Raw genomic sequence first — 56178 nt, forward strand, 5'->3', positions numbered from 1 at the left:
AGGTAGCGCGCCATGCGCTCCCGAATCGCGTCCTCCGTGGCGAGGTCGCCGAGGTCGGCCATGAGCTTCTGCACGACCACTTCGGCCCCGGCCTCTTCCAGATCCGTGCGGATGATATCCTTGGCATAGCGGACGGCCTCTTCGGCCGATTTGCCCATCAGCGCCGCGGCCCAGAAGGCGATCCGCTTGTTGCGTGATGCCTGTGCCATGAACTCCAACCCGGCATCATGCACATACTTGGCTTCGAAGGCGGCTTCGCGTTCGTCGAACGTGGTCATGTTGCTGGTCTCCCTACCGAAAAGTCTCCTCACTCTCAATGTATGTGAGGCCCGGCGTCATTCCTAGGGGAGAACCGCCCCTGCGACCTGCCGCCCTAGTCCGCGACCCCGAAAAGCTCGGCAAGCCGGGCCGAGGCGGCCTGCTTGTCGGCCTCGGGCCGATCACCAAGCGCAATCATTCTGTTGGCCTCCCGCAATGCGGAGTCGATGTCACCGGACACCAGCGTCGCCGTCAGCGCGTCGAGCCAGGCAACCTGTTCCTCGGCGGGCAGCGTGGTCTCGACCGCCGCAACCAGCAGACTCGTGACCTCTTCTTCCCAGGACGGCTCCGACGCGGGCTGTTCGTGCGGCGACTGGGGCGGCTTCGGGGGGGCAGGCTGCTGCGGGGGTTGGGCGGCGTCCGCCGGTTGCTGCGCCAATGCTGCCGCTTTCGCGACCTCACGCAACGACGCGTTTGGCGGCACCTGCGGCGGCGGCGGAGTGTCCACCAGAACGTCCTGAAGGGCAGGGGCGCCATCGGTGCGTTGGCGATGAATCTCCGCCTGCGCCTCCGAGAGCGGCCGGCCGCCGGGATCAGACGACAGTTCGAGCACCACCGTCGTCTCGTCCCACCCCGTGAAGAGTGTCTCGGGGTCGATCCCGAGCGCCTCCAGTATGGTGGCCTGGCGCACCGGTGTCATGATGCCGGCATGGGGGGTGCCGGGCGGCGGCAAGCTGTCGGTCTCCAGCGGGTGTGGCATGCCTGCGTCGATCCCGGTCCACTCGGCCTCCGGCGCGGTGCCATCGGCACTGAAGGAGACCGCCCGGCGGGTCAGGCGACCGTCCTGGTAGACATGAAAGGCGAAGTGGGCCCCGGGGTGCCGGCTGCCGGAGTACCGGAAATAGAACAGCTCGTCGCCCGGCATCTCCGCGCTCAATCCCGCGCAGAATGCGGAGCTTTCGGCATCGCCGTCGCGGAACTCGATCAGGGACAGCCCCCCGGCGCCGAGTGGCGCGGTGATCCGGACCGGGCTTTCGGAGGTTGCGTAGCCCAGTTCGGTGACGAGAACACGCGTGAGCGGGCCGGGACTGAGCGTGCCGCGAGGCTGGATGCGCAGGTTGGAAACCGCCTCGGCCTCCGCCCGTGCCTGTGGCGCACGGCGGAACACCCGGCTGAGGAAACCGCGCCCGGCCGGGGCCGGGCTTTCGCTTGCCAGCCGCGCACGGGCCGCCGACGCACGGACCCTGCCGATCGCCTCGGCAATCTCCGCGGGCGGCCTCGCCGACACGGCAAAGTCGATAAGGGCAAAATCCTCGGTCATTCCTGCTCCACTCCACTTCCCTGCCGGGCAGTGTGCCGTCGGGGTCTTCCGCCAAGCGTCTGATGTTGCTTGCGCGGTGTCAACCGAAGCCGATGCCGCGCCGTGCTGCCAATTGCGCTGCGCTTGCGGCATTCACGGGCTTGCCTTATAGGGCAGCACGGATAATGCCCGCGGGACCCCCCCGAGACGGGCCGATGAAAGGATCCCATGGCACGTCGCAAGAAGATCTACGAAGGCAAGGCCAAGATTCTCTACGAAGGCCCCGAACCCGGGACCATCGTGCAGTATTTCAAGGACGATGCCACCGCGTTCAACGCCGAGAAACGGGACGTGGTCGAGGGCAAGGGCGTTCTGAACAACCGCCTGTGCGAGTACTTCATGTCCGGGCTGAACAACATCGGGGTACCGACGCACTTCATAAAGCGCATCAACATGCGCGAGCAACTGGTTCGTGCCGTTGAGATAATTCCGCTTGAGGTTGTCGTGAGGAACGTCGCCGCCGGCTCGATCTCCAAACGTCTTGGTATAGAGGAAGGTACGGCGCTGCCGCGTCCGATCGTGGAATTCTACTACAAGGATGACGCGCTCGGCGATCCGCTGGTCACCGAGGAGCATATCATCGCCTTCGGCTGGGCCGCGCAGCAGGATATGGACGACATGGTTGCGCTGGCGCTGCGGGTGAACGATTTCATGTCCGGGCTGATGATGGGGGTTGGCATCAAGCTGGTGGACTTCAAGATCGAGATCGGTCGGGTCTGGGAAGGCGACTACATGCGGCTCGTCGTGGCCGACGAGATCAGCCCCGATTCCTGTCGTCTGTGGGATATCGAGACCGGACAGAAGCTCGACAAGGACGTGTTCCGGCGGGATCTCGGCAGTCTGGCCGATGCCTACACCGAAGTGGCCCGGCGCCTTGGCGTCCTGCCGCAGAACGCCCCGCCGCTGGGCAAGCCGACGTTGATCAATTGAAAGCCCCTGCGCCTCGTCGTGGGGCGCGGGCGGGACGACCCGGCCCCGAGAGGGCCAGCCAAAAGGACGAGCAGATGAAAGCCACAGTCACCGTGATGCTGAAGAACGGCGTTCTGGATCCGCAGGGCGAGGCGGTGAAATCCGCGCTCGGTGCCCTGGGATTCGCAGGGGTGGACGCCGTGCGCCAGGGCAAGGTGATCGAACTGGACCTTGCGGAAGCGGACGCAACGACCGCCGAGGCCACAGTGACCGACATGTGCGAGAAGCTGCTCGCCAACACCGTGATCGAGAGCTACCGCGTCGAGATCGGTTGACCCGATGCCGGCCTCCCGACCTTTCCTCTGGCGCACCGGGCCCGATGGAAAGCGGGAGGTGTCGTGGCGGCTCCGGGTGCTGGTCTGGGTCCTGCCGGGGCTGCTTGCGGTCGCGGGTCTGCTGATGCTGGCATGGGAAGGCTATCGTCACCTCGCCAGCACACCCACCGAGGGCGAGGTCGTGCGTGTCTATGCCTGGCAGGGTGAGACGGTTTTCGACCGGGGAACAACGAATTACGGGCCGGTCTTCCGGTACATGTGGAGCGATGGCGAGATGACCGAGGCGACAAGCGGCTCCTCCAGCCCGGATTTCGATTTCGAGATCGGCTCCCGGCATGAGATCCGGTATTTCCCCGCGCGCAAGGCCAATGTCGTCCTGCCCGGCGCCCACAACTGGCTGCCCGGCCTCGTTATCCTCGCCCTTGCGGCCGTGACCGCGGTCCCGGCGTTTCTGCTCCACGTGAAGGTCCAGCGTTGGCTGGCGGGCGGCGCCGCGTGAAGGGTGCCGTTCTCAGCGCGTTTCGCGCTCCGCTGGAGATCCGCGACCTGCCGGAACCGGAGGTGCCGGAAGGCGGTGTCGTGCTTGAAGTGCTGGCGTGCGGGATCTGCCGTTCCGACTGGCATGTCTGGTCCGGAGGCGACCCGGTCGATCTGCCCCATGTCCCCGGTCACGAGTATTGCGGCGAGGTGGTCGCGGTTGGCGAAGGCGTCACCCGCTGGGCGCCCGGCGATCGGGTGATCGCGCCCTTCATTCTCGCCTGCGGCACCTGTCCGTCCTGTGCCAGCGGCCGGCAGACGATCTGCCCTGACCAGGCGCTGCCCGGCTTCACCCGCGCCGGCGCCTTTGCCCAACGCATCGCAGTTCCCTTTGCGGACGCCAACCTCGCCGCACTGCCGCCCTGGATGGACCCGGCAATCGCCGCAGCCATGGGCTGCCGGGTCACAACCGCCTGGCACGCGCTGACGGGGCGCGCGGCGCTCGCGCCCGGCGAGTGGCTGGCGATCTTCGGGGGCGGGGGGATCGGTCTCTCCGCGCTCATGCTGGGCAAGGCGCTCGGTGCGAAGGTGGTTGTTGTCGATATCGTGCCGGAGAAGCTGAACTATGCCCTGTCGCTGGGGGCGGAGGCCGTGGCCAACGCCGCTGCCACCGATGCCGCAGCGGCCGTTCGGGATATCACCGGCGGCGGCGCGGACGTGGCTGTCGAGGCGCTCGGAGTCGAGGAGACGACCGTAAGCGCCTTGAAGTCGCTCAAGAAACTAGGGCGCATGGTGCAGGTCGGAATGCCTGCGGGCGACCATGTGACCATGCCGATCCCCATGGATGCCGTTTATGCCGGGCAGCTTGCCCTTTTCGGGACCCGGGGCATGCCCTCGTGGCGCTACCCGAGCCTTCTGAACCTGATCGAGGCGCGTGGGTTGGACCTCTCGCCACTCGTCTCTCGCCGCGTCCGGCTTTCGGACGCGTCTACCGAACTCGCCGCCTTCGACGGACCCGCCGCGCCCGGCGTCGCCGTCATTACCGACCTATCGTCCTGAGGAGCCCGAAAATGCGCGCTGCCGTCGTCACCTTCCCCGGATCCAACTGCGACCGCGATCTGGCTGTCGCCTTCGAAGCCGCCGGTTTCGACGTCCACCGTGTCTGGCACAAGGATACCGCCTTGCCCGACAACCTCGATGTCATCGGCTTGCCGGGCGGCTTTTCCTTCGGTGACTACCTCCGTTGCGGGGCGATTGCCGCCAACGCGCCAATCTGCCGGGAGGTGAAGGCCTTTGCCGAGCGGGGCGGACATGTTCTCGGCATCTGTAACGGTTTCCAGGTTCTGCTGGAGACGGGGCTGCTGCCGGGCGCCCTGATGCGCAATGGCTCGCTGCATTTTGTCTGCAAACCGGTTGGTTTGCGGGTGGAGAGCGCGGCGTCGCCTTACACGGCGCCCTACGGCAAGGGGGCGGAGATCACGATCCCTGTCGCCCATCACGACGGGAACTTCCAGGCCGATGCCGACACATTGTCGATGCTCGATGCGGAGGGGCGCATCGCCTTCCGCTACGCCGAGAACCCGAATGGCTCTGCCGGGGATATCGCCGGCATCCTGTCCGAAAACCACCGTGTGCTGGGCATGATGCCCCACCCCGAACGCGCGATCGATGAAATGCATGGCGGCACCGATGGTGCGGCACTCTTTGCCGGTCTGGCGGAGGCGCTGGTCTCCGCCTGAACTGCCTTGGTGCCGACCGGAGGGTTGTGTGCGTGATGCAACCACGCCCGGCGCGGCCTCTACGCAGCATGCGTGCGGCCATTTCGCAGGGTCCTATGCCGTTTCTGCCGAAGCGTGCGATTCGCTGGAAGTTGGTGCGGTGTATGGCCAATGGCAAATGCGGCGTTGTCAGCGTGATGCCTCGCGTGGCTTTCATCTGTGTCCAGTGCCACCGAAAGGTCTTCGAAGGCGAAGGGCGACAGCAACCCGGCTGGAGGTTGTGTATCGGGCGATAGCCGCGCCCGAACGTGCCACCCGAACCGGGCAGGGCTGTCGCCGCGCCGGTTTCGCGGCGGTCTCCCTGCGGGGTGCTGCCCTGCAATGGGCGCGAGGGGCATCCCCGGAGACAGGGTCGATCTGGCGCGTGGCCGGCCATGAATTGACCGCGAGGCTTTGCCCCCGGACGATGTGGGGCCATCATGTCGCATCCGACGCCACACGCCTTGGGCTAGGTTGTTTGGAAACATATCGACCGGGGGCGCGACACGGCGCCGGTTGACCCCATCCGAGCCCGCGCGTAAACCGCGAACTAGCCCGAGACCACCCGGCGCCCGGCCGGGAAGACAAGGAGCCAAACGTGGAAGACCTCCTCAGAGAATACCTCCCCATTCTCATATTCCTGGCCATTGCCATCGTGTTCGGCCTGATCTTCGTGATCGCCGCCTGGCTGGTTGCTCCGTCGGACCCCGATCCGGAGAAACTCTCCGCTTATGAATGCGGCTTCAACGCATTCGATGACGCGCGGATGAAGTTCGACATCCGGTTCTACCTGGTCTCGATCCTGTTCATCATCTTCGACCTGGAAATCGCCTTCCTCTTCCCATGGGCGGTTGTCTTCGGCGAGATGTCCATGGCCGCATTCTGGTCGATGATGGCCTTCCTGGCCGTTCTGACCGTGGGCTTTGCCTACGAATGGAAGAAGGGAGCACTCGAATGGGAGTGATGACCGGTCCCAATACCGCTGCCGCCGACAAGGAAGCCACCGTCGCCCAGATGAACAAGGATCTGAGCGACAAGGGATTCCTCGTCACCTCGACCGCCGATATCATCAACTGGGGCCGTACCGGTTCGCTGCACTGGATGACATTCGGGCTGGCATGCTGCGCCATCGAGATGATTCACGTTTCCATGCCGCGATACGACCTGGAGCGTTTCGGGACGGCACCGCGCGCCTCTCCGCGCCAGTCGGACCTGATGATCGTCGCGGGCACGCTGACCAACAAGATGGCCCCGGCACTGCGCAAGGTCTACGACCAGATGCCGGAGCCGCGTTGGGTGATCTCCATGGGGTCCTGTGCCAATGGCGGCGGCTATTACCACTACAGCTATTCCGTGGTGCGTGGCGTGGACCGGATCGTTCCCGTGGACGTCTATATCCCGGGCTGCCCGCCGACCGCCGAGGCGCTGCTCTACGGCACGCTGCAGCTGCAACGCAAGATCCGCCGCCTGGGTACGATCACCCGCTGAGCCCCCGGGCGCAACTTCGAGGACGACGCCGACATGAGTGAAGCACTTCAGCTACTTGGTGAACATATCGCGGCCCGCCGGCCCGATTGCGTGGTCGGCTGGACGATCGAACTCGGTCAGCTGACGATCGAGGCCACCCCGGCCACCATCGTCGGCTTCATCGAATTCCTGAAGGCGGATCCGAGCTGCGACTTCAAACAGCTTATCGATATCACAGCCGTGGATCATCCGGAGCGGGATCGCCGTTTCGACGTGGTCTACCATTTCCTGTCGATGCACCAGAACCAGCGAGTCCGGGTCAAGACAGCGTTGCGCGAGGATGAGAGTATCGGCTCCATCACCGGGCTGTTTCCCAATGCGAACTGGTACGAGCGCGAAGTCTTCGACATGTTTGGCGTGCTGTTCTCCGGACATCCCGACCTGCGCCGCATCCTGACCGACTACGGCTTTCGCGGTCACCCGCTCCGCAAGGATTTCCCGACCACCGGCTATGTGGAACTGCGCTACGACGACTTGCAGAAGCGCGTGGTATACGAACCGGTGAAGCTTGTCCTCGACTACCGGCAGTTCGACTTCATGAGCCCGTGGGAGGGTGCGGAGTACATCCTTCCCGGCGACGAGAAGGCCGAGGACGGCGCCGGGGTTGCCAAATGAACAGGCCGGCTCTCGATTATGATGAGCTGTTCAAGCGTTTTCTCGACGACGGCGCGGTGCTGCCTGAAGGCAAGGAGGTTATCTTTTGTCTCGGCACGCAGAAGGCGGGCACAAGCTGGCTGTGGCACTATCTGAAGGACCACTGGGCCTGCCATGTCTTCTACCAGAAGGAATTGCATTTCTTCGATGCGCTGCACATCAACCGCAATGAGCAGGTTCACCGGATCTCCAACCGTCTCAACCGGGCGGTCGAGAAATTGCGGCAGGCCTCGCCCGAGGAATACAATCAGGCGCTGACCAACGTACGGCGCCTTGGGCATCGGCTCGACATGTACCGGGCCGGGCAGGAAGGTCGTGCGGCCTATCTCGCCAACATGATGGTTGGCTCCGGCAAGGCAAGGTACCTGTGCGACCTGACCCCCGGCTACCAATTGCTGAGCGAGGACGGGCTGCGCGACATGGCCTCCGTCGGGCGTTCGCCGCGGTTCCTCTTCATCATGCGCGACCCGGTGGCACGGTTGTGGAGCCAGGTCCGGATGAACGCTTCCGATGCGGGTGCCGAAGGCGCGGCGATGGCGCAGCGGAGCCAGGACGTGATCCGGCGGCTGCTAAAGGAGGGCGGTCCGGAGCTGAAACGGGCCGATTATCGTGGCGCGTTGGAACGGATGGACAACGTTCTTCCGGCCGATCGCACGCTGGTCCTGTTCTACGAGGACCTTTTTCAGCAGGAGACGGCGGATCGGCTTTGTGGCTTCCTTGGGATCAAGAGCCGCCCAGTGGACACCCGGGTGTTCTACGAAGGGTCCAAGGCCAATTTGCCGGAAGACCTCCGGTTGGCCTGCCGGGAGATGCTGAAGGATCAATATGACTACGTGCTGGACCGGTTTGGCGAGCGCGTGCCCGCGAAGTGGAGGGCCGGTGCCCCGGCCGCCGTGACGGGGTGACGGTGATGGACGCGGCGACGGACGCCGGATAACAGGGATATCTCGTTCGGGGGACGCCAGGTGACCGGAGGTCCGGTCCAGCCCCCCAGAGACGGACGGAGAGTGAGATGGACGGAAACAAGTTCGGCGACGCCCAGACCGGCGAGCAGAAGATCCGCAACTTCAACATCAACTTCGGGCCCCAGCACCCGGCCGCGCACGGCGTGCTGCGGATGGTTCTGGAGCTTGACGGGGAGATCGTTGAGCGGGCCGACCCGCACATCGGTCTGTTGCACCGTGGCACCGAGAAGCTGATGGAGAGCCGGACATACCTCCAGAACGCGCCCTATCTCGACCGCCTCGACTATTCCTCGCCGATGAACCAGGAGCATTCCTATTGCCTGGCGATCGAGAAGATGACCGGCGTCGAGGCCCCGCGCCGGGCGCAGCTGATCCGCGTGCTGATGGCGGAGCTGTCGCGCATCGGCAACCACACCATGAATGTCACCACGCAGGCGATGGACGTTGGGGCCCTGACCCCGCCGCTCTGGGGGTTCGAGCCCGGCCGCGAGGAGCTGTTCGTGTTCTTCGAGCGGGCTTCGGGCGCCCGGATGCACTGCAACTATTTCCGTCCGGGTGGCGTGCACCAGGACCTGACACCGAAGCTGATCGACGATATCGAGGCGTGGTGCGAACGGTTTCCAAAGGTGCTCGACGACCTCGACGGGCTGCTGACGGAGAACCGGATCTTCAAGCAGCGCAATGTCGACATTGCGGTGGTGACGGAGCAGGACGTCTATGACTGGGGCCTGACCGGCCCGATGGCGCGCTCCGCCGGGCTGGCCTGGGACCTGCGCCGCTCGCAACCCTATGACCTTTATGACGAATTCGAATTCCAGGTCCCAGTTGGCAGCAACGGCGACTGCTACGACCGCTATCTCATCCGTATGGAGGAGATGCGCCAGTCCGTGAAGATCGTGCAGCAGGCGATCGCCAAGCTGCGTGCGCCGGAAGGGCAGGGCGATGTCCTCGCCCGGGGCAAGCTTACGCCGCCGAAACGCGCCGAAATGAAAAGCTCCATGGAAGCGCTGATCCACCACTTCAAGCTCTATTCGGAGGGCTTCAAGGTGCCGGCGGGCGAATACTACATGGCAACCGAGGCGCCCAAAGGCGAATTCGGGGTCTACATCGTCGCCGATGGCACCAACAAGCCGTGGCGCGTGAAGCTGCGGGCCCCGGGTTTCACCCATCTTTCGGCCACCGATCACATCGGTCGCGGTCACCAGCTTGCCGACATGGCCGCCCTGATCGGCACGCTGGATATCGTGTTTGGCGAGGTGGACCGGTAGGATCATGCCAGCATGTTCGGGCAAGTCGGCAACTGGAGAACGTGGTGCGCATCGGCGACCTTCTGGATCGCCGTTTCGACCGTTGCCGCGGCGATCTTCGTCGCGATCCAGGCCTGGTATGCCCGGGCGCAGGTCGTGGCCGAATCCTCGTCGCGGGTGCTCGAACAACGGCTGGACATCTGCTTCGACACCGTGGATGCCGCGGGTCAGCTCGATGCAGAGTTGCGGCAGCTTGCCCGTGAGGGCATGCATGCGGACACCTGGCCGCCCCGGGTCATGGCCGGCAGTTCGGAGGAGCTCATCCGCTTCCAGACCCGCGTGCCCCCGCTCCTGTCAGAGTTGGAGAACGGGCTCATGAAGGCCGAGATCCTGGGAACGCTGGACACCCACCGGGCCTATCTGGAGCAGCAGATCTCCGGCCTGGGCGAACAGCTCCTGTCATTGAACCCGAGGCTTGCCGATGCGGCCGAGCCCCATCCGGAGGTGGAGCGCGTCTTCACCTCGCTGAGTGAATTCATCGGCGCGCAGTACCTCGTTCACGAGGGCTGCCGCACCGTCGCGCAAAGGACAATCTGATGCTCCGCCGTCTTCACCCCGATCAACCAGACAGCTTCGCCTTTACCGCCGACAACATGGCTTGGGCCGAGGCGCAGATCACCAAGTATCCGGAGGGCCGGCAGGCCAGTGCCGTGATCCCGCTGCTGTGGCGTGCGCAGGAACAAGAGGGCTGGCTGTCCCGCCCGGCGATCGAATATGTCGCCGACATGCTCGGAATGGCCCATATCCGGGCACTGGAAGTCGCGACCTTCTATTTCATGTTCCAGCTTCAGCCCGTGGGCTCGGTCGCGCATGTTCAGATTTGCGGCACGACGTCCTGCATGATCTGTGGGGCCGAAGCGCTGATCGAGGTCTGCAAGGACAAGATCGCCGCGAAACCGCATGCGCTGTCCGCCGATGGCAAGTTCAGTTGGGAAGAGGTCGAGTGCCTCGGTGCCTGTACCAATGCGCCCATGATCCAGATCGGCAAGGACTTCTACGAGGACCTGACGCCGGAGACGCTCAGCGCCATCCTCGACGACCTCGCGGCTGGCAAGGTCCCGACGCCCGGGCCGCAGAACGGCCGCATCGGCGCGGAGCCTCTCGGCGGACCGAAGGTTCTGGTCGAGGGCAGCGATACTTCGGCGCAGAATGCCTCGGTGGCACTGGCGACCTCCATCGGCGATACGATCAAGCGGATCGACGGGACCGAGGTTCCGCTGCTGAAGCCCTGGGGCGATCAGGGCGGCCGCGCGGTGGAAGCGCGTTCGGAACCGGCGCCGGAGCCACGTCCGGCGGCGGATGTCCCGGTTAACGACACCGGCGTCACCAAACAGCAAGCACCAGCCAGGAGTGCCGCAAAGCCCGAGCCGAAGCCGGCCAAGCCGGAGACGGAGGCGACGGAGACGGACGAAACAGGTACCCGCCCGGCGCGGCTCGACGACCCGCGCGACGGACAGCCCGACGATCTGAAGAAGATCAAGGGGATCGGGCCGAAACTTGAGGAAGTCTGCCACTCCCTCGGCTTCTACCACTTCGACCAGATCGCCAACTGGACCGAAGAGGAAATCGCCTGGGTCGACACCCATCTTGAAGGCTTCAAGGGGCGGGTGACCCGCGATGACTGGGTTGGCCAGGCCAAGGCGCTGGTCGAGGCTGGGACGTGACGGAGACAGCGGCAGTGAATGGTCCAAGCGATCAGGACAGGGCATTCGCCCGGCAAGGACGTATCGTGGCGCTCGTAATCGCTGCGGGAGGTCTGCTGGCGATCTTTGCCCCGTCGCTGATTGCCGTGACGGGATTGCCGCAACGCTACGAAATGTTGTTCTATTTTGCCGCCCTGGGCGCCTTCGCATGGGCTCTGGTCGTGGCTGTCGGAATGTGGCGCAACCGCCCGTCCGGCAAATAGGGATGTGAGAGGAAAGACGATGCTGCAGGACCAGGACAGGATCTTCACCAACATCTACGGGCTCAAGGACCGGTCGCTGGCCGGTGCGAAGTCGCGCGGATGCTGGGATGGCACCGCCGACATCATCAAGAAGGGCCGCGACTGGATCGTGGAGGAAATGAAGGCCTCGGGCCTGCGCGGGCGCGGTGGTGCCGGCTTCCCGACCGGGTTGAAGTGGTCCTTCATGCCCAAGGAAAGCGACGGGCGCCCGGCCTATCTGGTGGTCAACGCCGACGAATCCGAGCCCGGCACCTGCAAGGACCGCGAGATCCTGCGCCATGACCCGCACACGCTGATCGAAGGGTGCCTCATCGCGTCTTTCGCGATGAATGCCAACGTCTGCTATATCTATATCCGCGGCGAGTTCATTCGCGAACGCGAAGCGCTTCAGGCCGCCATCGACGAATGCTACGACGCTGGCCTTCTGGGCAAGAACGCTGCCGGTTCCGGTTGGGATTTCGACCTGTACCTGCATCACGGCGCCGGGGCCTATATCTGCGGCGAGGAAACCGCGCTGCTGGAAAGCCTCGAAGGCAAGAAGGGCATGCCGCGCATGAAACCGCCGTTCCCGGCGGGGGCGGGTCTCTACGGATGCCCGACAACGGTGAACAACGTCGAGTCCATTGCCGTCGTGCCGACGATCCTGCGCCGCGGCGGAAGCTGGTTCGCGGGCTTCGGGCGGCCGAACAATACCGGCACCAAGCTCTTTGCCATCTCCGGCCACGTCAACACGCCTTGCGTCGTCGAGGAAGCGATGTCGATCCCCTTCGAGGAACTGATCGAGAAGCATTGCGGCGGCATCCGGGGCGGCTGGGACAACCTGAAGGCGGTGATTCCGGGTGGTTCCTCGGTGCCGTTGCTTCCCGGCGATGTCGCGCGCGAGGCGATCATGGATTTTGACTGGCTGCGCGAGCAGCGGTCCGGCCTTGGCACCGCGGCGGTAATCGTGATGGACCAGTCGACCGACATCGTGAAGGCCATCTGGCGGCTGTCGAAATTCTACAAGCACGAAAGCTGCGGTCAGTGTACGCCCTGCCGGGAAGGCACCGGCTGGATGATGCGGGTCATGGACCGGCTGGTGAGGGGCGAGGCAGAGATCGAGGAGATCGACATGCTGCTCGACGTCAGCAAGCAGGTTGAGGGGCACACGATCTGTGCGCTCGGCGACGCCGCGGCCTGGCCGATCCAGGGCCTGATCCGTCACTTCCGCGACGAGATCGAGTACAGGATCAAGAACAAGCCGGGCATCGCCGCCGAATAGGGGCGCGGCCTTTGGCACCCGCCGAGGGTCAGTGCGCCGGATCGGGCCGGACGGTTAACGCTGTGGGCCCAACTCGGAGACAGCCGGATAGTGATGTGGCCCGCCGGCACACCCGGTGCGACACCAGCGTGATGTCGAGGGGCACCCGGCAAAGAGGGCAGGCGAGGGGAGAGCCACAATGAACACGAGTGTTGCGACGAGCTTGGCGCTTGTCGTCGCGGCGGGCACCGCGAGTGCGCAGGACAAGCAACCTGCGCCGGGCTATTTCATCGACACGATTGTTGCGACGACCACCGCGCAGAATATTGCGCTGGCCTGCCCAACCCTCAGCTTCGAGCTGCTGCGGGCGTCCCGTGTGTCGGGCAAGGTGCTGGAGCAGCTGGCAAAGGATGGCTTCGATGAAGCCAACCTCGAAGCCACGATGGAAGATCCAGCGGAGCGGATCCGCGCAGCCCAGACGGCCTTCCTTGACAAGCATGACCTTCCGAAACAGGGTGCGGAATTCGAAGCTGTTTGCGCGGCCGGCCTTGCGGAGATCGCGGAAGGCACCGAAATCGGGCTCTACCTGCTGGAGATCACGGGGGATGGTGCGATTGACCCGACCGCCGAAAAGACCGAGTAGCGGAGGCGTCAAACTCGTGTGAGCACGCGGAAATCCGCTGCGCTGCTATTGCGGTGATGGCAAAATCCTGCTGTTTCGCCGAGGTGTCGCCGTGGTGCCGTTGATTGGTCCCCTGCAAGTCCCCACCTTACCTGAACCGGTCGTTCAAAGGCTGGGGCAAAAAAAGGATACGGGGCATGTTTCGGATACTGACGATTGCTTTCGCCACGATGGCCGTGTTTGCGATGTTGTCGACCGCCAGTCAGACACTCGCCAAGAACTCGCCGTTGAAGAAGAGCGTTGAGAGCAGCGCCACCCTCTGAAAACGGGAGCAGGGCCTCGCCCCGGATGCCGCGCGCGCATACCGGAAGCGGTGGATCATTGCGCGGTCTCTCCGCAAAAGAAAAAAGCGCCCGATCCGTCGTGGTTCGGGCGCTTCGGCTTGCCGGGAGGATCAGTGCCGCTAGCGCTTGCAGATTCTCTCGTACTGGTCCTTGGTCCTGCGGTTGGCGTTCCCGGAGCTCAGATCCGGATCGTGCCGCCAGCTCGTGATCTTCGCGGCGTCATTGTTGGTCAGTTTGGCGACGCATGAATCCGGATATCCGGCCCGTGCCATATCCTTCCGCGCGCTATCCACGATATTTGACGCTTCGACGGTCGCAGCCATCGATACAAGTGTCAGTGACAATACGATCAGTCGCATGGGTCCATCCATCTTAGCCGGGTCCGCAGACAGTATATCACAGGTCGCCGAAGCCGGTGGTTTCCATTTCTACACTTCGACTTAGGCCTTCCTGCCGGGGGATCAAGCCTCGTCGGCGCATCCGTCTGTCGTCCCCGGATGTGTCGATGGATCTTCGCTCTCGCCCGGCCAACCCGCGCTGGTGATTGCCGGGCCAAAGTCGCGGCTCACGCCGGCATCACATTCCGGTGCGGCTGGGTCGCCACCGGAGGGGAACGCCTGCCCCGGGAACCTTCTCCGCGCCCCTGAATACCCCGCTTCATTCCTGTCCAGACATTTTTTTGACTGCGGCCTCGTCGCAGATTGGACTTCCGAAAAGAACTCGCTAGACAGTGACCCTAGACAGGATCCCGGAGAGCGCTCTCCCTCCGGTGGCCTTGAGGGGCGTGATCCCGAAAGAGGAGCTGGAGGCAGCGCATGAGTGACCTACGCACCATCATCATCGACGGACAGGAGGTCGAGTGCGACCCCGCGATGACCCTGATCCAGGCATGTGAAGTTGCCGGGATCGAGGTTCCGCGTTTCTGCTATCACGAGCGGCTGTCGATTGCCGGGAACTGCCGTATGTGCCTGGTGGAAGTTGTGGGCGGTCCGCCCAAGCCCGCCGCATCCTGCGCGATGCAGGTGAAAGACCTTCGCCCGGGGCGCAACGGCGAAGCGCCGGAGGTCAAGACCAACTCGCCGATGGTCAAGAAGGCCCGCGAGGGGGTGATGGAGTTCCTGCTCATCAACCACCCGCTCGACTGCCCGATCTGCGACCAGGGCGGGGAATGCGACCTGCAGGATCAGGCGATGGCCTACGGGGTGGATTTCTCCCGGTTCCGCGAGCCCAAGCGCGCCACCGAGGATCTCGATCTCGGGCCGCTGGTCGAGACCCACATGACCCGTTGCATCTCCTGTACCCGCTGCGTGCGGTTTACCACCGAGGTTGCCGGGATTGCCCAGATGGGTCAGACGGGGCGCGGCGAGGATGCAGAGATCACCTCCTACCTCAACCAGACGCTGGATTCGAACCTGCAAGGCAATATCATCGACCTCTGCCCGGTCGGGGCGCTGGTCTCCAAACCCTACAGTTTCACCGCCCGTCCGTGGGAGCTGACGAAGACCGAGACCATCGACGTGATGGATGCCATGTGCTCCAACACCCGCGTCGATACCAAGGGCCGCGAAGTGATGCGGATCATGCCGCGCAACAATGACGGCGTGAACGAGGAATGGCTCTCCGACAAGTCGCGGTTCGTTTGGGACGGGCTGCGGCGCCAGCGGCTTGACCGGCCCTTCGTTCGGGTCGATGGCAAGCTGAAACCGGCAAGCTGGGACGACGCGCTTGCCGCCGCCGCCGACGCCATGAAAGGCCGGAAGATTGCCGGTCTGGTGGGAGACCTCGTGCCGGTAGAGGCTGCCTTCGCGCTCAAGCAACTGGTCGAAGGGCAGGGGGGCAATGTCGAGTGCCGCACGGACGGCGCCCGCCTTCCGGCTGGAAACCGCGCGGCCTATGTCGGCACCGCCGCGATCGAGGACATCGACACCGCTGAGCGGATCCTGCTGATCGGCACCGATCCCAGGAGCGAGGCGCCCGTCCTCAATGCCCGTATACGCAAGGCTTGGCTGGCGGGCGGCGAGGTGGCTCTGGTCGGGCAGCCTGTTGACCTGACGTACGATTATCACCTTGTCGGAAGCGACCGCGATGCGCTCCAGCGGGTTGTGGACATGGGCGGCTCTGACGAGATTCGCGGCAAGTCCTCCGTCGTTATCGTCGGGCAGGGCGCGATCTCGGAGGCGGATGGCGAGGCGGTTCTGGCCGCCGCGCAGAAGATTTGTGCCGAGACCGACAGCAAGCTCCTGGTGCTGCACACGGCCGCCTCCCGGGTTGGCGCGATGGATGTCGGGGCTGTCACCGAGGGGGGCCGCGATGCTGCCATCGACGGGGCGGAGGTCATCTACAACCTCGGCGCCGACGAGGTCGAGATCGATCCCGGCGCATTCGTCATCTACCAGGGCAGCCACGGGGATCGTGGCGCGCACCGGGCGGACGTCATTCTGCCGGCGGCTGCATGGGTCGAGGAACAGGGCGTTTTCGTGAACACTGAAGGCCGTCCACAATTGGCACTACGGGCCAGTTTCCCGCCGGGTGAGGCAAAGGAGAACTGGGCAATTCTGCGGGCGCTGTCGGCCCGGCTGGATGCCCCGCAGCCCTGGGACACCCTCGTGCAGCTGCGTCAGGAGCTGGTTGCCGAGGTGCCGCATCTGTCACAGCTCGACAACGTTCCGGAAAACACCGGCGAGGCGCTGGAGCCGCGCGAGCTTGGCAAGGCCGAGTTCCGGCTTGCCGTGCGGGATTTCTATCTCACCAACCCGATTGCCCGGGCCTCCGAACTGATGGCGACGCTGTCGGCGCAGGCCAAGGCTCGCGCCGACGCACCGCTGGCGGCGGAGTGACCAGCGTGCGGGTGCGAACCGGGGGGGCGGCCGCGTTGCTGGCCGTGCTGGCGGCCTGCGAGGGTGGCCAGCAGGAGGTGTCGCGTTCCGACGCGCCCTTCGAGCCGGGGTATCGCGGCATAGAGACCCGCCTGCTGGATGATGACCTCGTCGGATTCGTCGTGGAAATGACGGGCGCGCGGGACAATGACGACGTCAGCGACTACGCCCGTTGTGCCGCGGCGCAATACACCCTGATCCGTGGCTACGGTTTCGCGCGACATGTGCGCACAAGAGTCGCTGTAGAGGGTGGCGTTTGGCGCGCGGATGCGGTTTACACGGTGTCGCCAGCGCTCCCTGACGGGCTGATGACGATCGACGCCGCGGCGACGGTCGAGGATTGCAACACCAGGGGCATACCTACGGTCTGAGGAAGATGAGGCACCATGGCTGAATTTCTGCAAACGAATCTCGGGATCGTCGTGCTGGTGACGGCTCAGATCCTGCTGTTCGTGATCATCCTTTTTGTATCGCTCGCCTTCCTGATGTACGCCGACCGCAAGGTGTGGGCGGCTGTCCAGATGCGCAAGGGCCCCAACGTGGTCGGCGCATTCGGTCTGCTGCAATCCTTCGCGGACTTCATCAAGTACATCGGCAAGGAAATCGTGATCCCCTCCGGCGCGGATCGTACAGTCTACCTCCTGGCGCCGATGATCTCTTTCGTGCTGGCCATGATCGCCTGGGTCGTGGTGCCCTTTGGCGACGGCTGGGAGATTGCCAATCTCAACATCGCCATCATGTATGTCTTCGCCATGTCCTCGCTGGAGGTGTACGGCGTGATCATGGGCGGTTGGGCCTCGAACTCGAAATATCCCTTCCTCGGGTCGCTGCGCTCCGCGGCCCAGATGATCTCCTACGAGGTTTCGATCGGCCTCATCATCATCGGCGTGATCATCTCCACCGGGTCGATGAACTTCACCGAAATCGTGCGCGCCCAGGACGGCCATTTCGGCTTCTTCAACTGGTACTGGCTGCCGCACCTGCCGATGGTGTTCCTGTTCTTCATCTCGGCGCTGGCCGAAACCAACCGTCCGCCCTTCGATCTTCCGGAAGCGGAATCGGAACTCGTGGCGGGATATCAGGTGGAGTATTCCTCCACGCCGTTCCTGCTCTACATGATGGGCGAGCTTGTCGCGATCGTGCTGATGTGCGCCCTGGTCACCATCCTGTTCTTCGGCGGCTGGCTGTCGCCGATCCCGGGGCTGCCCGATGGCGTCCTCTGGATGATCGCCAAGATGTGCTTCTTCTTCTTCATCTTCGCGATGGTGAAGGCGATCGTGCCGCGCTACCGCTACGACCAGCTGATGCGGATCGGCTGGAAGGTCTTCCTGCCGCTGTCGCTCGGCTGGGTGGTCGTCGTGGCGTTCCTGGCGAAATTCGAGGTTCTCGGCGGCTTCTGGGCCCGCTGGGCGATTGGAGGCTGACATGACCGCAATCGACTGGAACCGCGCTGTAAAGTACTTCCTGCTGGCCGATATCTTCAAGGGGTTCCAGCTTGGCCTGAAGTACTTCGTGGCGCCAAAGGCCACCGTGAACTACCCGCATGAAAAAGGGGAGATTTCCCCGCGGTTCCGCGGTGAACACGCGCTGCGGCGCTATCCCAATGGCGAGGAGCGCTGCATCGCGTGCAAGCTCTGCGAAGCGATCTGCCCGGCGCAGGCCATCGTGATCGACGCCGAACCCCGGGCCGACGGTTCCCGTCGGACGACCCGCTACGACATCGACATGACCAAGTGCATCTATTGCGGGTTCTGCGAGGAAGCCTGCCCCGTGGACGCGATCGTCGAGGGGCCGAATTTCGAGTTCTCCACCGAAACCCGCGAAGAGCTCTTCTACAACAAGGAAAAGCTGCTGGAGAACGGCGAGCGCTGGGAAGCCGAGATCGCCCGCAACCTCGAACTGGATGCGCCGTACCGATGAACGACTTCGCAAAGATTTTTCAAAACATGATCGAGCAAAGCCAGGAAATGGCGAAGGCGATGAACCCGGCGCTGGAGCAGTTCCAGATGCCGGATTTTGCCACGATGGTGCCGACCATGCCGAAGGAATTCATGGAGATGTCCTTCGGAAAGACGTTCAACCCGGGTGGGCTCGATGCCAAGACACGGCTCTTTGTCACGCTCGGGGCGCTGGTGGCGCAAGGGGCGCAGCTCGACGAGCAGATCAAGGTAACGGTCCGCCATGCGCTCGAAGCGGGCGCCACACCGCAGGAGATCGCCGAAGTGATCGGGCAGATGTCCGTCTTCGGCGGCGTTCCGGCAATGACGAAGGCAATGCAGCTCGCGCAGGGTGTCATTGCCGAGACAGAGGAAGGCTGATCCAGTGAGTGTATTCGACTTCACCTTTTTCCTCTTCGCCATCCCGCTGATCCTTGGCGGGATCGGGACCGTGACGGCCCGGAACCCGGTGCACGCGGTGCTCTGGATGATCCTGTCGTTCCTGTCGGGGGCCGGGCTGATGGTGCTGCTTGGCGCGGAATTCGTCGCCATGCTGCTGATCATCGTCTACGTCGGTGCCGTCATGGTGCTGTTCCTCTTCGTGGTCATGATGCTGGATGTCGATTTCGCGGAGTTGCGCGCCGGCATGGCACAGTTCCTGCCGCTGGCATTGCTGATCGGGCTGGTGCTCCTGATGCAGCTGGCGATGGCGTTCGGCACCTGGGAACTCGGCGGCGGCGTGTCGTTGCTCGATGCGCCGGCGGGAACGCCCGAGGGGGCAGGGGCACACAACACGGCCGCGCTCGGCCTGCTGCTCTATGACAAGTACTTCCTTCTTTTCCAGGTCGCGGGCCTGATCCTGCTGGTCGCCATGATCGGCGCCATCGTGCTGACCATGCGTCACCGAAAGGACATCAAGCGCCAGGATATCCTGAGCCAGATGTACCGCGATCCGGCCAAGGCCGTGGAACTGAAGGACATCAAACCGGGGCAGGGGCTCTGAGCCCTGCCTGACGATCTGGCCCGAGCGGGCCGGACACAAGACCAAGGCGCCTGACAGGGGCGTACCGCATCGCCCGAAGGGGCGCAAAGAGGACTGAGGGACCGCAAATGGTCGAACTGGAACATTTCCTGGGAGTCGCGGCGGCGCTGTTCGTGGTCGGCATCTTCGGCATCTTCCTGAACCGGAAGAATGTCATCATCATCCTGATGTCGATCGAACTGGTTCTGCTGTCGGTCAATATCAACCTCGTGGCCTTCTCGTCCTACCTCGGCGATCTGACGGGCCAGGTCTTCACGCTCTTCGTGATGACCGTCGCCGCTGCGGAAGCCGCCATCGGTCTCGCCATCCTGGTCTGCTTCTTCCGCAACCGTGGCACGATCGCGGTTGAAGACGTCAGCAACATGAAGGGCTAAGAGATCATGGCAACCATCGTCCTCTTCGCCCCGCTCATCGGCGCGATCATCTGTGGCTTCTTCTGGCGGGTCATCGGCGAGCGTGCCGGGCAGATCACCGCAACCGGCCTGCTGTTCCTGGCAATGGTCCTCAGCTGGATCATCTTCTTCACCCACGACGGGGTGACGGAGCAGATCTTCATCATGCGCTGGATCGACAGCGGCACGCTGGTGGCCGACTGGGCGATCCGGCTCGACCGGCTCACGGCCATCATGCTGATCGTTGTGACGACGGTTTCGGCCTTCGTGCACCTTTATAGCTTCGGCTACATGGCGCATGACCATGCCTTCCCGGAGAACGAGCCCTATCGGGCGCGCTTCTTCGCCTACCTGTCCTTCTTCACCTTTACCATGCTGGCGCTGGTGACCTCCGACAACCTGGTGCAGATGTTCTTCGGATGGGAGGGCGTTGGCCTCGCCTCCTACCTGCTCATCGGCTTCTACTACAAGAAAGAGAGCGCTGGCGAGGCCGCGATGAAGGCGTTCATCGTCAACCGGGTTGGTGACTTCGGTTTCGCCCTCGGGATTGCCGGGCTCTTCTTTATGGTCGACTCGGTCGCCTTCAGCGACATCTTCGCCGCCGCGCCGAAGCTGGCCGAAAGCACGGTGAGCTTCCTCTGGACCGACTGGAACGCGGCGAACCTGCTGGCCTTCCTGCTCTTCGTCGGCGCCATGGGCAAATCGGCGCAGTTCCTGCTGCACACCTGGCTTCCCGACGCAATGGAAGGCCCGACGCCTGTTTCCGCGCTGATCCACGCCGCGACCATGGTGACCGCGGGCGTGTTCCTCGTCTGCCGGATGTCGCCGCTGATCGAATACGCACCGGGGGCTGCCAATATCATCGTCTACATCGGCGCCACGACGGCCTTCTTCGCCGCAACCGTGGGCCTCGTGCAGAACGATATCAAGCGCGTGATTGCCTATTCGACCTGTTCGCAGCTCGGCTACATGTTCGTCGCCGCCGGTGTCGGCATGTACTCCGCAGCCATGTTCCACCTGCTGACGCACGCCTTCTTCAAGGCCATGCTCTTCCTCGGCGCAGGGTCCGTCATTCACGGCATGCACCACGAGCAGGACATGCGGAACTACGGCGGCCTCAAGGAGAAATTCCCGGTCACCTTCTGGATCATGATGATCGGCACGCTGGCCATCACCGGTGTCGGCATCCCGCTGACGACGATCGGCTTCGCCGGGTTCCTGTCCAAGGACGCGATCATCGAGAGCGCCTGGGCCGGTGGCACGACCGCCTCCTCCTACGGGTTCTGGATGCTGGTGATCGCCGCGCTGATGACCTCTTTCTACTCGTGGCGCCTGATGTTCATGACGTTCTTCGGAGAAGCGCGGGGCGACAAGCATACGCACGAGCACGCCCACGAAAGCCCGCGGGTGATGCTGATCCCGCTGTATGTTCTGGCGGCCGGGGCGATCTTCTCCGGCATGCTCTGGTACGGCTCCTTCTTCGGCCACACCGATCAGGTGGCGAAGTTCTACGGCATTCCGCTCGCCGGCGAGGAGATCCATGCCGAGGCGTCGATGGATGACCACACGGACGAGACCCACGCCGAGCACATGACGGACGGAACCGCCGAGGAGCATCACGGCGACGATGCCGCCACGGCCGATGCCGATGAGCATGCCACCGAAGCGGCCCATGCGGCGGCCTCCGATGACCATGGTGCTGCGGAAGGGCATAGCGATGAGCATCATGCGGCCTTTGGCGGAAAGCCCGGGGACGGCGCGATCTTCTTCGGCCCGGACAACCACATCCTGGAGGATGCGCATGCCGCACCGAAATGGGTGAAGGTCTCGCCGTTCATCGCAATGCTGCTCGGGCTCGGCCTGGCCTACCAGATGTACATGCGCCGTCCCGACTGGCCGGCGAAGCTCGCCGAGAACCAGTCCCACCTGTACAAGTTCCTGCTGAACAAGTGGTACTTCGACGAGATCTATGACGCCGTCCTCGTCAATCCCGCGCGCGCGCTCGGCCGCTTTCTGTGGAAGAAGGGCGACGGTGCGGTGATCGATGGCGGCATCAACGGGCTGGCCATGGGGATCATCCCCTATTTCACCCGGCTCGCCGGACGGGCGCAGAGCGGATACCTCTTCCACTACGCCCTCGCCATGGTGCTGGGCATCGTGATCCTTGTCTCCTGGATGACGATTGCGGGGAACTGAGAACATGGAAAACCTGATCTCGATCATCATCTTCCTGCCGCTCATCGCGGCACTGATCCTCGCCGTCTTCCTGCGGGGAGAGGACGAGGCGGCGCAGCGCAACGCGAAGTGGCTGGCGCTGATCGCCACCTCCGCGACGCTGTTCATCTCCCTGTTCCTGCTCGCCGGGTTCGACGCCTCCAACACGGAGTTCCAGTTCGTCGAGGACCGTGAGTGGCTGATGGGGCTCAAGTACAAGATGGGCGTGGACGGCATCTCGATCCTCTTCGTGATGCTCACCACCTTCCTGATGCCGATCACCATCGCCGCCTGTTGGGACGTGAAGGTGCGGGTGAAGGAGTACATGATTGCCTTCCTCGTGCTCGAGACGCTGATGCTCGGCGTCTTCACGGCGCTGGACCTCGTGCTCTTCTACCTGTTCTTCGAGGCGGGCCTGATCCCGATGTTCCTGATCATCGGCATCTGGGGCGGCAAGGACCGCATCTACGCGGCCTTCAAGTTCTTCCTCTACACCTTCCTCGGCTCGCTGCTGATGCTGGTGGCGATGATCGCCATGTACGTGGATGCCGGCACCACCGACATTCCGACGCTGATGACCCACAAGTTTGGGACAGAGACCTTCTCGCTGCTCGGCATCCAGATCGTCGGCGGCATGCAGACGCTGCTGTTCCTCGCCTTCTTCGCCTCCTTCGCGGTGAAGATGCCGATGTGGCCAGTCCATACCTGGCTGCCTGACGCTCACGTGCAGGCCCCGACCGCCGGTTCCGTCGTGCTGGCAGCGATCCTGCTGAAGATGGGGGGCTATGGCTTCCTGCGTTTCAGCTTGCCAATGTTCCCGGTGGGCTCCGATGTGATGGCGCCGCTGGTGCTCTGGATGTCGGCGATCGCCATCGTCTATGCCTCGCTGGTCGCCATGGCGCAGGAGGACATGAAGAAGCTCATTGCCTATTCTTCGGTGGCGCACATGGGCTACGTGACCATGGGCATTTTCGCGGCCAACCAGCAGGGGCTGGATGGTGCGATCTTCCAGATGATCAGCCATGGCTTCGTCTCCGGTGCGCTCTTCCTGATCGTTGGCGTGGTCTATGACCGGATGCACACGCGCGACATCGACGCCTATGGCGGGTTGATGGTCCGGATGCCGGTCTACGCCTTGATCTTCATGCTGTTCACGATGGCCAACGTGGGTCTGCCGGGCACCTCCGGCTTCGTCGGCGAGTTCCTGACGCTGATGGCAATCTTCCAGGTCAACACCTGGGTTGCGTTGGTCGCGACGGCGGGCGTGATCTTCTCCGCCTGCTACGGGCTCTGGCTCTATCGCCGGGTGATGCTGGGCCAGCTTATCAAGGAAAGCCTCAAGACCATCACCGACATGACGGGCCGCGAGAAGGCCATTTTCGCGCCGCTCATCTTCATGACGCTGCTGCTGGGTGTCTATCCGTCGCTGGTCACCGATATCATCGGCCCCTCGGTGGAAACGCTGCTCGGCCAATACGAAACCGCGCTGGCCGATTTCGAGCCTGCGACCCAAGTCGCCCAGACGGGAGGGCACTGATCGATGTCCGCTGATCTTGCAATCCTGCTGCCGGAGATATTCCTGGCCGTTTACGCCATGGTCGCACTTCTGGCCGCCGTCTGGACCGGCAAGGATGCGGTCGCACCGCTCCTGAGCTGGGTGACCGCTGCTGTCTTCCTTGCCGTCGCGATCTGGATCGCGCTGGCCGACGGCACAACCCATGTTGCCTTCAATGGCATGTTCGTGGACGACAGTTTCGCCCGCTTCGCGAAGGTGACGATCCTGTTGTCCGGCGCGCTCGTGCTGGTCCTCTCCGAAGGGTTCTTCACACGGCGCAACGCGCTGCACTTCGAATACCCGATCCTGATCTCTCTGGCGGTGGTCGGCATGATGGTCATGGTCTCCGCTGGCGACCTGATCGCGCTGTACATGGGCCTGGAACTGCAGTCCCTGTCGCTCTACGTCGTCGCCGCCATCCGCCGCGACCACGTGAAATCGACCGAGGCGGGCCTGAAGTATTTCACCCTCGGGGCGCTGTCGTCGGGGCTGCTGCTCTATGGAGCATCTCTCACCTACGGCTATGCCGGCTCCACCGAGTTCAAGGCGATCTTCGCCGCCGCCACCGACGGACATGTGGGAATCGGCCTGCTGCTCGGCCTGACCTTCCTGATTGCCGGCCTCGCGTTCAAGGTCTCCGCTGTGCCGTTCCACATGTGGACTCCGGACGTCTACGAAGGCTCGCCTACGCCGGTCACGGCCTTCTTCGCCACTGCGCCCAAGATGGCTGCCATGGCCATGTTCGCGCGCATCATGCACGACGCCTTCGGGGATGCCGTCGCCGATTGGCAGCAGATCGTGGCGTTCCTCGCCGTGCTGTCGATGTACCTCGGGTCGATCGCCGCGATCGGCCAGCGCGACATCAAACGCCTGATGGCCTATTCCTCCATTGCCCACATGGGCTTCGCGCTGGTTGGCCTTGCCGCCGGAACGGAGCAGGGCGTGCAGGCGATGCTGATCTACATGGCCATCTACGTCACCATGAACATCGGCACATTCGCCTTCATTCTGTCGATGGAGCGCAATGGCCAGCACGTGACCCGGATCGACGGGCTGAACATGCTGTCCAGCAAGGAGCCGCTGAAGGCGCTTGCGATGCTTGTGCTACTGTTTTCGCTGGCCGGAGTGCCGCCGCTGGTGGGCTTCTTCGGCAAGTTCGCCGTGCTGACCGCGGCGCTCGATGCGGGACTGGGGTGGCTTGCGGTGGCCGGTGCCGTCGCATCCGTGATCGGTGCCTACTACTACCTGCGGCTGGTTTACTTCATGTACTTCGGCTCGCCGGAGGCCGAGACCGTGGACGGTTCCATGAGCCCCGTGCAATGGACGGTGCTGATGGGCTCCGCCGCTCTCATGGTGCTGGGCGTGATCAACCTGTTCGGCGTGGACGGCATGGCCGCCACGGCCGCGGCCTCGCTCGTTGTCAACTGATCGCAGGCGGCTCGCCCGGACGGGCGCCCGCAACCCGATACTGGCCCGGGGGAGCAACCGCTCGCCCGGGCTTTCTCTTGCGCGCTGCGACCGTCAGCGACCTGTCCGGTCCTTGCGCAGGGCCAAACCCGAACCCGCTCCCGCAACATCCCTCGGAGGCTGAACATGGCCACTGATCCCTGGCCCTCGGGCTACGACCGTGTCGTCCTGGAGAGTGTTGACAGCACCATGGCGGAGGCCGGGCGCCGTGTTCCGGACATCGCTGGCCCGACGTGGATCCTCGCGAAGGAACAGACCGCCGCCCGCGGCCGGCGGGGGCGTGCATGGGTCAACCCTGCCGGGAACCTCGCGGCCACGCTGGTGATGCGCCCGGAACACGGCGCCAAGCTGGCCGCGCTGCGCAGCTTTGTCGCCTCGCTCGCGCTCTTCGACGCCTTCGTCGCGGTTACCGGTCGGGCTGAGAGCTTCTCGCTCAAGTGGCCCAACGACGTGTTGCTGAACGGCGGCAAGGTCGCCGGTATCCTGCTCGAATCGGCCGGGCAGGGGGGCGATGTGAGCTTCCTGTCCATCGGTATTGGAGTGAACCTCGCATCGGCACCGGCACAGGGCGACGTGGAGGCCGGCGCCGTCCGCCCAGTGTCGCTGTTGTCCGAGACAGGCGCCGCCGTGGATCCGGAGAGTTTCCTCGACATTCTCGCCCCCGCCTTTGCCCGGCACGAGGCGCAGTTGACGACCTATGGTTTCGCCCCGGTCCGCGAGGCCTGGCTGGCCCGCGCCGCCCGGCTCGGCGAGGTCGTCACCGCCCGCATGGCCACCGAGGAGGTGCAAGGAACGTTCGAGACCGTGGACGCCACCGGCAATATCGTTCTGCGAACGGCGCGCGGGCAACGCACCATCCCGGCCGCCGATATTTTCTTCTGAGCCGGCACATACCGGCGCCGCCCTTTCCACATTGCCGTTTGGCCAATATCCTCGCCGAGATACCCTGGACCCGGCCTAGCGCGGCCACCGATAAACAGACGAAGGCAGCCCATGCTCCTCTGCATCGATACCGGCAACACCAACACCGTCTTCTCTGTCTGGGATGGCGGAAAGTTCCTGACCACGCTGCGCACCGCGACCGAGCACCAGCGCACCGCGGACCAGTATTTCGTCTGGTTTTCGACCCTCATGGAACACCACGGTCTGGCAGTCGAGATCGACGAGGTGATCATTTCCTCAACCGTGCCCCGCGTGGTCTTCAACCTGCGTGTGCTGGCCGATCGCTATTTCGGCTGCCGTCCGCTGGTGGTGGGCAAGCCTGACTGCCTGTTGCCCCATCCGCCGCGCGTCGACCGGTCGGCGCAGGTCGGGCCGGACCGGCTGGTCAACACCGCCGGTGCCTTTGACCGGCACGGTGGCGACCTCGTGGTCGTGGATTTCGGCACCGCGACGACCTTCGACGTGGTTTCCAACGATGGTGCCTATATCGGTGGCGTGATCGCGCCGGGGGTGAACCTGAGCCTTGAGGCGCTGCACCTTGCCGCCGCCGCGCTGCCCCATGTGGACATCACCAAACCACAGCAGGTTGTGGGCACCAACACGGTGGCTTGCATGCAATCGGGGGTTTTCTGGGGCTATGTCGGTCTGGTGCGCGGGATCTGCGACCGGATTCTCGGCGAAAGAGACCGGCCGATGAAGATAATCGGTACGGGCGGGCTTGCGCCGCTGTTCTCGCAAGGCGATGTACTGTTCGACATCATCGAAGACGATCTGACGATGCACGGCCTGACGGTCATTCATCGCTACAACAAGGAAAACGGGTAAATGAGTGGTGGCGAGCGATTGATCTACCTGCCCCTGGGCGGGGCCGGCGAAGTGGGAATGAACGCTTATGTATACGGCTATGGCAAGCCGGGAAAGGAACGGCTGATCCTTGTCGATCTGGGCGTGACCTTCCCGGACATGGACAGCACGCCGGGCGTCGACCTGATCATGCCCGACATGTCCTGGCTTATCGACCGCGCCGACCAGCTTGAGGCAATCCTGATCACCCACGGGCACGAAGACCATATCGGCGGCCTTGGGCATTTCTGGAACCAGCTCCGGGTGCCGGTCTACTGCCGCAAGTTCACCGGCCACCTTGCACACCGCAAGATGGAGGAGCGCGGTGCCGACCCCGAGCAGATCTGCATTGTCGACGCCTTCCCGGAAACCATCGAGGCGGGCCCTTTCGGGCTCTCCTTCCTGCCGGTCTCGCATTCCATCCCCGAAAGCTCGGCCCTGATCATCGACACGCCGGTGGGTCGGATCGTGCACACGGGTGATTTCAAACTGGATGGCGCCCCCGTCGTCGGCGAAGCCTTCGACCCGGAGCTTTGGCATGACATCGCCGGGGACGGGGTCAAAGTGCTGACCTGCGACAGCACCAACATCGTCGTGCCGCATCCCGGGCGTTCGGAATCGACCCTTGGGCCGAACATCCGCAAGCTGGTGGCCGAGTCGAGCGGCATGGTCGTCGCGACGACCTTCGCGTCCAACGTCGCACGGGTGAAGACGCTGGCCGAGGCGGGCCGCGATGCCGGCCGCTCCGTCTGCCTGATGGGGCGCGCAATGTTGCGGATGGTCTCGGTGGCGGTGGAGACCGGGGTGCTGACCGACTTCCCGCCAGTGATTTCCCACGAGGAGGCCGAGGACATCCCGCGCGAGAACCTGATGCTGATCGTCACCGGCAGCCAGGGTGAGCGCCGCGCCGCGAGTGCGCAACTGTCCCGGGGCAAGTACCTCGGCATGAAGCTGGCCGAGGGCGACACCTTCTTGTTCTCGTCCAAGACGATCCCCGGCAACGAACGGTCGGTGTTGGGCATCGTGAACGCCTATTCGGAAATGGGTGTGAACGTGATCGACGATACGTCCAGCAGCTATCATGTCTCCGGCCATGCCAACCGCCCCGACCTTGAGGCCGTGCACGATTTGATGCGTCCGCAGATGCTGGTGCCGATGCACGGTGAACACCGGATGCTGCGGCGTCATATGGAAGTGGCGGAAGAGAAGGGAATTTCCTCCATCGTGGCGACAAATGGCACGATGCTGGATCTTACCGGCGACACCCCGCGCGTGGCCGAGCATGTGGAGACCGGGCGTGTGTATCTCGATGGGACCCAACTCATCGGTGCGCTCGACGGCGTGGTGCGCGGGCGGATCCGCATGGCGCTCAACGGTCACGTGTTGCTGACGGTGATCCTCGACGAAGAGGACGAACCGCTTGGGGACCCCTGGGCGGAGAGCATGGGCCTTGCGGAGACCGGCCGCTCCAAGGCGTCGCTGGTGGAACTGATCGAATCGGAGGCTGGCCAGTTCATGGCCCGGGCGGATGACAAGGTGCTGCTTGATGACGACAAGCTCGACGCAGGTCTGCGCCGCGTGGCGCGGCAGGTCTGCGTAGAGGAAATCGGCAAGAAGCCGGAAGTGACCGTGGTCATCTCCCGCCTGGCCTGAACCGGGTCAGCCGCCGTTGCAGCTATCGATCGCGTCGCGGTGCGCTTGCCCGGCGCGGTTGAGCTGCGCGGTGGCGGCATTCTGCCCGATGCCGGCTTTCTGGGCCATCTCGTCAGTAGCGATATTCCACGCCTCGATCAGGTTGGCGCCCGAGGCTTGCGCCTCCGCCGCGATGCCCGTCGCGCCGGCATAGAAGGCCAGCTCGTTTGGCGGCAGTGCTGTCGACACCATCTCTGTCGCGCAGGCACAGGCCTCCGCAGATGCAAGTGTCAGGCAGTTCTCGGTAATCGGATCCGCCTGTGCCGCCGTGGCGAGCAGCACGAGTGGTACAAGGGCAATCTGGTAGCGCATGAAATTCTCCCTGTTCCTTGCCCCGAGCGGAGCAAGGCAGGGCAAGCATATGGTGCGGATCCTGTGGCGACCTGGCCCTAGTGGGCCTTGGTCTCGGCGAAGCTGCGCAGGATGAAATCGGGCACGTGATCGCCCATGCCCACGACCTGACTGCCATTGGAAGACTCGCCCCGGCGGGATCTGGAGCGGGAGCGCCGCCCGCCACCTTTTTCTGCGCTCTTCTCGGGCGCGGTGTCGGCGGGCGTTTCTGCCGCGTCCTCGGTCTTCGCGCGTGGAGCCTCTTCGCGGTCCTTGCGATCGCCCCGGCGGGAGCGCCGCTCGGTCTTTGGCAGTTCGGGCGGATCCAGTCGCGGGATCTCCTGCTTCACGAGGTTCTCGATCGCGTCCAGCAACTTGCCGTCGGCCGGGACCGCAATCATGAGCGCCGTGCCCTTGCGACCCGCACGGCCTGTGCGGCCGATCCGGTGGACATAGTCCTCGGAATGGCTCGGCACGTCGAAGTTGAACACGTGGGAGACATTCGGAATGTCCAGTCCGCGTGCGGCAACGTCAGACGCCACGAGGAAGCGAATCGATCCGTCGCGGAAGCCGTCCAGCGTGCGTGTCCGATGCGACTGGTCGAGGTCGCCGTGAATCGGTTCAGCGTTCAGCCCGTGCTTTTTCAGCGACTTGGCAACGATGTCCACGTCCACCTTGCGGTTGCAGAAGATGATCGCGTTGGTGCAGTCCTCGCCCTCGCGCTTGATCATCTCGCGCAGCATGGTGCGTTTCTCGCTCGCGGTCCGGTCACGGCGCGACGGGGTGAACTGCACCAGCCCCTGCGTGATCGTCTCGGAAGTTGTCGCCTGGCGGGCAACCTCGACTTTCACCGGTGCATGGAGGAAGGTGTTGGTGATCCGCTCGATTTCCGGCGCCATGGTGGCGGAGAAGAAGAGCGTCTGTCGGGTGAAGGGCGTGAGCTGGAAGATCCGCTCGATATCCGGGATGAAGCCCATGTCGAGCATCCGGTCGGCCTCGTCCACAACCATGACCTGAACACCGGTCAACAGCAGCTTGCCGCGCTCGAAATGATCGAGAAGGCGGCCCGGCGTAGCGATCAGCACGTCAACGCCCTTGTCGATCAGCTTGTCCTGTTCGCCGAAGGACACACCGCCGATCAGCAACGCCTTGGTCAGGCGGGTGTGCTTGGCATAGATGTCGAAGTTTTCGGCGACCTGCGCGGCGAGCTCCCGCGTGGGGGCCAGCACCAGCGAGCGCGGCATGCGTGCCCGCGCCCGGCCACGGCCCAGCATCGTGATCATTGGCAGCGTAAAGCTGGCCGTCTTGCCGGTGCCGGTCTGTGCGATGCCGAGAACATCCTTGCCTTCCAGCGCCGGAGGAATGGCCCCGGCCTGGATTGGTGTGGGGGTCTCGTACCCGGTTTCCTCGATGGCTTTCAGGACCTTGGGGTCCAGACTCAAATCAGTGAACTTCGTCATGTACGTCCATTTTTGGCAGCATGGCAGCTGCGGGTATGGGACGTAACAACCTGACGCCCCGACGGCAATGAACCCACGCGGCTCGCGGGCTTAGGCCCATCTACCGCAGCAGGGGGCGAGGGTCAACTTGACCGGCAGGATCGGCAGTTTAGGGGCGGATTTCAGCAACATATGGCCTGAAAACGCGCTGAAAGCGGGGCAGCCTGCGGTGTGAGACCCCCCGGTGGCAGCGGAACGGAAAGCCCGCCCGGTACGGGACCGGGCGGGCAGGATCGGTGAATGGGGGCCTATTCCGCGGCCTTCACGACCTGGGGGTTGTTGGGATGGCCCAACCAGTTCCCATATTCGGCGTCCACCGGCTGGCCGGTGCGTTCGTCCATCTCTCCGGCGTCAAGCGTCCGCATGGTGATGCAATCCTCCACCGGGCAGACGTTCACGCACAGATTGCAGGCCACGCATTCACTGTCATCGACCTCGAAGACACGCCCTTCCTTCATCAGGATCGCCTGGTGGGAGGTGTCCTCGCAGGCGGCAAAACACCGGCCACACTTGATGCAGGCATCCTGATCGATCTGGGCCTTGGTGATGTAGTTGAGGTTCAGGTATTGCCAGTCGGTGACATTGGGAACCGCGCGCCCGGTGACGTCCGCCACAGAGGTGTAGCCCTTTTCGTCCATCCAGGCCGACAGTCCGGTGATCATTTCCTCGACGATGCGGAACCCGTAGGTCATGACGGCGGTGCAGACCTGCACGTTGCCCGCGCCGAGCGCGAGGAATTCCGCAGCATCGCGCCAGGTCGTCACGCCACCGATACCGGAGATCGGCAGACCCGCCGTTTCGGCATTGCGGGCGATCTCGGCCACCATGTTGAGCGCGATCGGCTTCACCGCCGGGCCGCAATAACCGCCATGGGTGCCCTTGCCGTCGATCATCGGCTCGGGCGCCATCGCGTCGAGATCCACCGAGGTGATGGAGTTGATCGTGTTGATCAGCGAAACCGCGTCGGCGCCACCGCGCTTCGCGGCCGCCGCCGGGTAGAGGATGTCGGTGATATTGGGCGTCAGCTTCACGATCACCGGCATCCGGGTGTTCTGCTTGCACCATCGGGTCACCATCTCGATGTATTCCGGGACCTGGCCAACGGCTGATCCCATGCCGCGCTCCGCCATGCCATGCGGGCAGCCGAAGTTCAGCTCGACACCGTCCGCGCCGGTCTCCTCGACCACCGGGAGGATCGCTTTCCAGGCGTCTTCCTCGCAGGGCACCATCAGCGATACCACCATCGCGCGGTCCGGGTAGTCACGCTTTACCGCCTTGATTTCACGCAGGTTCTGCTGGAGCGGGCGGTCGGTGATCAGCTCGATGTTGTTGAGGCCGAGCAGGCGACGGTCGCCGCCCCAGATTGCGCCGTAGCGCGGGCCGTTGACGTTGACGACCGGGGGGCCATCCTCGCCGAGGGTTTTCCAGACAACGCCTCCCCAGCCGGCCTCGAAGGCGCGGCGGACGTTATATTCCTTGTCTGTCGGCGGCGCGGAGGCCAGCCAGAACGGGTTGGGGGACTTGATGCCGACGAAGTCGCTCGCGAGATTTGCCATGTGTCGTCTCCCTTACTGTGCTGCCGTGACCGCGTCCGCGGTCCCGTCGGTGGCGGGGGATTGGGTGCCCATGAGCACCGCGTGGATGTCCTCGGCCGCGTCGCGTCCATTGGCGACGGCGGTCACCGTCAGGTCGTCGCCGCCGCTGGCGCAGTCGCCGCCAGCCCAGACGCCGGGGATGGAACTGCGTCCGTTGGCATCCGTGGTGATCTTGCCGCCGACGATCTCCAGCACGCCCGGCACACCGTCCAGCGACTGGCCGATGGCCTTGAGAACCTGGTCGGCCTTCAGCGTGAAGGTCTCGTCAGAGACTTCCAGCCCGAGCGGCCCGTCGATGGTGTAGGCAAAGGTCACGCTCTCCACGGCGTCGGTGCCCTGGAAGGACACGGGCTGCGCGTTCAGGATGATCTTCACCCCCTTGGAGGAGGCCAGCTCCTGTTCAAAACTGGAGGCGGACAGCCGGTCGCGGCCGCGCCGGTAGACCATGGTCACATGTTCGGCGCCGAGCAACTTCGATTGCACGGCGGCGTCCACCGCGGTCATTCCGCCGCCGATGACCACCACATCGCGCCCGACGGGCAGGGTAGAGAGGTCGTCAGCCTGGCGCAGGTCGGCAATGAACTGAACGGCGTCCATGACATGCGCCTTTTCCTCGCCTTCGGTGCGCAGGGCGTTCACTCCGGCGAGGCCCATTCCGAGGAAAACCGCGTCGAATTCCTCCTGGAGTTCTTCGAGTTGCAGTTGCTCGCCCAGTTTCTGGCCGTGGCGCAGGTCGATCCCGCCGATCTGCATCAGCCAGTTGACCTCCTGCTCGGCGAAATTGTTCACCGCCTTGTAGCTGGCAATGCCGTATTCGTTCAGCCCCCCGGGTTTGGGGCGGGCGTCGAAGATCACCACGTCGTGGCCTTTCATCGCCAGCCGGTGTGCGCAGGCGAGCCCGGCAGGACCGGCGCCCACGACGGCCACTCGGCGGCCGGTCGTGGCCGCGCGGGTGAAGGGATGCAGATCCTGCGCCATCATGTGGTCGGTTGCGAAACGTTGGAGATGGCCGATCTGCACCGGCTCGCCTTCGGACGTCTGGCGCACGCAGACTTCCTCGCAGAGCGTCTCCGTCGGGCAGACCCGGGCGCACATGCCGCCGAGGATGTTCTGCTCGAAGATCGTGCGCGCCGCGTTGTCGGGATTGCCGGTCTGGATCTGCCGGATGAACATCGGGATATCGATGTCGGTGGGGCAGGCCGTGATGCAGGGCGCGTCGTGACAGAAATAGCACCGGTCGGCTGCCACGGACGCCTCGTGTGCCTCGAATGGCGGGTGGAGGTCGTCGAAGTTGTTCTTGTATGCCGCCTGATCCAGCCGACCAGCGGCGACACCTGGGGTTCTCTGGGTATTCTGCATGGCACCTTCCCTGGAGACGATTTTCACCGAAAGGCTGACACAGGTGTCTTTTTTCTGTCAAACGCTTCTTTGACCAATCGGTAAAAAAATCGCGACCGGAACTGGAGAGGTTGCGTCCAAGTATTTGTAAAAACTTCTGAAAATGTGAAGGCGTGCGGAACGTTCGGGCGCGGGTCAACCGAACGGAGAGATATCGCAAGCGATCAATCCATGCGTTTTATCTGCCGGCGATTGCCTGTTTCTGCAGCAGACGGCAAATGGCGTGGTTTCCGAAAGTGGGCGCCGCGCTCCGGTGCCGGTGCCGGGATCAGCCGAAAAGCACCGCCGCGGCCTCGATCTCCGCGAGGCTGTCTCCGACGAAAGTTATGGTGTTTTTGCCGTCACCAAGGTGGTCGTAGACGACGCCGGCCTTGGTGTTCTTCAGCGCATCCTTGAACTCGGCCCGGGTTTCGGCCTCGCCGGCGCTCGTGATCTTCACGATGTCGTTCTGGAAGTCCTTGATCCGGTCCCTGCCAAAAGCCTTGCCGGAGAAGATGAACGTGTCCTTGTGCCCTCCGCCGATCAACAGGTCATTGCCGGCATTCCCATCCAACTGGTCGCGACCGCTGCCGCCATCCAGCCGGTCCTTGCCCTTGCCGCCAGTAATCTTGTCCTTGCCGGCCTCACCCTTGAAGATGTCGTTTCCGCCACCGCCCTTGATCCTGTCCTGTCCGGGGCCTGCCTTGACGACGTCCTTGCCCGCAGCGCCGCCCTGACCCGAATCCCGAAACGTGTCGCGCCCCTTGCCGAGGCTGGCCGTATCCGTGCCCCGGCCACCGATGACTATGTCGTTGCCGCTTCCGCCCAGCAGGGTATCGCGGCCGCTGCCGCCATTGAGCAGGTCGCGCCCGGCGAATCCCGACAACGTGTCGTCGCCGCCAAGGCCGAGCAGGATGTCCGCGAAGATGGTCCCGTCCAGCGTTTCTGCCCCCGCGCCGCCCGTGATTTCCGGCGGGCCATCGGGGTCCACGGAGCGGCCGAACCAGACATGATAGATGTAGCCTCCATAGGGGCCGGCGCCGGGGTCGTGTCCAACGCCGATCCCGATCGCGTTCCAGTCGTTCGAAGACCATGTACCCTTGTTCAAGATGACGTCATTGTGGCCGGCGGACCCTTTCCAGGTATCGAGCGCGGCAGAGATGCCGGAGGGGCCCGCGGTACTGATTTCGAATCCCGAGGAGGGGTAGGAGGCGCCGATACGGTTCGGGGCGTCCCACATCACGCTCGGGTTGCGGTGGTCGCTGTAGTATGGGGCGTCGCTCCAGCTGTGCAAGTTCGTTCCCGGCGCCAGGTCGAGACCCGCGCCCCAGATGTTCTCCAACGTATCGGCGACATGCCGGCCGGCAGTCACCGTGAGGTTTTCCGACAGGGGAATCGCGTCGAGCCCGTTCTCCTCCCGGTAGTCCATGATGAGATCGTAGAGCGTCAGTTCCTTCCGGCTCAGCGCATCGCCGGCCTGCGGCGTCGTCAGATTGAACGTCATGGATGAAATCCCTGTTCGTGTCGGCTGTCCCCGCGGCAAGCATACGCGCGGTGCCGGATATTCCAACGCCCCTATATGGGGCGGTCAGGGCGTGAGCAGCTTGGTGAACAGCGTGACGAGATAGCGTTCGGCCTCCGGGAAGGGATCGTCGCCCTCCGGGCCCAGAACAGTGCGGACCTGCACGTCGAAATCGGCATAGTGCTGGGTCAGCGACCAGATCGAGAAGATCAGGTGATAGGGATGCGCCGGGGCGATGCGGCCTGCGGCCATCCAGCCTGCAAGCACCGTGGCGTTCTCGTCCACAAGCGGCTTGAGTTCGTGTCCCAACACGCCGCCCAGATGTGGGCCGCCTTGCAGGATCTCGTTGGCGAAGAGCCGGCTTTCGCGCGGCATCTGCTGGCTCATCCGGAGCTTTTTGCGGACATAGCCAAGCAGCTCGTCGATGGGGTCGCCATCGGGATCGATGGCGCGGAGCGGGTCCAGCCAGACGTCCAGCAAATGGGTCAGAAGAGTCTGGTGGATCGCTTCCTTGCTCGGGAAATAATAGAGCAGGTTGGGCTTGGACAGACCGGCCGCCGTCGCAATCTCGTCAACGGTGGCGCCCCGGAACCCGCGCGCCGAAAAGACGTCGAGCGCGGCCTCGAGGATGGTCTCGTGGTTGCGCTGCTGGATTCGCGTGCGGGGGCGTGCCGGCTCAGGACGGGAGGAAGGCATGAACGCGGGGTTTCAACTGTTATCTATGGCTGGGACGAATGCGCCGGATGTGATCCGGCTCTCCCAGCCATACCCTCGGCCATTGGCCGGGTCAAATGCGAGGGGCGCCGGGTGAAGAGGGACTGACGATTCTCTACTCCGGCCATGAGGACCTGTTCGCGACAGGCGCCTGCTTTTCGTGCGATGCTCAGAAAATACACATATGCTGGCAAAGCTGAGGGGAGATCAGGCGGATGACAGTCTGCCACAGGGGCCACCTTGACTGAAAAAGGGGCCGTGCTAGCGTGATCCTGACCAAATGGTCAAATTCGGCACGCCAGCGCCCTCGTCGTGGGGGCCGCCAGCAAGGAGACGACATGGTGCCAGGGCGAGATATCGTTCAATGCGACGTCGCCCCACAACGGGCGCGAAGACCTTTTGGATCGCCTGGGGCACCCAGGGCGGGCTGCGGTGTCACATACCAGGGCACATGGCCCCTCGGCGCACGCGAAACCGTGGCGGGCCCTCGGATGTTTGCACAGGTCGTGGCCGGCCATTCCCAGACACCTTTCAGGCACGAATCAGGCCGCGGCCCGGGCAAGCGCCGGGGTATGTCCGTCCTTCAAGGGCTTGGGCAATGCTGGTCAAGGGCGATAGTCTGCGGGAGACCGACGCGCGTTTCGGAAGTGACAACACGATCCCGTGGCAGCAGGCCACGGACAGGGAAGGAACACCAATGAGTGCACCGGGCGAGAACCTCAAGATCAATGGCAGCCGGCTGTGGGACAGCCTCATGGAGATGGCAAAAATCGGGCCCGGCGTGGCGGGCGGCAACAACCGGCAGACGCTGACCGATGACGACGCCACGGGCCGCGCGCTGTTCCAGAAATGGTGCGAGGACGCCGGCATGACCATGGGGGTCGACCAGATCGGCAACATGTTTGCCTATCGCGAGGGCACCGACCCCGAGGCGTTGCCGGTCTACGCGGGATCTCACCTCGACACGCAACCGACGGGTGGCAAGTACGATGGTGTTCTCGGCGTTCTCGGCGCGCTGGAGGCAGTGCGGACGATGAACGACCTCGGGATCAGGACGAAGCACCCCATCGTTGTGGTCAACTGGACCAACGAGGAAGGCACGCGCTTTGCGCCGGCCATGCTGGCCTCGGGTGTCTTTGCCGGCAAGCACACGCTCGACTGGGCCAATGACCGTGTCGATGCCGAAGGCAAGCGGTTCGGTGACGAGTTGGAGCGGATCGGCTGGAAGGGCGACGAGGAGGTCGGCGCTCGCAAGATGCACGCCCTGTTTGAACTGCACATCGAACAGGGGCCGATCCTTGAGGCAGAGGGCAAGGATATCGGCGTCGTGACACACGGACAGGGCTTGCGCTGGATCGAGTGCACGGTGACAGGCAAGGAGAGCCACACCGGGTCGACGCCGATGCCGATGCGCCTGAACGCGGGGCGCGGTCTGGCGCTTGTGACGGAGTTGGTGCACGAGATCGCGATGAAGCATCAGCCCAATTCGGTCGGCGCGATCGGTCATATCGATGTGTATCCGAACTCTAGGAACATCATTCCCGGCAAGGTGGTCTTCACCGTCGATTTCCGCTCGCATCTGCAAGAGGTGATCGACGCGATGCTGGAGGAATTCTATGCCCGCGCGCCGAGCCTGTGCGCAGAGATCGGCGTGCAGTTCGAGAGCCAGATCGTCGGCAGCTTTGACCCGCCCGCCTTCAACGAGGAGTGCGTGCAGGCGGTGCGTTCCGCAGCCGAACGGCTGGGGTATTCGCACATGAACATCGTCTCCGGCGCCGGCCACGACGCCTGCTGGATCAACGATGTGGCGCCCACGGCAATGATCATGTGCCCCTGTGTCGACGGTCTGTCGCACAACGAGGCCGAGGAGATCAGCCCCGAGTGGGCGGCGGCGGGGGCCGATGTCCTGTTGCACGCGGTCCTGGAAACAGCGGAGATCGTGGAGTGAGGTGATAGGTCCGGGGGGCGCTTCCCCCCGGACCCCCCGGGATATTTCGGGAAAGATGATGGGGGTGGTTCAAGAGTGGATCGGTTGAGGACGGGTGTTGACGTGAAAGAGGGATCGGGAGAATCGGTGTGGTCTTGTCAGGTTTGATGATGGCGGGGTGCCAGATGCAGGACGAGGCGCCGGTGCAGATGCCCTTTCAGCCGGCGCAACAGCCCTTTCCACCCGCGGTGATGGCGGCATTGCCTGGGGATCAGGACCTGCGGCAGGTCTTTGTGAAGGACGGTTGTTACTTCTACGAACAGGGCGGGCAGATGTTGCCGGTTTCTGGCCATGCGGACAACGGCGCCAGTCCGATCTGCGTCGGGTAAGAGATTTGAAATGAGCCAGCCCGGCATCAGACCGGGGGGCTAGACAACGGGAGTATGACAATGAGCACGGTGATCAAGAACGGCACGATCGTGACTGCCGACCTGACCTACAAATCGGATGTGCTGGTAGAGGACGGCAGGATAGTTGCCATCGGCGAGGGGTTGGTGGGCGACGAGGTGCTCGATGCCACCGGCTGCTACGTGATGCCGGGGGGGATCGACCCGCATACGCATCTGGAGATGCCCTTCATGGGCACGTACTCGACAGATGATTTCGAAAGCGGCACCCGCGCGGCCCTGTCCGGCGGCACGACCATGGTTGTCGATTTCGCGCTGCCGAGCCCGGGGCAGGGTCTGCTCGACGCGATCCAGATGTGGGACAACAAGTCGACCCGCGCCAATTGCGACTATTCCTTCCACATGGCGATTACCTGGTGGGGGGAGCAGGTTTTCAACGAGATGGCGACGGTCGTCGGGCGCGGTATCAACACCTTCAAGCATTTCATGGCCTACAAAGGCGCGCTGATGGTGAATGACGATGAGCTTTATGCAAGCTTCCAGCGCTGTGCCGAGCTTGGTGCAACGCCGCTCGTTCATGCCGAGAACGGCGACGTTGTGGCCGAGCTGTCCGCCAAGCTTCTGGCCGAGGGCAACACTGGCCCGGAGGCACATGCCTATTCCCGTCCGCCACAGGTCGAGGGGGAGGCCACCAACCGCGCGATCATGATCGCCGACATGGCCGGCGCGCCGCTTTACGTCGTGCATACCTCCTGCGAGGAGAGCCACGAGGCGATCCGGCGGGCGCGGATGCAGGGCAAGCGGGTCTGGGGCGAGCCGCTGATCCAGCACTTGACGCTGGATGAGAGCGAGTATTTCGACAAGGACTGGGACCATGCCGCCCGCCGGGTCATGTCGCCGCCTTTCCGCAACAAGCAACATCAGGACTCGCTCTGGGCCGGGCTGCAATCGGGGACCCTCTCCGTTGTGGCGACGGATCATTGTGCCTTCACCACCGAGCAAAAACGCTATGGCGTTGGCGATTTCACCAAGATCCCGAATGGCACCGGCGGTCTTGAGGACCGGATGCCGATGCTCTGGACGCACGGGGTCGAGACCGGGCGCCTGACGCCGAATGAATTTGTCGCCGTAACCTCAACGAATATAGCGAAAATCCTGAACTGTTACCCGAGAAAGGGGGCGATCCTCGTGGGCGCGGATGCCGATATCGTGGTCTGGGATCCGGAGAAGACCAAGACGATCTCGGCGGGGGCGCAGCAATCCGCCATCGACTACAACGTCTTCGAGGGCAAGCAGGTGAAGGGTCTGCCGCGCTACACGCTCACCCGTGGGCAGGTTGCAATCGCGGACGGCGAGGTGAAATGCGAGGAAGGCCACGGCAAGTTCGTTGCACGTGAGCCGAACGGCACGGTGAACAAGGCGCTTTCCACCTGGAAAGAGCTGACGGCACCGCGGCCGGTGGAGCGCACGGGCATTCCGGCAAGCGGGGTCTGATGACGGCGACCGGAGATCTCGCATTGGCACCCGTCCGCCTTTTCGCCAACTGGCAACTGCTCGCGCGACGCGTGGCAATTGTCACGGCGTTCGGGTGTTTCGGGTCCAATGCGGTGCTCTGGACGGCCGCCTATCTCGACCGCTCCACGCCGTGGGATGTCTTTGGGCATGGCACAGTACCCTCGCTGATCGTGTTTATCCTCGCTGTCGGCGTCGTGGCTTCTATTTTCCTCGTTCCCGGCGTGGTACTGGTCGCGACGACGATCATTCACGCCGCGGGCCGCTGGCTGTTGCCGGTGATCGGGCCGGGCTTTGCAATGGCGGTCGGTGTGGCAGGTGCCGTGCTCCTGCTGCGCGAGCTTGGGGCGCTGTCGTTTGTTCGTGGCTCCGCGGAGTTGATGTATGCCGCCTCCGGACTGTCCTGGCCCGGTCTTGGCGTCGGCCTCCTGTCGATGCTGCTAGTCTTTGTCAGGGGGCGCCTGTGGACGCGGCGCCGCGCCTTCAAGACCCAAATACCTGAACCAACGGAGTTTTCTGGTCAGTGAACACCACCTCTCAACCAGTCATCGTTGCCGAAAAGCTCGACCTGACGTTCCAGACGAACGACGGGCCGGTGCAGGCGCTGCGCGACGTGAACCTGACGATCAACAAGGGGGATTTTGTCTCCTTCATCGGCCCGTCGGGCTGTGGCAAGACCACTTTTCTGCGGGTCGTGGCGGCGCTGGAACATCCAACGGGTGGCCAGATCAGCGTCAATGGCATGACCCCGGACGAGGCCCGAAGGGCGCGGGCCTATGGCTACGTGTTCCAGGCGGCGGGGCTGTACCCGTGGCGGACCATCGAGAAGAACATCATGCTTCCCCTTGAAATCATGGGGTATTCTAGTGACGAGCAGGCAGAGCACGTGGATCGCGTTCTGAAGATGGTGGATCTGGAGGGCTTCGGGAAGAAATACCCCTGGCAATTGTCGGGCGGGATGCAGCAGCGGGCCTCCATCGCCCGTGCGCTGGCCTTCGATGCCGGGATCCTGCTCATGGACGAGCCCTTCGGCGCGCTGGACGAGATCGTGCGCGACCATTTGAACGAGCAGCTTCTCGCGCTCTGGGACCGCACAGGCATGACTGTCGGCTTTGTCACGCACTCGATCCCGGAAGCGGTCTATCTCTCGACCCGGATCGTGGTGATGTCGCCGCGCCCCGGGCGGATCACGGATGTCATCGAGAGCACGCTGCCTCGCGAACGTCCGCTCGATATCCGCGACACTCCGGAGTTCCTCGAAATTGCCCATCGCGTGCGGGAGGGGCTTCGGGCCGGTCATGCCTATGACGATTGAGGTGCGCCATGACTGATGCGACCATGACGGCGCCAGCCCGCTCGACAGGGTTCGGGCGCGCGGTTCGCGGCACCTGGAACGCGGTCTTTCCCGTGGTTGTCGTCGTCTCCGTGATCTTTGCAATCTGGTACGCCGCCTGTGTGCCGATGAACATCAAGGCGGCCCTCGACCAGGCCGAGCGAGACGGCGTGATCGTCAACCCCGCGGGCGCGACGGCCCGCGACCGGCGCGACATGAGCGCCATCGGCCTGGCCTTCAAGAACCCCGAACAGGCCGGCGACACATTTGTGCAGGAACGGCCCCGCCTTCCGGCACCACATCAGGTGGCGCGTGAACTGTGGAAGACCACCGGCGACATGGTGCTGCGCGGAAAGGCCTTTTCCAAGCGCTCGCTGCTCTATCATGCCTGGGTCACGCTCTCTGCCACCGTGCTTGGCTTTGCCATGGGGACGGTGGGTGGCGTGGCGCTTGCGGTGGGGATCGTGCACAGCCGGGTGATGAACATGTCGGTCATGCCCTGGGCGATCGCCAGCCAGACCATCCCTATTCTCGCCATTGCGCCGATGATCATCGTGGTGCTGAATTCTATCGGCATCACCGGGCTGATCCCGAAGGCAATGATCTCGGCCTACCTGTCCTTCTTTCCGGTGACGGTGGGGATGGTGAAAGGGTTGCGCAGCCCGGATGGAATGCAACTCGATCTGCTGAAGACCTATTCGGCGTCGCAGGGCGAAACCTTCTGGAAGCTGCGGCTCCCCTCATCGATGCCGTATTTCTTTACCTCGATGAAGATCGGCATGGCGGCATCCCTGGTCGGTGCCATCGTGGGCGAGATGCCGACGGGTGCAGTGGCCGGGCTCGGCGCGCGACTGCTGGCCGGCAGCTACTACGGTCAGACGATCCAGATCTGGGCGGCGCTTTTCTCCGCTGCCATTCTGGCGGCTGTGCTGGTGGGCGTGATCGGCGCGTTGCAGCGGATGACACTGAAAAAGATGGGGATGGTACGGTGAACGGTCTGAAGAATACCTCAGGGCCGGCGGCCATGTCCCATGGGTCGTGGCGTGCCGCCAACAAGAGGAGGCGGGGTGCGATCTCCCCGGATTGCGTATGAACGAGGGTTGGATCGTAGGGGCTCTCGCGGCGCTGCTGGCGGCGTCGTATGTGAACATCCAGGTGGCGAACAGCGAGGGGCGGGACCAGGCAATCAGCCGGTTCTTCGTGCCGGTCCTGTTCGGCATTTCGCTGCTGGTGCTGTGGCAGGGGATCGTGCGCGGCTTCAACGTGCCGGGGGTGATCCTGCCCGCGCCGTCGGACATCTGGGCACGGTTCCTCGCGAGCACGTCGATCCTCTGGCAGGATTTCGTGCAGACCTTCGTGAAAGGGGCATTGTCCGGCTACGTGATGGGGGCTTTCGCGGCCTTTGCCACTGCGCTTCTGGTCGATCGCAGCGATTTCCTGCGGCGGGGGATCCTGCCGGTCGGCAACTTCATGGCGGCACTTCCGATTGTCGGGATCGCCCCGATCCTGGTGATGTGGTTCGGCTTCGACTGGCAGTCGAAGGCGGCAGTGGTGGTGGTGATGGTCTTCTTCCCGATCCTGGTGAACACGGTCGAAGGGCTGCGCGCCACCGACATGATGCAGCGGGACCTGATGCAGACCTACGCCGCCAGCTATTGGCAATCGTTGCTGAAGTTGCGGCTGCCGGCGGCGATGCCCTTCATCTTCAACGGGCTGAAGGTCGCAACGACGCTTGCCTTGATCGGCGCCATCGTTGCCGAGTTCTTTGGCTCTCCGATCCGCGGCATGGGCTTTCGGATCTCGACCGAGGTCGGCCGGCTTGCGCTGGACATGGTCTGGGCGGAGATCCTGGTGGCGGCCATCGCGGGCTCGGCGTTCTACGGGGCCGTTGCGCTGCTGGAGAGCTTCGTCACCTTCTGGCACCCCTCGCAAAGGAGGTCCCGTTGAGCGGCACCGCCACAGGGACCGGCCGGGTCATCGCCCAGCCTCCGCCCGGTGGCAGTTTCATCTCGATGGATGCGCCCGCTTTCGGCTAACATCGCCCTACCAGACAAACCAAACAAACCAACAGGAAAGACCAACAGGAGGTATCCCCATGAAGACATTTCTGATCGGCGCCGTTTCGGCGCTTGCCCTGACGTCCGCGGCCCAGGCCGCCGACGACGTCACGCTGCAACTCAAGTGGGTCACGCAGGCCCAGTTCGCTGGCTACTACGTGGCCCTCGACCAGGGGTTCTACGAGGAAGAGGGGCTCAACGTCACCATCAAGCCGGGCGGCCCGGACATCGCGCCCGCGCAGGTCATTGCCGGCGGCGGTGCCGATGTCGTGCTGGACTGGATGCCGTCGGCGCTGGCCTCCCGCGAGAAGGGCCTGCCGCTGGTGAACATCGCCCAGCCTTTCAAATCGTCTGGCATGATGCTGACCTGCTGGAAGGACACCGGCATCGAGAAGCCGGAGGACCTGAAGGACAAGACGATCGGCGTCTGGTTCTTCGGCAACGAGTATCCTTTCCTGAGCTGGATGTCCTCGCTTGGCATTCCGACCGACGGCTCCGAGGGCGGTGTGACCGTGCTCAAGCAGGGGTTCAACGTCGATCCGCTGCTGCAACGTCAGGCCGACTGCATCTCCACCATGACCTACAACGAGTACTGGCAGGTGCTTGATGCGGGTGTCACGCCAGAGGAACTGATCACCTTCAAGTACGAGGATCAGGGCGTGGCGACGCTGGAGGACGGTATCTACGTGATGGAAGAAAACCTCGCGGATCCGGAGTTCGAGGACAAGATGGTCCGGTTCGTTCGGGCGTCCATGAAGGGCTGGAAATGGGCCGAGGAAAACTCGGATGATGCGGCGATGATTGTCCTCGACAACGATGAGACCGGCGCCCAGACCGAGACTCACCAGAAGCGGATGATGGGCGAGATCGCCAAGTTGACGGCGGGGTCGAACGGTGCGCTGGACGAGGCCGACTACCAAAGGACGGTCGACACCCTGCTGGGTGGCGGCTCCGATCCGGTCATCACCAAGGAGCCGGAAGGCGCCTGGACGCACCAGATCACGGACAAGGCGCTGAACTGATCACAGCCCCGACCAATGCTGACGCCGCCCCACCAGGGGCGGCGTTTTCCGTTTCTGACCCGCGCGGGCGGGACAGCAGCAGGGATGCAAGAGGGCGGCGGCGCGAAAGGGTGAGTTTCCGTTGCAGCGCCGCCGATTGTGCCACCCATCCGTGGCGGCCGTGAAAATCGGCGGGTGTCCGTTGACGACATCGGCCAGGCCCGACCGACAGGGCGGGTGTTGTCGCGCTGGCACCGATAGCGCCCGCGTCCGCCATCTGGGAGGGCCGGCGGAGTCGCCCCGAGATCGCCGTGCCGGATCGGCAACATGTCCCCGCCGCCAAGGGGCCCCGCGCTGGAAGTCCATCGTCGGGGCGGAAACATTCGCCTATCTTGGTTCAGCCCCCGAGGCGCAATGCTCGGTCAACCAAACGAGGAACGTCATGACGGCCATCCGCGCACATATCCAGATTTCCGCTGGTGCAGTTCTGCTCGCAGCCTCCGCCGCGCACGCAGATCCGCTGACCTATGATGATGGCGCCGGCACCAGCATTCGCGGCTATGGCCAGCTCAGCCCGTTCTACGTTCAGTTCAACGACGGCGAGGAGACCTACGGAAACCTGACCGACAACTCGCATTCCAATACCCGGGTCGGGTTCTTCGTCGACAATGAACTGGGTGGCGACCAGCTCTTGCGGTTCAATTTCGAGACAGCGCTTGGTGCGCCGGCATCGTCCAAGTTCAGCCAAGACGTCGAACCCACCTGGTTCTGGGACAAGACGCGGCTGCGGAAGATCGAGCTTATCTACGAAGGCAACTTCGGCCGTCTTTCCGTCGGGCAGGGCGAAATGTCGACGGATGGTGCGAGTTCTCCCAACCTTTCGGGTACCACGATCGCCAGTTCCCGCGCCGTTGGTGACACCGCGGGCGGGTACTTCTTCCGTCTCGACGACGGCACTTTGTCGGATGTGAAGATCTCCCAGTCGCACAGGAAATGGGATGGCTCGCGGCGCCTGCGCTTGCGCTACGACACGCCAACCTTCGGGGGCAGCTCGGATGGCAAGGGCTTTTACCTGTCCGCAGCCTACGGCAAGGAAGTGCTGGCCGAGAACAACGATGACACCTACTACGACGCCGCCATCCGGCTGCAGGACACCTATGGTGACTGGTCGGTCAAGGGCAGCGCCGGGTATGGCTGGATCGAACAGACCGACAAGACATCGGAATACTGGAGCGGAGCGATCTCCACGCTGCACCTTCCGACCGGCCTCAACGCGACCATTGCGGGAGGGGGCGATCCAGATGGCGGGCAGTTCGTGTTCGGCAAGGCAGGCTGGCTCGCCGAGTTGGTTGATCCGGGTAAGACGGCATTTGGCGTCGACTACTACGAGGGCAAGGACACTGTGTACGCCGGCGCCGAATCCAGCAAATGGGGTGTTCAGGTTGTGCAGAATTTCGACGCACAGAACCTGCAGGTCTACCTCGCCTGGGAAACCTATGATTTTTCCGACGATACCGGCAACCGCTACCAAGATGCCTCGGCCACCATGGCCGGCGTTTTCTGGAAGTTCTGAGCCGCGGCACCCATTGCAGGGCAGTGGCCGGACCGGTTTCCGGACAGGGCCGCGCCAGCTTCTGTCGGGGCGCGTTCAACAGGATGGGCGGGACCGGCGGCCGATCAGGTTTGCCGGTCCAGCTTATGGGGTTCCGGCGCCATGATCAGGCGCAGCGTCTCGACCTCCGCAGCGATCTCCGGCGGTTCCGGCCGTGGATTGCGGCGCGGCGCATCGGCTGCCCGATCCACATTGTCCGAAATCGATGGTGCGGTGCCGCCCGGTTCGCCTGAGGCGGCGCGCGCGCCGTTCCCTTCCGCCTTGTCTGCGCGCCCCTCCGCAGCCTCGATCTCCCGCTGCTGATCTGCAGCCTGTTCCCGAAGGCGTTGGTTTTCTTCACGCAATTTCTTGATCGTGGCGGTGACCTCCATCGGGATTTCGGCAAACGCCCTGAGCGGTGGCGCGGGGTTGCTGCGGGGCGCCAGGAGGTCGAACTCGGATGCGGCGCGGGGGCCGCGTTCCGATGGTCGTGCCGGGATCTCCTCCGGATCGGTCGGCAGCGGTTCGATCCGTGTCACTGCAATCGGCGCGCGAACGGCGTTTGTACCCGTCGGCGAGACACCGGCCTGTTCGGCCTGTCCAGACCGTGTGGGATCCGCTGCCGGGATGCTGCCCCGCGCAGCTCCGCCATCGGGCGGCGAGCCGGACCCTGTCGTGCCGGGTCCGGGGGAATGTGGGCCGGTCTGCACAAAGGGAACCGGACCGTTGCCTACAAGAATCATTGTCGGCTCCTTCTCAGGAGCCCCCACCCGAAGCGACAGTGGCACCGGGATCTGAACAAGTTGTTAAAGCCTGTGGAGGCGGGCAGGGGAGGCGATTCCTGCCGCGGGTGCGCCGAGACCGGTGCGGAGAGTGCTGACAATGCGCTGGTCGCAACCGATTCCCGGAGAACCCCGGATCGTGGTCACGGCAACATCCACCAAGTGTGTCGCCGCGCGACCAATCCTTGTGGTGGCATTGGTTGCGATCCAATGGCCCCGGGCGGAACGGCCGTCGCAACACGGGGCGCCGATGAAAACACCCCGCCGGGGTCCCGGCGGGGTGTGGTCCGTTGATCAACGGGCGCGCGGTCCGTCGAACCGGTGGCGCCCATCCGGATCAGATCGCGAGATACTCTGCACGCAGTTCTGCGTTCTCAAGCACCTCGGCAGCCGAGCCGTCGAAGACGATGGAGCCGGTGTCGAGGATGACCGCACGGTCGGCCAGTTCCAATGCCCGGACCGCGTTCTGTTCCACGATCACCGTCGTGATGCCCTGTTCCTTGATGTGGATGAGGGTCTTCTCGATCTCGTCCACGATCACCGGGGCAAGCCCTTCGTAGGGCTCGTCCAGCAGCAGGACCTTGATGTCCCGCGCCAGAGCCCGCGCAATGGCCAGCATCTGCTGCTCGCCGCCCGACAGGGTGATCCCTTCTTGCTTGCGACGTTCCCCGAGGCGCGGGAAGAGGTCGTAGAGGCGGTCGAGCGTCCAGCCGATGGGCTCGACGATCTGGGCAAGTTGCAGGTTTTCCTCGACGGTCAGGCCGGGGATGATGGAGCGATCTTCCGGCACCAGCCCGATGCCCGCGACCGCAGCCTGATGGCTCTTCATCGTGTGCAGGTGCTTGTGGTCCAGCCAGATCTCGCCATGGGTGACCTGCGGGTCGTCCATCCGGGCGATCCCCCTCAGCGTGGTCGTCTTTCCTGCGCCGTTGCGGCCGAGCAGGGCCAGGATCTCGCCTTCGTGCACGTTGAAGGAGATGCCCTGGATGATGTAGCTCTCGCCGTAGTAGGCATGCATGTCGTAGATCGACAGGAAGGCCGGCGCGGTGGACGCCATGTTGGCATTCTTGGAAAAGTCCGGTTTGACGTTCATGTCTCAACCTCCGTCGCGGCCGGGAGTCCAGCCGCGATCGCGGGAGCCTCCGGCGGGGATATTTTCAGAAAGATGAAGGGGAGGGCGGGGCATCAGGCCGCCTCGCCGAGATAGGCTTCTCGGACCTTCGGGTTGCCACGGATGTTTTCCGGGGCGTCCTCGACGAGCGGGGTCCCCTGTGCGAGCACGGTGATCCGATCGGCCAGCGAGAAAACCACGTGCATGTCGTGCTCGATGATGCAGATCGTGATGTCGCGCTGCTCCTTGATCTCCTTCAGCAGGTCGATGGTGTTGTTGGTGTCTGCCCGCGCCATCCCGGCGGTGGGCTCGTCCAGCAACAGCAGGCGCGGTTCCTGCAACAGGCACATGGCCATCTCCAGGCGGCGCTTGTCCCCGCGGGAGAGAGAGGCGGAGTGCATGCCGATCTTGTCCTGCATGTTGACCTCTTCGAGCAGTTGCTCGGCGCGCTCGCAGATCTCCTTCTCGTTCAGCACGCTTTCAAAGGCATGCATCCGGAAGCTGCCGTCGCGCTTGGCGAAGGCGGGGATGACCATGTTTTCGAACACGGTCAGGTCCCCGAAGATCTCCGGTGTCTGGAACACGCGCGAAATCCCCATCTGGTTGATCTCGTAGGGCGTGCGGCCCAGCACCGACTGACCGTCGAACATGACCGACCCGGTGTCGGGGATCAGCTTGCCGACGAGGCAGTTCAGCAACGTGGACTTGCCTGCCCCGTTGGGGCCGATGATCGCGTGGACGGTGTTTTCGGCCACGGAGAGGTTCACGTCGCCCAGGGCCTGCAACCCGCCGAAGCGCTTGTTAACCCCTTTGACTTCAAGAATTCCCATCTTTCAGGTCTCCCTATTCCGCCACATGCGGGGTTTCTTTGGGGTGATGCTCGGGGTCCTTCGGATCCGCGGGCTTCCGGCCACGATTGCGGATGACGTTGAGCAGTCGCTGACCACCTTCGACGAGTCCACCCGGCAGGAAGGTCACGACCAGCATGAACAGGATGCCAAGCGTCAGGTGCCAGCCCTTGCCCACGAAGGGGTGAACGATGAAGACCATGAAGTCTTCCATTCCGTCGGGCATGAAGGCGAACCACTGGTGCAGCACGTTGTCGTTGATCTTCGAGAAGATGTTCTCGAAGTACTTGATGAAGCCGGCGCCCAGCACGGGGCCGATCAGCGTACCCGCACCGCCGAGGATGGTCATCAGCACCACTTCACCCGAGGCGGTCCACTGCATCCGCTCCGCGCCCGCAAGCGGGTCCATCGCGGCGAGCAGCCCACCGGCGAGGCCGGCATACATGCCCGAGATGATGAAGGCGGCCAGCGTGTAGGGCTTGGGGTTGAGGCCGGTGTAGTTGAGCCGGTTCTGGTTCGACTTCACCGCGCGCAGCATCAGGCCGAAGGGCGAGCGGAAGAGCCGGATGGACAGGTAGAAGACCACCAGCATGATCAGCGCACAGAGGTAGTAGCCGTTGTTGAAGGTGAACTCCCACCCTCCGAGCTTAAGCTCCAGGAAGTTGTCCCGCATCGCCCAGCCGAAGAGGTGAGGCACGTCAGGCAACCCGTCGCGATGGAGGATCTGCGGATCGTCTGCATAGACCTGCAGGCCGGTTTCGCCATTGGTCAGGTTGAACTTGGGGTTCGACAGGACCGAGTAGGCCAGCGCGAAGGACATCTGCGCGAAGGCGAGTGTCAGGATCGAGAAGTAGATCCCGGAGCGGCGCAGCGACACGTATCCGATCAGCACGGAGAAGATGCCCGCCACGACGACAGAGAGCGCGATGGCTGGGACGACGTTGTAGGAGAGCAGCTTGAACATCCAGACCGCGGCGTAGGACCCCACTCCCAGGAAGGCCGCATGGCCGAAGGAGAGGTAGCCGGTGAGGCCGAAGAGGATGTTGAAGCCGATGGCGAAGATCCCGAAGATCACGAAGCGCTGCATCAGGTCCGGATACCCGGCATTGAACTGTGCCATCGCGCTGTTGGTGGGGAAGGGGTTGAGCAGGAACGGGGCTGCCAGCGCCAGAATGGCGACAACGATGAGCAGCGACGTGTCCTTCTTGTTGAGTCCAAGCATGTGATTAATCCTCCATCACGCCCTTGCGGCCCATCAGGCCCCTCGGACGGGTCAGCAGAACGATGATGGCGACCAGGTAGATGATGATCTGGTTGATGCCCGGAATGGTGGTTGTGGCCCAGGTGGTGGAGGCGAAGCTCTCCAGGATACCGAGCAGGAAGCCTGCGAGAACGGCCCCCGGCAAAGAGCCCATACCGCCGACGACGACCACGACGAAGGAGAGGACAAGGAAGTCCATGCCCATGTGGTAGTTCGGGGGGTTGATCGGTCCGTACATCACCCCGGCGAGGCCGGCCACGGCGGCTGCGAGGCCGAACATGATGGTGAAGCGGCGGTCGATGTCGATGCCCAGCAGGCCAACGGTTTCCCGGTCCGCCATGCCTGCGCGCACAACCATGCCGAAGGTGGTGAATTGCAGGAAGGAGAAAACGCCACCGATGATTGCGATCGCGAAGAAGAAGTAGACCAGGCGCCAGATCGGGTAGGCAAGCTCAAGGCTTAGCGGCGCACCGATGTTCACCACCCCCAGAAGCGCATCGGGCGGCGGGGTCTGGATCGGGTTGGCACCGAAGAAATACTTGATGACTTCCTGCAGGACAATCGCCAGGCCGAAGGTCACCAGGATCTGGTCAGCATGGGGACGCTTGTAGAAGTGCTTGATCAGGCCACGCTCCATGATGAAGCCGACAGCAATCATGAAGGGGATGGCGATGAGAATCGAGAGCGGCACCGCCCAGTCGATGATGGCCCCGCCGACCTCCGGTCCGAACCAACCCTCGACGTAGGGGGTCTTGACCTTCAGCGGGTTGCCAAGGAAGTCCACCTTGGTCTCGTCGATGACCTCGTAGGACGCCGAGAGGACACGCTGGAGCGTGACGGCGCAGAAGGCGCCGAGCATGAACAGGGCGCCGTGCGCGAAGTTCACGACGCCGAGCGTGCCGAAAATGAGAGTAAGCCCGAGCGCGATCAGCGCATAGGCTGAGCCCTTGTCGAGCCCGTTCAGTATCTGGAGTAGGATCGCGTCCATAATCCCCACCTGTCAAAAGTGTCAGGGGCGCCGACGGGGAGGCTGCCCCCGGGCGGTGAGTGAATCCGGCCGCGCAGGATGCGCGGCCGGTCTGGTGTGCGTGAGTGGTTTACGCGCCGTTGTTGCACTCGCCGAGCGAGGCCTCGTCGCCACCGAACATCGGATGGTTCGGCGGGTAGGTGACCTGTGCGGCCGGGGTGACTTCGACGACTTCGAGAAGGTCGAACTCCGACTGCGGGTTTTCCTTGCCTTTCACGACCAGCACGTCCTTGAAGCACTGGTGGTCCTCGGCGCGGTAGAGCGTCTTGCCATTGCCCAGACCGTCGAACTCGAAACCTTCGAGCGCGGCGGCGACATCGCAGGGTGCGAAGGACCCGGCGCGGGTCACGGCATCGGCATAGAGCAGCGTCTGCACGTAGCAGGTGTGCGCGGCCTGGCTCGGCGGGAAGCCGTACTTTTCGCCGAAGGACTTCACGAAGGCCTTGGAGCCCTCGTCCTGCAGCGACCAGTGCCAGTTGGTCGAACCGACGATGTTCTTGATGTTCTCGCCGGCGCCGCGAGCCATGAGGCGCGAAAAGAGCGGAACGACGATCTCGAAGTTCTTGCCGTTGACTTCCTTCTCACGCAGGCCGAACTGCACCGCGTTGGTCAGCGAGTTGACCATGTTGCCGCCGTAGTGGTTCAGAACCAGCACGTCGGCGCCGGAGTTCAGAACCGGCGCGATGTAGGACGAGAAGTCCGTGGACGCGAGCGGCGTCAGCACGTTGTTCACGGTCTCCCAGCCGAGCGCCTCGGTGGCGGCGGCGATGGATTCCTGCTGCGTCCAGCCCCAGGTGTAGTCTGCCGTCAGGTGGTAGGCCTTGCGGTCGTCACCATAGAGGTTCTTCAGCACCGGGGCGAGTGCTGCGCCCGACATGTAGCCGTTGAAGAAGTGACGGAAACCGTTGGCCTTGCGGTCCTTGCCGGTGGTGTCGTTGGAGTGGGTCAGGCCTGCCATGAAGATAACGCCGGCTTCCTGGCAGAGGCCCTGCACGGCGATGGCCACACCGGAGGACGAACCGCCGGTGATCATGATGGCACCGTCCTTCTCGATCATCGACTTGGCAGACGCACGCGCGGCGTCGGACTTGGTCTGCGTGTCGCCCGTGACGTACTCGACCTTCTTGCCCATGATGCCGGTGCCGTCGAGAACCTTCGAGGAGAAGGTGTTCAGCATGCCACCGTCGCCGCCACCGTTCAGGTGCTCGACTGCCAGTTCGTAGGCGCGCAGCTCGTCGGCGCCCTCATCTGCGTAGGGTCCGGTCTGCGGGACGTTGAACCCGAGGGTGACGCTCGAGCCCGTCGGCTCGTTGGTGACGGCGTGCGCGGACGACGTAAAGATCGTCGGCAGCGCCAGACCTGCGCCGGCTGCGACGCCGGTCTTCAGCACGCCACGGCGCGTCGGAGTGAATTTCGTCATGTAGTCCTCCCAATGTTTTGTCGCGGCTGTGGTCCTCTACACGTCCGCGGTCCGGTTTCCCGAACGTGCCCAGTATCGGGGCGCTGTGGCAAACCAATCAACAACTCCTTTTCTTCAAAGGATTTTTTTGTAAAGACTTACACAATGCGATTGTATACCTTGTAAAGGAATTGTCACTGCAGTGCAGAAAGCCCTTGGGAAGGCGGGAAAAAGTTAATGGCGCGCAACTCCCTGACGGGCAGCCGTATCCGCGAAAGACGCATGTTCATGGGCCGCAAGCAGGCCGATCTGGCGCGCGCGGTGGGCATTTCTCCGTCGTATTTGAACCTGATTGAGCACAATCGGAGAAGAATCGGCGGCAAGTTGATTAACGATATTGCGCGGGAGTTAGGCGTGGAGCCTTCGGCGCTGACCGAGGGGGCGGAGGCGGCGCTGCTGGACACGCTGCGGGAGGCGGCGGCCGACCACGGAGGTGCGACGGAGGAACTCCCCCGGCTGGAGGAGTTCGTTGGCCGGTTTCCGGGCTGGGCGCGGCTGCTGGCCGATACCCGGCGGCGGTCGAGTGAACTGGAACACTCCGTCGAGATACTGTCCGACCGCATGACCCACGACCCTTTCCTGTCGACGTCGCTGCACGAGGTTATCTCCACGGTTACCGCGATCCGGTCCACGGCGACGATCCTTGCCGAAACCCGAGACATCGACGCGGAGTGGCGCGATCGTTTCCACCGAAACATGGCGGAGGATTCCGCCCGTCTTGCCGAAAGCGCCGAGGCGCTGGTGCGGTATCTCGACGAGGCCAGCTCGACTGACGTGACTGGATCGACTCCGCAGGAGGAACTGGACAACTGGTTGAAGGCACAGGACTTCCATATCGCCGAGCTCGAACGCGCCCTGCCGCTGGAGCCGGAGACGCTGATCAACCGCGCGGGAGAGCTCAAGAGCACCGCCGCCAAGGCCCTGGCGCGTGGGTTTCTCGAACGCTACCTGAAAGATGCGGGCCACATGCCGCTGAAGACCTTCGGCCAGGCCGCGGTCGATAGCGGGTTCGACCCGGCCGCCCTTGCGACCCGCTATGGTGTCGACCTCGCGGCCGTGTTTCGTCGTCTTGCATCGCTTCCGGCCGGAGATGTCGGCGGGGAGATCGGCCTGGTGTCCTGTGACGGATCGGGCACGTTGACCTTCCGCAAGCCCGTCGACGACTTTCCCTTGCCGCGCTACTCGGCGGCCTGTGCGCTCTGGCCGCTTTACATGGCGCTGTCCCGGCCGATGTCGCCGGTCCGGCGCGTGGTGGAGATGGGCGGACGGTCGCGGCGCCTTTTCGTGACCTACGCCGTCTGCCAGCCCTCCCAGCCCGCGGGGTTTGACGGCCCGCCGGTGCTGGAGGCCGCGATGCTGATCCTGCCCTTGGAAATCACGCAAATGGTCGATGCAGCGGCGGAACTGGAGGTCGGAACCTCCTGCCGGATCTGTCCGCGCCCGGCCTGCGCGGCGCGACGGGAGCCCTCGATCATGGCAGAGGCGTTTTGACACTGCCCAAGCTTCCGGCAATAGTGGAAACAGCGGCGGGAGGAGAATAACAATGACCTGCCTATCCGGGGGGGATGACGCATGGGCAAGCGTGTATTGCTGGTCGAAGATGAGCCCAACATCATCGAGGCCATTCGATTCATCCTGTCGCGGGACGGGTGGGTCGTAGACACCCATTCAGATGGTTCAACCGCCGTGGATACGGTCCTTTCGGCGGTGCCGGATGTGCTTGTCCTGGACGTGATGCTCCCGGGGAAATCCGGCTTCGATATTCTGCGCGAGTTGCGCGGGGCATCGGCAACCGCAGATCTGCCGATCCTTATGCTGACCGCGAAGGGGCAGGGGCGGGATCGCGAACTTGCCGAGCGCTACGGCGCCAACCGCTTCATGACCAAGCCATTCTCAAATTCCGAGGTTCTGGAGACCGTGAACGCCCTTCAGGCCGGTGTCACGGATCAGGCGTGAGCGGCGACGGTGAGAGCGATCGTTCCGAAGACCGCCGGAGCGGCGACGCGTCGGTGCGATGGGACGACCTGTTGCCGGAAAGCTCCGAACGCGGTGTGACGCCTGTCTTTCTCGATCGGAAGATCTACCGGCGCCGTCGGGTGATGGACGCCGCGCGACTGCTTCCGGCTTTCGGCACCGCGCTGCTGATGTTGCCGATGCTCTGGGCGCAGGATTACGGCACGGCAGCGGGCGCGATCTACCTGTTCCTGATCTGGATCCTGCTCATCGTGACCACGGCACTCATCGCGAGGCGATTGGCCGAGCCGCTGCGTGACGAGCGCAAGGAAGGCCCCTCCGCAGGTCCGTCCGGCGCCGGGCAGACGGTGCAACAAGACCGGGAAGGCTAGGCCATGTCCTTCAACCTGCTCGTGAGCGTGTCCCTTGGCTATGTCGCCCTGCTTTTCATGGTCGCGGCGCTGGCCGACCGCCGCGCCAGGCGTGTGGGCGGCGGCTGGCTGCGCTCACCGCTGGTCTACACGCTTTCGCTGTCGGTCTATTGTACGGCCTGGACCTTCTATGGTGCGGTGGGATACGCCGCGCGGTCGGGACTGGAGTTCATCACCATCTACCTCGGGCCGACTTTGGTCTTTACCGGCTGGTGGCTGTTGCTGCGAAAGCTGGTGCGGGTCGGACGCACCCAACGGATCACCTCCATCGCCGACATGATCTCCTCCCGCTACGGCAAATCGAACAGGCTCGGCGTGCTGGTCACCATCCTGGCCGTCGTTGGCACTACGCCGTATATCGCGCTGCAATTGCAGTCGGTTACCCTGTCCTTCGGCGTGTTCGCCGCGCCGGGCGCGGAATTCTGGGATCCGGCTGACCCGGCCTCCACCGGGCTCTGGGTTGCAGCGGGGCTTGCCGTTTTCACGATTCTCTTCGGCACCCGGAACCTGAATTCGAACGAGCGTCACCACGGCGTCGTCATGGCCATCGCAGTCGAGGCAGTGGTCAAGCTCGTGGCCTTGATGGCCGTCGGGTGCTTTGTCGTCTGGGGGATTGCGGACGGTCCGGCCGATATCCTGGCCCGCATCGACAATTCAGCGTTGGCGGGTTGGCAGATCAATCCGACCCGATGGGCCGGTCTGATCTTCACCTCTGCGGCGGCAATCCTCTGTCTGCCGCGCATGTTCCAGGTGCTGGTGGTCGAGAACGAGGACGAGGCGCATCTGGGTGTCGCGTCCTGGGCGTTTCCGCTTTACCTCTGCATGATGAGCCTGTTCGTGGTGCCCATTGCCGTGGTGGGGCTGGAGCACTTGCCGGAGGGCGCAAACCCCGACCTTTTCGTGCTTACCCTGCCACTCAAGGAGAATTGGAACGGGCTGGCGATGCTGGCCTTCCTAGGCGGGTTTTCTTCTGCCACATCCATGGTGATCGTCGCGGCACTGGCGCTGGCCACGATGGTTTCCAACCATGTCGTCATGCCGGTCTACCTCAACTCCCGACAGGGCGGTGCGACCATGGCCGGCGACGTCCGCGGGGTCGTGTTGCGCGCCAGGCGCTTCTCCATCGCCGCGGTGCTCGCTCTCGGCTATCTCTACTACCGTTTCTCGGGCGGCTCGGCGGCGCTGGCCTCGATTGGCCTCATCTCCTTCGTCGGAGTCAGCCAGGTGTTGCCAGCCCTTCTGGGTGGGTTGTTCTGGCGCGGCGGAACCCGTGCCGGGGCCGCGGCGGGCCTGGTCACCGGCTTCGTCGTCTGGGCCTATGTGCTGTTCCTGCCGAGTTTCGGGACCGATGGTCCCTTCAGCCCGACCATGCTCGCCGAAGGCCCCTTCGGTATCCATTGGTTACGGCCGCAGGCGCTGTTCGGCATCGACGGCATGGACCCGTTCGTACACGCGGTGTTCTGGTCGATCCTGCTCAATACCGTGGCGTTCTGCGGCGTCTCCATCCGCACCTTTCCGACACCGTTGGAGCGGCTGCAGGGCGCGCAGGTGGTCAATGTCTTCGAACACACGCTGGGCGCGCGCGGCTGGACCCGTGGCAGCGCCGAGGCTGAGGATCTTCTGATGATGGCGCAGCGCATTCTCGGCCCGTCGGATGCGCAGGCACTTTTCCAATCCGAGGCCAGCACCCAGGGGAAGCTTGGTTATCTTCCTGAAACAACGCCGGAATTTCTGGATCGATTGGAGCGGGAACTGGCCGCCAGCGTCGGCGCGGCGACCGC

Annotated in this window: 57 protein-coding genes (2 of these 57 running past the window's edge); 42 read left to right on the plus strand and 15 right to left on the minus strand. The window is 63.9% G+C overall.

Annotation, left to right across the window (positions count from 1 at the left end):
• Both CLV78_RS18340 and CLV78_RS18345 read right to left on the minus strand, forming a co-directional pair.
• Positions 1-278, minus strand: partial view of a DUF1476 domain-containing protein gene (locus tag CLV78_RS18340; protein ID WP_106206747.1) — the 5' portion only. It extends 52 nt beyond the left edge of the window; the window shows 278 of its 330 coding nt (coding positions 1-278); the start codon lies at positions 276-278; its stop codon lies beyond the left edge, outside the window.
• A gap of 95 nt (positions 279-373) precedes the next feature.
• Complete coding sequence (locus CLV78_RS18345; RefSeq protein WP_106206749.1) at positions 374-1579, minus strand: hypothetical protein; 1206 nt, start codon at positions 1577-1579, stop codon at positions 374-376.
• Between the two features lie 207 nt (positions 1580-1786).
• On the opposite strand from CLV78_RS18345, the gene purC reads away from it, so the two are divergent.
• The 16 genes from purC to CLV78_RS24810 all read left to right on the plus strand — a co-directional run bounded on the left by purC (position 1787) and on the right by CLV78_RS24810 (position 13679).
• Positions 1787-2548, plus strand: a complete 762-nt coding sequence (gene purC, locus CLV78_RS18350) for a phosphoribosylaminoimidazolesuccinocarboxamide synthase (RefSeq protein WP_106206751.1) — start codon at positions 1787-1789, stop codon at positions 2546-2548.
• Between the two features lie 74 nt (positions 2549-2622).
• The gene (gene purS, locus CLV78_RS18355) at positions 2623-2862 is read left to right on the plus strand and encodes a phosphoribosylformylglycinamidine synthase subunit PurS (protein WP_106206753.1); all 240 of its coding nucleotides are present in this window, start codon (positions 2623-2625) and stop codon (positions 2860-2862) included.
• Positions 2863-2920: 58 nt separating this feature from the next.
• On the plus strand, positions 2921-3361 hold the full coding sequence (locus CLV78_RS18360; protein WP_146136726.1) for a DUF3592 domain-containing protein: 441 nt from the start codon (positions 2921-2923) through the stop codon (positions 3359-3361).
• Positions 3358-4398, plus strand: coding sequence for an alcohol dehydrogenase catalytic domain-containing protein (locus tag CLV78_RS18365; protein ID WP_106206876.1), 1041 nt, complete (start codon positions 3358-3360; stop codon positions 4396-4398). The genes CLV78_RS18360 and CLV78_RS18365 overlap by 4 nt, the downstream gene beginning before the upstream one ends.
• A gap of 11 nt (positions 4399-4409) precedes the next feature.
• Positions 4410-5078 carry a phosphoribosylformylglycinamidine synthase subunit PurQ gene (gene purQ / locus CLV78_RS18370; RefSeq protein ID WP_106206756.1) on the plus strand — a complete coding sequence of 223 codons (669 nt, stop codon included), beginning with the start codon at positions 4410-4412 and terminating at the stop codon, positions 5076-5078.
• Positions 5079-5694: 616 nt separating this feature from the next.
• Positions 5695-6060 (plus strand): NADH-quinone oxidoreductase subunit A, encoded by a 366-nt coding sequence (locus CLV78_RS18375; RefSeq protein ID WP_106206758.1) that lies wholly within the window; start codon positions 5695-5697, stop codon positions 6058-6060.
• A complete protein-coding gene (locus tag CLV78_RS18380; protein WP_106206878.1) occupies positions 6060-6584 on the plus strand; it encodes a NuoB/complex I 20 kDa subunit family protein in 525 nt (174 codons plus the stop codon). Before CLV78_RS18375 ends, CLV78_RS18380 begins: the two co-directional genes overlap by 1 nt.
• A 33-nt stretch (positions 6585-6617) precedes the next feature.
• Positions 6618-7238, plus strand: a complete 621-nt coding sequence (locus tag CLV78_RS18385; RefSeq protein WP_106206760.1) for an NADH-quinone oxidoreductase subunit C — start codon at positions 6618-6620, stop codon at positions 7236-7238.
• The gene (locus CLV78_RS18390; protein WP_106206762.1) at positions 7235-8182 is read left to right on the plus strand and encodes a sulfotransferase; all 948 of its coding nucleotides are present in this window, start codon (positions 7235-7237) and stop codon (positions 8180-8182) included. The genes CLV78_RS18385 and CLV78_RS18390 overlap by 4 nt, the downstream gene beginning before the upstream one ends.
• A 107-nt stretch (positions 8183-8289) precedes the next feature.
• Complete coding sequence (locus CLV78_RS18395; RefSeq protein ID WP_106206764.1) at positions 8290-9510, plus strand: NADH-quinone oxidoreductase subunit D; 1221 nt, start codon at positions 8290-8292, stop codon at positions 9508-9510.
• Positions 9511-9522: 12 nt separating this feature from the next.
• On the plus strand, positions 9523-10086 hold the full coding sequence (locus tag CLV78_RS18400; RefSeq protein ID WP_106206766.1) for a hypothetical protein: 564 nt from the start codon (positions 9523-9525) through the stop codon (positions 10084-10086).
• Positions 10086-11213 (plus strand): NADH-quinone oxidoreductase subunit E, encoded by a 1128-nt coding sequence (locus tag CLV78_RS18405; protein ID WP_106206768.1) that lies wholly within the window; start codon positions 10086-10088, stop codon positions 11211-11213. Before CLV78_RS18400 ends, CLV78_RS18405 begins: the two co-directional genes overlap by 1 nt.
• 14 nt (positions 11214-11227) lie before the next feature.
• Complete coding sequence (locus CLV78_RS18410) at positions 11228-11455, plus strand: DUF5337 domain-containing protein (RefSeq protein ID WP_106206770.1); 228 nt, start codon at positions 11228-11230, stop codon at positions 11453-11455.
• 19 nt (positions 11456-11474) lie between these two features.
• On the plus strand, positions 11475-12755 hold the full coding sequence (gene nuoF, locus CLV78_RS18415) for an NADH-quinone oxidoreductase subunit NuoF (protein ID WP_106206772.1): 1281 nt from the start codon (positions 11475-11477) through the stop codon (positions 12753-12755).
• A gap of 178 nt (positions 12756-12933) precedes the next feature.
• Positions 12934-13377 (plus strand): DUF5333 family protein, encoded by a 444-nt coding sequence (locus CLV78_RS18420; protein ID WP_106206774.1) that lies wholly within the window; start codon positions 12934-12936, stop codon positions 13375-13377.
• A 176-nt stretch (positions 13378-13553) separates the two neighbouring features.
• Positions 13554-13679 carry a hypothetical protein gene (locus CLV78_RS24810; protein WP_281261155.1) on the plus strand — a complete coding sequence of 42 codons (126 nt, stop codon included), beginning with the start codon at positions 13554-13556 and terminating at the stop codon, positions 13677-13679.
• A 140-nt stretch (positions 13680-13819) separates the two neighbouring features.
• Here CLV78_RS24810 and CLV78_RS18425 read toward each other — a convergent pair whose 3' ends face one another.
• Positions 13820-14059, minus strand: coding sequence for a hypothetical protein (locus CLV78_RS18425; RefSeq protein WP_106206776.1), 240 nt, complete (start codon positions 14057-14059; stop codon positions 13820-13822).
• Positions 14060-14515: 456 nt separating this feature from the next.
• Between CLV78_RS18425 and nuoG the strand changes: the two genes are divergently transcribed.
• The 13 genes from nuoG to CLV78_RS18490 all read left to right on the plus strand — a co-directional run bounded on the left by nuoG (position 14516) and on the right by CLV78_RS18490 (position 28621).
• A complete protein-coding gene (nuoG, locus tag CLV78_RS18430; RefSeq protein ID WP_106206778.1) occupies positions 14516-16537 on the plus strand; it encodes an NADH-quinone oxidoreductase subunit NuoG in 2022 nt (673 codons plus the stop codon).
• Between the two features lie 5 nt (positions 16538-16542).
• A complete protein-coding gene (locus CLV78_RS18435; protein ID WP_170111675.1) occupies positions 16543-16947 on the plus strand; it encodes a hypothetical protein in 405 nt (134 codons plus the stop codon).
• A gap of 15 nt (positions 16948-16962) precedes the next feature.
• Positions 16963-18000, plus strand: a complete 1038-nt coding sequence (nuoH, locus tag CLV78_RS18440) for an NADH-quinone oxidoreductase subunit NuoH (RefSeq protein WP_106206780.1) — start codon at positions 16963-16965, stop codon at positions 17998-18000.
• A 1-nt stretch (position 18001) separates the two neighbouring features.
• On the plus strand, positions 18002-18496 hold the full coding sequence (gene nuoI / locus CLV78_RS18445) for an NADH-quinone oxidoreductase subunit NuoI (RefSeq protein ID WP_106206782.1): 495 nt from the start codon (positions 18002-18004) through the stop codon (positions 18494-18496).
• Positions 18493-18894 (plus strand): carboxymuconolactone decarboxylase family protein, encoded by a 402-nt coding sequence (locus tag CLV78_RS18450; RefSeq protein ID WP_106206784.1) that lies wholly within the window; start codon positions 18493-18495, stop codon positions 18892-18894. The genes nuoI and CLV78_RS18450 overlap by 4 nt, the downstream gene beginning before the upstream one ends.
• Positions 18895-18898: 4 nt before the next feature.
• Entirely contained in the window at positions 18899-19516 is a 618-nt protein-coding gene (locus CLV78_RS18455; protein WP_106206785.1) for an NADH-quinone oxidoreductase subunit J, read from the plus strand.
• Between the two features lie 107 nt (positions 19517-19623).
• Positions 19624-19929, plus strand: coding sequence for an NADH-quinone oxidoreductase subunit NuoK (gene nuoK, locus CLV78_RS18460; protein ID WP_106206787.1), 306 nt, complete (start codon positions 19624-19626; stop codon positions 19927-19929).
• A 6-nt stretch (positions 19930-19935) separates the two neighbouring features.
• On the plus strand, positions 19936-22143 hold the full coding sequence (gene nuoL / locus CLV78_RS18465) for an NADH-quinone oxidoreductase subunit L (protein WP_106206789.1): 2208 nt from the start codon (positions 19936-19938) through the stop codon (positions 22141-22143).
• Between the two features lie 4 nt (positions 22144-22147).
• On the plus strand, positions 22148-23698 hold the full coding sequence (locus CLV78_RS18470; protein WP_106206791.1) for an NADH-quinone oxidoreductase subunit M: 1551 nt from the start codon (positions 22148-22150) through the stop codon (positions 23696-23698).
• A gap of 3 nt (positions 23699-23701) precedes the next feature.
• A complete protein-coding gene (nuoN, locus tag CLV78_RS18475) occupies positions 23702-25144 on the plus strand; it encodes an NADH-quinone oxidoreductase subunit NuoN (RefSeq protein ID WP_106206793.1) in 1443 nt (480 codons plus the stop codon).
• Between the two features lie 165 nt (positions 25145-25309).
• A complete protein-coding gene (locus CLV78_RS18480; RefSeq protein WP_170111676.1) occupies positions 25310-26065 on the plus strand; it encodes a biotin--[acetyl-CoA-carboxylase] ligase in 756 nt (251 codons plus the stop codon).
• Between the two features lie 111 nt (positions 26066-26176).
• Positions 26177-26950, plus strand: a complete 774-nt coding sequence (locus tag CLV78_RS18485; protein ID WP_106206797.1) for a type III pantothenate kinase — start codon at positions 26177-26179, stop codon at positions 26948-26950.
• Positions 26951-28621 (plus strand): ribonuclease J, encoded by a 1671-nt coding sequence (locus CLV78_RS18490; RefSeq protein ID WP_106206799.1) that lies wholly within the window; start codon positions 26951-26953, stop codon positions 28619-28621.
• Positions 28622-28627: 6 nt separating this feature from the next.
• On the opposite strand, the gene CLV78_RS18495 is transcribed toward CLV78_RS18490, so the two are convergent.
• The 6 genes from CLV78_RS18495 to CLV78_RS18520 all read right to left on the minus strand — a co-directional run bounded on the left by CLV78_RS18495 (position 28628) and on the right by CLV78_RS18520 (position 35679).
• A complete protein-coding gene (locus tag CLV78_RS18495) occupies positions 28628-28972 on the minus strand; it encodes a hypothetical protein (RefSeq protein WP_106206801.1) in 345 nt (114 codons plus the stop codon).
• Positions 28973-29049: 77 nt separating this feature from the next.
• Complete coding sequence (locus CLV78_RS18500) at positions 29050-30450, minus strand: DEAD/DEAH box helicase (protein ID WP_106206803.1); 1401 nt, start codon at positions 30448-30450, stop codon at positions 29050-29052.
• Between the two features lie 287 nt (positions 30451-30737).
• Positions 30738-32045, minus strand: a complete 1308-nt coding sequence (preA, locus tag CLV78_RS18505; RefSeq protein WP_106206805.1) for an NAD-dependent dihydropyrimidine dehydrogenase subunit PreA — start codon at positions 32043-32045, stop codon at positions 30738-30740.
• Positions 32046-32057: 12 nt separating this feature from the next.
• Positions 32058-33443: an NAD(P)-dependent oxidoreductase gene (locus CLV78_RS18510; protein WP_106206807.1), complete on the minus strand. Its 1386-nt coding sequence runs from the start codon at positions 33441-33443 to the stop codon at positions 32058-32060.
• A 307-nt stretch (positions 33444-33750) separates the two neighbouring features.
• Entirely contained in the window at positions 33751-34965 is a 1215-nt protein-coding gene (locus CLV78_RS18515) for a hypothetical protein (protein WP_106206809.1), read from the minus strand.
• Positions 34966-35049: 84 nt separating this feature from the next.
• Positions 35050-35679: a TetR family transcriptional regulator C-terminal domain-containing protein gene (locus CLV78_RS18520; protein ID WP_106206811.1), complete on the minus strand. Its 630-nt coding sequence runs from the start codon at positions 35677-35679 to the stop codon at positions 35050-35052.
• A gap of 715 nt (positions 35680-36394) precedes the next feature.
• Here CLV78_RS18520 and CLV78_RS18525 point away from each other — a divergent pair.
• The 9 genes from CLV78_RS18525 to CLV78_RS18565 all read left to right on the plus strand — a co-directional run bounded on the left by CLV78_RS18525 (position 36395) and on the right by CLV78_RS18565 (position 45507).
• Positions 36395-37645 carry a Zn-dependent hydrolase gene (locus CLV78_RS18525; RefSeq protein WP_106206813.1) on the plus strand — a complete coding sequence of 417 codons (1251 nt, stop codon included), beginning with the start codon at positions 36395-36397 and terminating at the stop codon, positions 37643-37645.
• A 128-nt stretch (positions 37646-37773) separates the two neighbouring features.
• Positions 37774-38013 (plus strand): hypothetical protein, encoded by a 240-nt coding sequence (locus tag CLV78_RS18530; protein WP_146136727.1) that lies wholly within the window; start codon positions 37774-37776, stop codon positions 38011-38013.
• Positions 38014-38073: 60 nt separating this feature from the next.
• On the plus strand, positions 38074-39525 hold the full coding sequence (hydA, locus tag CLV78_RS18535; protein ID WP_106206817.1) for a dihydropyrimidinase: 1452 nt from the start codon (positions 38074-38076) through the stop codon (positions 39523-39525).
• A complete protein-coding gene (locus CLV78_RS18540) occupies positions 39525-40070 on the plus strand; it encodes a hypothetical protein (RefSeq protein WP_106206819.1) in 546 nt (181 codons plus the stop codon). Before hydA ends, CLV78_RS18540 begins: the two co-directional genes overlap by 1 nt.
• Positions 40067-40858: an ABC transporter ATP-binding protein gene (locus CLV78_RS18545; RefSeq protein WP_106206821.1), complete on the plus strand. Its 792-nt coding sequence runs from the start codon at positions 40067-40069 to the stop codon at positions 40856-40858. The genes CLV78_RS18540 and CLV78_RS18545 overlap by 4 nt, the downstream gene beginning before the upstream one ends.
• An 8-nt stretch (positions 40859-40866) precedes the next feature.
• Positions 40867-41868: an ABC transporter permease gene (locus CLV78_RS18550; protein WP_106206823.1), complete on the plus strand. Its 1002-nt coding sequence runs from the start codon at positions 40867-40869 to the stop codon at positions 41866-41868.
• A 97-nt stretch (positions 41869-41965) separates the two neighbouring features.
• On the plus strand, positions 41966-42823 hold the full coding sequence (locus CLV78_RS18555) for an ABC transporter permease (RefSeq protein WP_106206825.1): 858 nt from the start codon (positions 41966-41968) through the stop codon (positions 42821-42823).
• 148 nt (positions 42824-42971) lie between these two features.
• The gene (locus CLV78_RS18560) at positions 42972-43955 is read left to right on the plus strand and encodes an ABC transporter substrate-binding protein (RefSeq protein ID WP_106206827.1); all 984 of its coding nucleotides are present in this window, start codon (positions 42972-42974) and stop codon (positions 43953-43955) included.
• Positions 43956-44376: 421 nt separating this feature from the next.
• Complete coding sequence (locus CLV78_RS18565; RefSeq protein ID WP_106206829.1) at positions 44377-45507, plus strand: porin family protein; 1131 nt, start codon at positions 44377-44379, stop codon at positions 45505-45507.
• A 104-nt stretch (positions 45508-45611) separates the two neighbouring features.
• On the opposite strand, the gene CLV78_RS18570 is transcribed toward CLV78_RS18565, so the two are convergent.
• The 6 genes from CLV78_RS18570 to CLV78_RS18595 form a co-directional block, all read right to left on the minus strand.
• Entirely contained in the window at positions 45612-46268 is a 657-nt protein-coding gene (locus tag CLV78_RS18570) for a hypothetical protein (RefSeq protein WP_106206831.1), read from the minus strand.
• Between the two features lie 376 nt (positions 46269-46644).
• Entirely contained in the window at positions 46645-47400 is a 756-nt protein-coding gene (locus tag CLV78_RS18575; RefSeq protein ID WP_106206832.1) for an ABC transporter ATP-binding protein, read from the minus strand.
• 92 nt (positions 47401-47492) lie between these two features.
• Entirely contained in the window at positions 47493-48248 is a 756-nt protein-coding gene (locus tag CLV78_RS18580) for an ABC transporter ATP-binding protein (protein ID WP_106206834.1), read from the minus strand.
• A gap of 13 nt (positions 48249-48261) precedes the next feature.
• The gene (locus tag CLV78_RS18585) at positions 48262-49488 is read right to left on the minus strand and encodes a branched-chain amino acid ABC transporter permease (protein ID WP_106206836.1); all 1227 of its coding nucleotides are present in this window, start codon (positions 49486-49488) and stop codon (positions 48262-48264) included.
• Between the two features lie 4 nt (positions 49489-49492).
• Positions 49493-50515: a branched-chain amino acid ABC transporter permease gene (locus CLV78_RS18590; RefSeq protein ID WP_106206838.1), complete on the minus strand. Its 1023-nt coding sequence runs from the start codon at positions 50513-50515 to the stop codon at positions 49493-49495.
• 109 nt (positions 50516-50624) lie between these two features.
• On the minus strand, positions 50625-51974 hold the full coding sequence (locus CLV78_RS18595) for a substrate-binding protein (protein ID WP_106206840.1): 1350 nt from the start codon (positions 51972-51974) through the stop codon (positions 50625-50627).
• A 216-nt stretch (positions 51975-52190) separates the two neighbouring features.
• Between CLV78_RS18595 and CLV78_RS18600 the strand changes: the two genes are divergently transcribed.
• The 4 genes from CLV78_RS18600 to CLV78_RS18615 all read left to right on the plus strand — a co-directional run.
• The gene (locus CLV78_RS18600) at positions 52191-53504 is read left to right on the plus strand and encodes a helix-turn-helix transcriptional regulator (RefSeq protein WP_106206842.1); all 1314 of its coding nucleotides are present in this window, start codon (positions 52191-52193) and stop codon (positions 53502-53504) included.
• Between the two features lie 81 nt (positions 53505-53585).
• On the plus strand, positions 53586-53969 hold the full coding sequence (locus CLV78_RS18605; protein WP_106206844.1) for a response regulator transcription factor: 384 nt from the start codon (positions 53586-53588) through the stop codon (positions 53967-53969).
• A complete protein-coding gene (locus CLV78_RS24865) occupies positions 53966-54358 on the plus strand; it encodes a hypothetical protein (RefSeq protein WP_106206846.1) in 393 nt (130 codons plus the stop codon). Before CLV78_RS18605 ends, CLV78_RS24865 begins: the two co-directional genes overlap by 4 nt.
• Before the next feature lie 3 nt (positions 54359-54361).
• On the plus strand, positions 54362-56178 hold the 5' portion of the coding sequence (locus tag CLV78_RS18615; RefSeq protein ID WP_106206848.1) for a sensor histidine kinase. It continues 892 nt past the right edge of the window; the window shows 1817 of its 2709 coding nt (coding positions 1-1817); its start codon is at positions 54362-54364; its stop codon lies beyond the right edge, outside the window.

The organism is Aliiruegeria haliotis (genome assembly GCF_003003255.1).
GTDB classification, from domain to species: domain Bacteria; phylum Pseudomonadota; class Alphaproteobacteria; order Rhodobacterales; family Rhodobacteraceae; genus Tropicimonas; species Tropicimonas haliotis.

Excerpts from the sequence above, each read along its gene's own strand:
- nuoF (WP_106206772.1), top strand. The coding sequence starts at position 11,475 with ATGCTGCAGGACCAGGACAGGATCTTCACCAACATCTACGGGCTCAAG.
- purQ (WP_106206756.1), top strand. The coding sequence starts at position 4,410 with ATGCGCGCTGCCGTCGTCACCTTCCCCGGATCCAACTGCGACCGCGAT.
- purS (WP_106206753.1), top strand. The coding sequence starts at position 2,623 with ATGAAAGCCACAGTCACCGTGATGCTGAAGAACGGCGTTCTGGATCCG.
- CLV78_RS18560 (WP_106206827.1), top strand. The coding sequence starts at position 42,972 with ATGAAGACATTTCTGATCGGCGCCGTTTCGGCGCTTGCCCTGACGTCC.
- CLV78_RS18550 (WP_106206823.1), top strand. The coding sequence starts at position 40,867 with ATGACTGATGCGACCATGACGGCGCCAGCCCGCTCGACAGGGTTCGGG.
- CLV78_RS18515 (WP_106206809.1), bottom strand. The coding sequence starts at position 34,965 with ATGACGTTCAATCTGACGACGCCGCAGGCCGGCGATGCGCTGAGCCGG.
- nuoN (WP_106206793.1), top strand. The coding sequence starts at position 23,702 with ATGTCCGCTGATCTTGCAATCCTGCTGCCGGAGATATTCCTGGCCGTT.
- CLV78_RS18345 (WP_106206749.1), bottom strand. The coding sequence starts at position 1,579 with ATGACCGAGGATTTTGCCCTTATCGACTTTGCCGTGTCGGCGAGGCCG.
- purC (WP_106206751.1), top strand. The coding sequence starts at position 1,787 with ATGGCACGTCGCAAGAAGATCTACGAAGGCAAGGCCAAGATTCTCTAC.
- CLV78_RS18395 (WP_106206764.1), top strand. The coding sequence starts at position 8,290 with ATGGACGGAAACAAGTTCGGCGACGCCCAGACCGGCGAGCAGAAGATC.
- CLV78_RS18585 (WP_106206836.1), bottom strand. The coding sequence starts at position 49,488 with ATGCTTGGACTCAACAAGAAGGACACGTCGCTGCTCATCGTTGTCGCC.
- CLV78_RS18500 (WP_106206803.1), bottom strand. The coding sequence starts at position 30,450 with ATGACGAAGTTCACTGATTTGAGTCTGGACCCCAAGGTCCTGAAAGCC.
- CLV78_RS18605 (WP_106206844.1), top strand. The coding sequence starts at position 53,586 with ATGGGCAAGCGTGTATTGCTGGTCGAAGATGAGCCCAACATCATCGAG.
- CLV78_RS24810 (WP_281261155.1), top strand. The coding sequence starts at position 13,554 with ATGTTTCGGATACTGACGATTGCTTTCGCCACGATGGCCGTGTTTGCG.
- CLV78_RS18525 (WP_106206813.1), top strand. The coding sequence starts at position 36,395 with ATGAGTGCACCGGGCGAGAACCTCAAGATCAATGGCAGCCGGCTGTGG.
- CLV78_RS18385 (WP_106206760.1), top strand. The coding sequence starts at position 6,618 with ATGAGTGAAGCACTTCAGCTACTTGGTGAACATATCGCGGCCCGCCGG.
- CLV78_RS18425 (WP_106206776.1), bottom strand. The coding sequence starts at position 14,059 with ATGCGACTGATCGTATTGTCACTGACACTTGTATCGATGGCTGCGACC.
- nuoK (WP_106206787.1), top strand. The coding sequence starts at position 19,624 with ATGGTCGAACTGGAACATTTCCTGGGAGTCGCGGCGGCGCTGTTCGTG.
- CLV78_RS18540 (WP_106206819.1), top strand. The coding sequence starts at position 39,525 with ATGACGGCGACCGGAGATCTCGCATTGGCACCCGTCCGCCTTTTCGCC.
- hydA (WP_106206817.1), top strand. The coding sequence starts at position 38,074 with ATGAGCACGGTGATCAAGAACGGCACGATCGTGACTGCCGACCTGACC.
- nuoI (WP_106206782.1), top strand. The coding sequence starts at position 18,002 with ATGACCGCAATCGACTGGAACCGCGCTGTAAAGTACTTCCTGCTGGCC.
- CLV78_RS18600 (WP_106206842.1), top strand. The coding sequence starts at position 52,191 with ATGGCGCGCAACTCCCTGACGGGCAGCCGTATCCGCGAAAGACGCATG.
- CLV78_RS18520 (WP_106206811.1), bottom strand. The coding sequence starts at position 35,679 with ATGCCTTCCTCCCGTCCTGAGCCGGCACGCCCCCGCACGCGAATCCAG.
- CLV78_RS18480 (WP_170111676.1), top strand. The coding sequence starts at position 25,310 with ATGGCCACTGATCCCTGGCCCTCGGGCTACGACCGTGTCGTCCTGGAG.
- CLV78_RS18590 (WP_106206838.1), bottom strand. The coding sequence starts at position 50,515 with ATGGACGCGATCCTACTCCAGATACTGAACGGGCTCGACAAGGGCTCA.
- CLV78_RS18485 (WP_106206797.1), top strand. The coding sequence starts at position 26,177 with ATGCTCCTCTGCATCGATACCGGCAACACCAACACCGTCTTCTCTGTC.
- nuoL (WP_106206789.1), top strand. The coding sequence starts at position 19,936 with ATGGCAACCATCGTCCTCTTCGCCCCGCTCATCGGCGCGATCATCTGT.
- CLV78_RS18565 (WP_106206829.1), top strand. The coding sequence starts at position 44,377 with ATGACGGCCATCCGCGCACATATCCAGATTTCCGCTGGTGCAGTTCTG.
- CLV78_RS18570 (WP_106206831.1), bottom strand. The coding sequence starts at position 46,268 with ATGATTCTTGTAGGCAACGGTCCGGTTCCCTTTGTGCAGACCGGCCCA.
- CLV78_RS18390 (WP_106206762.1), top strand. The coding sequence starts at position 7,235 with ATGAACAGGCCGGCTCTCGATTATGATGAGCTGTTCAAGCGTTTTCTC.
- CLV78_RS18380 (WP_106206878.1), top strand. The coding sequence starts at position 6,060 with ATGACCGGTCCCAATACCGCTGCCGCCGACAAGGAAGCCACCGTCGCC.
- CLV78_RS18400 (WP_106206766.1), top strand. The coding sequence starts at position 9,523 with ATGTTCGGGCAAGTCGGCAACTGGAGAACGTGGTGCGCATCGGCGACC.
- CLV78_RS18580 (WP_106206834.1), bottom strand. The coding sequence starts at position 48,248 with ATGGGAATTCTTGAAGTCAAAGGGGTTAACAAGCGCTTCGGCGGGTTG.
- CLV78_RS18405 (WP_106206768.1), top strand. The coding sequence starts at position 10,086 with ATGCTCCGCCGTCTTCACCCCGATCAACCAGACAGCTTCGCCTTTACC.
- CLV78_RS18510 (WP_106206807.1), bottom strand. The coding sequence starts at position 33,443 with ATGCAGAATACCCAGAGAACCCCAGGTGTCGCCGCTGGTCGGCTGGAT.
- nuoG (WP_106206778.1), top strand. The coding sequence starts at position 14,516 with ATGAGTGACCTACGCACCATCATCATCGACGGACAGGAGGTCGAGTGC.
- CLV78_RS18595 (WP_106206840.1), bottom strand. The coding sequence starts at position 51,974 with ATGACGAAATTCACTCCGACGCGCCGTGGCGTGCTGAAGACCGGCGTC.
- CLV78_RS18420 (WP_106206774.1), top strand. The coding sequence starts at position 12,934 with ATGAACACGAGTGTTGCGACGAGCTTGGCGCTTGTCGTCGCGGCGGGC.
- CLV78_RS18555 (WP_106206825.1), top strand. The coding sequence starts at position 41,966 with ATGAACGAGGGTTGGATCGTAGGGGCTCTCGCGGCGCTGCTGGCGGCG.
- CLV78_RS18450 (WP_106206784.1), top strand. The coding sequence starts at position 18,493 with ATGAACGACTTCGCAAAGATTTTTCAAAACATGATCGAGCAAAGCCAG.
- CLV78_RS18575 (WP_106206832.1), bottom strand. The coding sequence starts at position 47,400 with ATGAACGTCAAACCGGACTTTTCCAAGAATGCCAACATGGCGTCCACC.
- CLV78_RS18490 (WP_106206799.1), top strand. The coding sequence starts at position 26,951 with ATGAGTGGTGGCGAGCGATTGATCTACCTGCCCCTGGGCGGGGCCGGC.
- nuoH (WP_106206780.1), top strand. The coding sequence starts at position 16,963 with ATGGCTGAATTTCTGCAAACGAATCTCGGGATCGTCGTGCTGGTGACG.
- CLV78_RS18470 (WP_106206791.1), top strand. The coding sequence starts at position 22,148 with ATGGAAAACCTGATCTCGATCATCATCTTCCTGCCGCTCATCGCGGCA.
- CLV78_RS18495 (WP_106206801.1), bottom strand. The coding sequence starts at position 28,972 with ATGCGCTACCAGATTGCCCTTGTACCACTCGTGCTGCTCGCCACGGCG.
- preA (WP_106206805.1), bottom strand. The coding sequence starts at position 32,045 with ATGGCAAATCTCGCGAGCGACTTCGTCGGCATCAAGTCCCCCAACCCG.